A 56312-nucleotide genomic window follows, 5' to 3' on the forward strand; every position below is an offset into this window, starting at 1 on the left:
CGCAGGCGCTGATGTCGGTGCTGCCCGAGTCGCCGGAGCGGGTGGTGCTGACCGGCGAGCCGCCGGACCCGACCAGGATCCCCGGCGGATGCCGCTTCCACGCCCGCTGCCAGGTGCTCGCCTCCGGCAAGGCCGCCGAGGCGGGGGTGGACGGGCGGTGCCGTACGGAGCTGCTGGACGTCCTGCCTGCCGTGCCCGAGGCGCAGGCGGCCTGCTATTACGCGGAGACGACCGGCCAGTGACCCGGTGACCCGCCTCCTCACCAGGTGACCCTCCTCACCAGGTGACCCTCCTTGCCGGGTGACCCGCTTCGCCGGGTGACCCGCGTTGCCGGGTGGGGCGCTCTGTCAGATGGGTCGCCGGCGCGCGGAGGCGGTCAGCGCAGGTCGGCGTCGTGGACCAGGATCGCGGCCTGGACCCGGTTGGCCAGGCCCAGCTTGGCCAGCACCCGGCTGACGTGCGCCTTCACCGTGGCCTCCGTCAGGCGCAGCTCGCGGCCGATCTCGGCGTTGGACAGGCCGCGGGCCAGCGCCTTGATCACGTCCCCCTCCCGGCCGGTGAGCCCGTCGAGCTGCCTGCGGGCGGCCTCGGCGCGCGAGGGAGCGCGGTCGGCGTACTGCGCGATCACCCGCTTGGTGACGGACGGGGAGAGCATCGCCTGACCGTCGGCGACCGTGCGCACGGCGGCGGCCAGCTCTCTCGGCGGGGTGTCCTTGAGCAGGAAGCCCACGGCGCCCAGGCGCAGCGCCGCGTGCACGTACTCGTCCACGTCGAACGTGGTCAGCATGACCACCTTGGGCGCCTGGGGATCCAGGAGGATGCGCGCGGCGGCGCTCAGGCCGTCCATGACGGGCATCCGCACGTCCATCAGCACCACCTCGGGCCGCAACCGCCCCACCGCCGAGACCGCCTCGGCGCCGTCACGCGCCTCACCGATCACCGAGATGTCACCCGCCGCCTCCAGGATCAACCGCAGCCCTGACCGTACGAGCGCCTCGTCGTCCACCACGAGTACCCTGATCACGCAGAGCTCCCGTCGCTCACGGCCCTGCCACCCACGCAAGGTCCGCTCATACCGCGCTCCCGCCGTTCACGGCGCTGCGACACACGGAAGGTCCGCTCATACCGCGCTCCCGTCGCTCACGGCGCTGCCGCTGGCGAAGAGCCCGCTCATGCCGGGATCCTGGCGCTGACGAGGAAGCCGCCGCTCTCCTCGGCGCTGGTGCGCAGCGAGCCGCCGAGGAGCTCCACCCGCTCGCGCAGCCCCACCAGGCCCCAGCCGGCGCCAGGCAGCTCCTCGGGCGGCGCGTGCGGCGCCTGGTTGCGCACCTCCACCTCCAGTTCGCCGTCCCCGAACCGGAGCAGCACGTCCGTGGGCACGCCGCCCGCGTGCTTGTGCACGTTGGTGAGCGCCTCCTGGATCACCCGGTACGCCGTCCGCTCCACCGTCTCCTCCACCGGCCGGGGCTCGCCCTCGTCGCGCCGGGTCACCGCGATGCCCAGGGCGCGGGACTGGTCGAGCAACCGGTCGAGGTCGCCGAGCGTCGGCTGCGGCCGGTAGCCGGCGTCGAGATCGCCCAGGGCGGACCCCGGCCGGTGGCCGCCGGGGGCGGGCCGCGAGCGGGAGCCGGCGTCGACGGCCCCGGTGCGGGGCGCGCGCAGCACCCCGAGCACGTCGCGCAGGTTGGCCAGGGCTTCCCTGCCGATGCCGCCGATCATGGCGGCGGTCTCGGCCGTCTCCTCGTCGGTGGCCCGCACCTCCAGCGCCCCCGCGTGCAGCACGATCAGCGAGACCCGGTGGGCCACCACGTCGTGCATCTCCCTGGCGATCCTGGCGCGCTCCTGCGCCCTGGCCTGCTCGGCCCGCATGACCTGCTCGCGTTCGAGCCGCTGCGCGCGCTCCCTGGCCGCCTCCAGCACCTCGGCCCTGGCACGCGTCCACAGCCCCACGGCCAGCGGCAGCCCGATCATGCCCAGCGCCATGAACAGCGCGTTGCCCAGGCCGGCGGTCAGCATCTCCTGCAGCCCGTCGCGCGCCTCGCCGACCACCGCCGAGATGCCGCAGACGACCAGGCAGGCGCCGACGTAGGCGGCGATGCCGCGGCTCCTGCTGAGCGTGCGGCCCGCGAAGTAGGAGGCGACCAGCAGCGGCGGCCACACCACGAGCCAGGCGTAGGTGACGGCGCCGACGGCGGCCAGCGGCCACCAGGACCGCCGCGCGTGCCAGGCCGCCACGCCCGCCGCCCCGGCGATCGCGACCTGAACGGGCAGCGGGAGGCCGGACGGCACCCCCATCTGCCCGCTCATCACGAACAGGGACAACGCGAAGAGCCCCGCGCCGAGCAGTACGAACCGCATGGTCACAGCGTAGGGGCGCGCCGGGGGATGGCCTTACGACGAAAGTAGTGGGTGTGGATAGACGATCGGGGAGGACGCTTCCGGCCGCCCTTCCGGCAGCGTGGTCGCCATGCGAAACACCGCTGCCGCGGCAGCCCTGTCGTTCCTCGTCCTGTCCGCCATCCCCGCCCAGGCCGCGCACGCGGCCGTGCCCGCCGGAGCCGAGGCTGCGGCCGTGCCTGCCGGAGCCGAGGCTGCGGCCGTGCCTGCCGGAGCCGGGGCCCGGGCGGGCCTCACCTTGCCGAAGCCGACCGGGTCGAAGCCCGTCGGCACGACCACCCTGCACCTGGTCGACAAGAGCCGCCCCGACCCCTGGAACCCGGCGGCGGACCGGCGGGAGCTGCTGGTCTCGCTCTGGTATCCGGCGAAGAAGGCGACCGGGCGGCCGGCACCGTACCTGACCGAGCAGGAGTCGGCGGCGGTGCTCAAGGGCTTCCAGGTCGATCCTGACGCCCTCACCAAGGTCAGGACGCACGCCCGCCTGAACGCCCCCGCCGCGGGAGGCAGGCGGCCGCTGGTCGTCATGTCGCCCGGGTTCAGCTTCCCGCGCGCCACCCTGACCTCGCTGGCCGAGGACTTCGCGAGCAGGGGATACCTGGTCGCGGCCGTGGAGCACACGTACGAGTCGGTCGCCACCACCTTCCCCGACGGCCGCACCACCACCTGCCTGGCCTGCGTGAAGGGCCAGGACCACGCGAAGGTGGCCACGGGCAGGGCGAAGGACGTGCGGTTCGTGCTCGACGAGCTGACCGGGGGCGGCTGGGGCAAGAAGATCGACCGGTCGCGGATCGCCATGGTCGGGCACTCGATCGGCGGTTACGCGGCGGCCCAGGCCATGCTCGCGGACGGCCGGATCAAGGCCGGGGTGAACCTGGACGGCACGTACCGGGTGGAAGAGCCGCTCAAGCGGCCGTTCATGCTGATCGGAGCGCCGAAGTCGCACACGCCCGGCGGCACCGACGACTCCTGGAAGCAGGCGTGGCCGAACCTGACCGGCTGGAAGCGCTGGATCACGGTGAAGGGCACCGACCACTCGGCGTTCGTCGACTACGCGGTGCTCAGACCGCAACTGGGGTTGCCCGCGCAGGAGCTCGACGGCGCTCGGGCGCTGGAGATCACCCGCGCTCACCTGGCGGGCTTCCTCGACCGGCACCTGCTGGGCAAGCACACTGCGGTCAAGGACTATCCGGAGGTCACCGTGCATAATCCTTGAGCGTGACGGCGTTCGCGGCGCGGAGGACGGGGCCGGTGATCCGGGCACGGTCTACCAGGCCATGCTGACCGGCTTCCTGGCGCAGTGGCTGCTCGACCCCGACAGCGCGCTGCCGGGCCGCGAGGTGGTCGCGGCCCTGCGCATGATCGTGAACTGAACCGAGGGACGGCGGCCGCCGGTCATGGCCGGTCTCTGCTCGGCGGGTGAGGTCAGAACGCGCTGATCGTGGCCGGGGCCCGCTCGGCCCTGCTCAGCGTGCGGATGACCGCCGTGGGCCCGTGGCGGTGCACGGCCAGCCGGGCCAGCAGCTCCACCACCGGATCGATCACGGAGGAGGGCAGCTCGGGAGTCTCCACCCCCACGCTGGCGGCCAGGTCGTCGGAGTGCACGACCAGCTCCACGAGCCGGGTGAGCAGGAAGTCGTCCAGCCGCAGCGACCAGCCGGACCACGGCAGGTGCACGACGCGGTCGGCCGGTTCGGCGGCCAGCGCCGCGCTCTGCATCTCGTACAGCGCCTGCGCCCGCTCGACCAGCACCGCGGGGCCGGCCGCCGCGGCCGCCTCGCCGCCGCGCCGGACGCTGAGGTTGCTCTCGTGGTCGAGGCCGGCCTGCACCCATGGCGAGCGCGAGTAGTGCTCGATGAGCGTGATGGGCTCCCCCGCCTGCTCGTTCGGCGCCAGCACGTCGCCGACCCTGACGAGCTGGTGGGCCAGGTGCCCGGCCAGCCCCGCGACGCTGAACTCCATCAGCGCGCTCGGCTTGTCCCACGATGCCGCCACGGCCGGATCGCGCAGGAGCGACACCGCCGACGCCGCGGCCTCCAGATAGGACCGCCTGCTCTCCCCCATGTGCCGCCCTTCCCAGGTTTCAGGTGGTGATTGGCGCTACCACTACGCACGTAACAAACCACCGGCGCATCGCGGTTCTTCCTGGTGAGATGGGATTCATCTCAGCCGAGTGCCCGCCTGATTGCCGACTTGACGAACGCCCGAGCCAGCCGCGCCCGCCTGAACCGGCTCAGCACCGGCGCCGGCGTGCCGTAGCGGCGGGCGCGGATGTCGGCCACCACCGTCTCCGGCGCCCCCAGCTCGGCCAGCACGTCCAGCGCCTCCAGCTTGCTGATCAGCCGTCCCTCCCGCAACGTGACGGTGGCCCTGGCGACCGTCACCATGCCCAGGTCCACCCAGACGTCCTGCAGCCAGCGCCGCCGTTCCTGCGCCTTGACCAGCCAGAAGTCGCGCAGGTCCGTACGGACGTACCGGGTCAGCTCCTCCTCCGACACCGGCGGCAGCAGGCCGGCGGGCGGCGGCCCGTACAACACCCTGGCCCCGTCGTGCAGCTCGCGCCGGGTGACCGCGCTGACGGGCCGCCGGTAGATCTGGCTGTGCGCCCACGTGATGTGCTCGGTCGCCAGGTCGTCCAGCTCCTGCCTGGACATGTACGAGCAGTGCAGCCGCTCCGCCAGCGGCAGGCGGAGCCTGCGGTGCACGGCCTTGATCCGCCGCCAGTCGCCCATCGTGGCCGGCGAGTCGAGCACCGCGATCAGGTCGAGGTCGCTGCGTCCCTCCTGGTAGTCGCCCGCCGCGAGCGAGCCGTGCGCCCAGAGCGCGATAAGGGGGACGGCCGGCTCGATGCTGTCGAGAAAATGCCTTAGCAGTCGTTCGGTGGCTGCGTGCATGATGGCAACTATGATCGATACGCGGCTGACAGGAAAGGTTGCGCTGGTCACAGGTGCCAATCACGGCATCGGTGCGGCGACGGCGACCGCGCTGGCGGCCGAGGGGGCGGCGGTCTTCCTGACGTACAAGCGCCTCGCGCCCTTGAACGAACCTGCCTATCCGGACACCTACGACCGGGTCAGGGCGGACACCGCGGACGACGTCGTCCGCCGCATCCGCGAGGCGGGCGGCACCGCGGAGGCCGCCGAGGCCGACCTGGCGGACCCCGAGGCTCCGAAGCTGCTGTTCGACCTGGCCGAGAAGGCGTTCGGGCCGGTGGAGATCCTGGTCAACAACGCCAGCGCCGGGCTGGGCAACACCTTCGCGCCCGCCGGGCACGACGCCTTCGGCCGCTCGCTGCGGATGGTGGACGTGGAGACGCACGACAGGCAGTTCGCGGTGGACGCGCGGGCGGCCGCGCTGCTGATCTCGGAGTTCGCCCGGCGGCACGTGGCACGCGGCGCGACCTGGGGCCGCATCATCGGCCTGACCTCCGGCGGGCCCGACGGCTTCCCGGCGGAGGTCTCGTACGGCGCGGCGAAGGCGGCCCAGGAGAACTACACCATGTCGGCCGCGCACGAGCTGGGCCCCTACGGCATCACGGCCAACATGGTCTACCCGCCCGTCACCGACACCGGCTGGATCAACGACGAGGTGGCCAGGGCGGTCACCGAGAGCGCGGTGCTCAAGGAGATCGCGCAGCCGGAGGACGTGACCGAGGTGATCACGTTCTTGGCCTCGCACCAGGGGCGGCGGGTGACGGGGCAGCTCCTCAGGATGTACTGAACAGGGCGCTCACCGACTCGCCGTAGTGGATCCGGCGCATGGCCTCGGCCAGCGCGGACGCGATCGACAACACGGTGAGCTTGTCGCCGGGCTTGGCCGGTGGCGGGACGGTGTTGGTGCAGACGATCTCCTGGACCTCGGGCAGCGCGCTGAGCCGCTCGATGGCGCCGCCGGAGAACAGGCCGTGCGTGCACGCCACCCGTACGGAGCGCACGTCGCGCTCGCGCAGCCGGTCGAGCAGCTCGATGACGGTGCTGCCCTTGGCGATCTCGTCGTCCAGGATGATGACGTCCTTGCCGGCGACGTCGCCGATCACCGAGCTGATCACGACGCGGTCGTCGCTGAAGCGCTGCTTGGCGCCCATCGCGACCCCGGTGCCCAGCAGGCGGGCGAAGTGGGCGGCCTCCTTGGCGTTGCCGAGGTCGGGGGAGACGACGACCGTGTTGGACAGGTCGTACTGGCGGAAGTGCGCGGCCAGCTCGCGCAGCGCGTGCAGGTGGTCGACGGGGACGCTGAAGAAGCCGTGCACCTGCGGCGAGTGCAGCGTCATCGCCAGCACCCGGCTGGCGCCCGCGGCCACCAGCAGGTCGGCCACCAGCCGCGCGCCGATCGAGATGCGCGGGGCGTCCTTCTTGTCGCTTCTGGCGTAGGCGTAGTGAGGCATCACCACGGTGGTCCTGGCGGCGGAGGCCCCGCGGGCGGCGTCGAGCATGAGCAGCAGCTCGACCAGGTGCTCCTGCACGGGCGGCACGAGCGGCTGGATGAGGTACACGTCGCGCTCGCGGCAGTTGGCCTGGAGCTGCACTTCGAGCACGTCATTGGCGAAGCGGTTGATCTGTACGGGGTGCAGGGGTGTGCCCAGGTGGGCGCAGATCTCCTCGGCCAGGTCGGGGTGGGCGCTGCCGCTGAAAACCGTGATGTCTCGCACGATTCCCACATGGTAGCCAGAGGCGCCGACGTTCCACGAGACCAGCCCCGGGACCAGCGCGTCTCGCGCGACCGGCCCGGAACCGGCGCCTCTCCCAGGCCCGGCGCGGCGGTCGGGTGCCCCTCCCGGGTCCGGCGCGGCGGCCGGCGGGTCTCAGACGACCAGCTCGGAGGTCAGCGCGTCCAGGTCGGGCAGGACGCGCCAGGCCAGGTCGAGCGCGTCGGGCGCAGGCGGGTAGCGGGGGTGCGGTACGGCGATCACCCGCATCCCGGCCGCGTGCGCCGAACGCAGCCCGTTGCTGGAGTCCTCGACCGCCACGCAGCCGCGCGGGTCCACCCCGATCCGCCGGGCCGCCTCCAGGTACCCGTCGGGCGCCGGCTTGCCGCGCGGCACCTCCTCGGTGGAGACGGTGGCCGCGAAGCACTCGCCCAGCCCGGCCGCGTCCAGCACCACGTCGATCAGCCGGCGCGGGGACGAGCTGGCCAGCCCCAGCGTGAGCCGGCCCGCCAGCCGCCGCACCACCTCGACGGCCCCGGGCATCAGCGGCACCTCGTCCCGGTACCGCCCGGCCATCTGCTCGACGACCCCGCGGGCGATCTCGTCCGGCGGCAGCCCGACGCCGAGCTCGTGCAGGTACGCGGCCCACTCGCCGGTGCTCATGCCCATGAGCCTGGACTGCGTGTCCGGCTGCCAGGCGCCGCCGTGGTCGGCAACGAACGCCCGGCGCACCTCCTCCCAGACCGGCTCGCTGTCCACCAGCACGCCATCGAGGTCGAACACGCACGCTTCCATGGATCCCCCTGCGACGATCAGCTCAGGACCAAGCCAACCACATGGACTTGTCGGAGATTCATCCTATTTAGGGCCTTTATTGAGCTATTTGCCCGAAAAGGGGGGCATGCGGCTGAGCATGGCAGACCTTCCCTTCCACGACAGGGGCGACTTCGAGGACGCGGACCGCGGCTTCCTCGCCAAGCTCAGCCCGGCAGTGATCAGAACGGTTGACGGCAGGGTCGTCTGGGACAACGACGCCTACGACTTCCTCCAGGAGGACTGCCCCGACACCGCCCATCCCAGCCTCTGGAGGCAGGGCCAGCTCTGCTCCAGACAGGGCCTGTACGAGGTCACGGACGGTGTCTACCAGGTCCGGGGCCTGGACCTGTCGAACATGACCCTCGTCGAGGGCGAACGCGGCGTCATCGTCGTCGACCCGCTCATCTCCACCGAGTGCGCCGCCGCCGCGCTCAAGCTGTACCGCGCCCACCGCGGCGACCGTCCCGTCACCGGCGTGATCTACACCCACGCGCACGCCGACCACTTCGGCGGCGTACGCGGCGTCACCGGCGGCGGCGTGCCCATCCTGGCCCCCGCCGGCTTCATGCGGCACGCGGTCGCCGAGAACTTCTACGCCGGCCCCGCCATGACCCGCCGCGCCGTCTACATGTACGGCCGCGCCCTGCCCCGCTCCCCGCAGGGCCAGATCGGCGCCGGGCTCGGCATGACCGCCTCGACCGGCACCATGTCGCTCATCCCGCCCACGGACGAGATCGCCCGCACGGGCCAGGAGGAGACGATCGACGGGGTCAGGATGGTCTTCCAGCTCACCCCGGGCGCGGAGGCCCCCGCCGAGATGAACTTCCTGCTCCCCGACCGCCGCGCCCTCTGCCTGGCCGAGAACGCCACCCACAACCAGCACAGCCTCCTGCCGCTGCGCGGCGCCGCCGTCCGCGACGTGCGCGCCTGGGCGAGGTACCTGACCGAGGCCATCGCCCTGTTCGCCGGCCGCGCCGACGTCGCGTTCGCCTCCCACCACTGGCCCACCTGGGGCGCCGAGCGCGTGGAGCGCTTCCTCAGCCAGCAGCGCGACCTGTACGCCTACCTGCACGACCAGACCCTGCGCCTGCTCAACAAGGGCCTGACGGCAGCCGAGATCGCCGAGACCGTGCAGCTCCCGCCCGAACTGGAGCAGGCCTGGCACACGCACGGCTACTCCGGCTCGCTCGTCCACAACGTCAAGGCCGTCTACCAGCGTTACCTGGGCTGGTTCGACGGCAACCCGGCGCACCTGTGGGAGCACCCGCCGAGGGAGAGCGCCATCCGGTACGTCGAGTGCCTGGGCGGCGGGGCCGCCGTGGTCGCGTTCGCCAGGCGCTACATCGACGAGAACGACCTGCGCTTCGCCGCCCAGCTGCTCAACCACGCGGTCTTCGCCGACGAGGGCAACAAGGAGGCCCGCGACCTGCTGGCCGAGGTCTACACCCGGCTCGGCCACGGCGCCGAGAACGCCACCTGGCGCAACTGCTATCTGATGGGCGCGCTGGAGCTGGCCGACGGCATCGTGCCCGCCGCCATGGACGCCGCCTCGACCGACTTCTTCGCCGCCCTGACCGTGGAGCAGATCTTCGACTCGATCGCCGTCCGCGTGGACGGGCCGCGGGCCTGGCACGAGCGGCTGTCCATCGACTGGCACCTGACCGACCTGGGGGAGCGCTACCGGACGACGCTGTCGAACGGCGCCTTCATCCAGCAGCCGGCACCCCGCGACGGCGCCGCGGACCTCACGCTGCGGCTCACCAAGGCCCAGCTCGTCGGCCTGCTGACGGGCAAGGGCGTGGAGGGCGTGCGGCGCGAGGGGGACACGACGGTGCTGCAGCGGCTGGTGTCGGTGCTCGACCGCCCGGTGCCGGACTTCGCCATCGTGACGGCCTGACCCGTCACTCCCGATCGACCTGAGCGCCCAGCGCCCTGCAGGCGAGCGCGAGCAGCGTCACCATGACCGCCGCGACCCCCGGGCCGACCAGCAGCGGCGTGGTCAGCTCGCCCGCGTGCCAGGCCGCCGCCACGATCGCCGCCGACGTCAGCACCGTCACGCCGAACATCGCGCCCCACAGCGGCAACACGTGCAGGTAGGCGAACAGCAGCGGGAAGGCCACCCACACGAACGGCGGCGCCGCCACGGCCAGCACGGCCCACCCGCCGGTCACCAGCCCCAGCCACACCCGCCCCGCCACGGCCCTGCCCTGGACCGCGGGCCCGGCGGCGTACAGCAGGCCGAGCAGCGCGCCCCCCGCCGCGGGGCCGGGGCGGTCCTCGCGCAGCACACCGACCACGGCGATCGCCAGCAGCCCGCAGGCCGTGACGTGCACCGCCCACCTCAGCAGTCGCAACGGCAAGTCAGTCATCAATCACTAAGAGTAACCCTACGCCGGGGGCGCGCGACAGCGGTGATCAGGTAGTACAGCACCCCGGCCAGCACGAGGGCGATGACCACGCCGATGTTGGCGGTCCCGAACGTGCCGGCCTTCAGCTCGTCGCTCATCAGGAAGCCGACGACCCTGGCGATGTTCGGGTCCGCCGAGGTGATGAGCCCCAGCCCCACGGCCGACGCCACGACCAGCGACACCAGGCCCGGCCAGTTGAGCGCGGGCGCGCCGGCCCGGAGCAGCCGCTCGTCGTAGGCCCGCCCGCCGGCCCGCAGCCGCCACATGTCCACCAGGAAGATCGCGACCCAGGCCGCCATCACCACGCCGACGATCGCCAGGAACGCCTGGAACGTGGCCAGGAAGCTGGTGGAGACGAACAGCAGGTAGTAGCCGCCGAGCACCATGAGCATCCCGTCGATCAGCACCGCGTAGTGCCGCCTGATGGGCACGCCCAGCGCCAGCATCGACAGCCCCGACGAGTAGATGTCCATGATCGCGCCCGCCAGGAAGCCGCCGACGGCGGTCAGCAGGTACGGCACCAGGAACCAGGTCGGCAACGCCCCCGCCAGCGCCGCCACCGGATTGGCGCCCGCCGCCTCGGCCAGCGTGGGATCGCCGCCGACCAGCAGCACCCCGAACACCAGCAGCACCAGCGGCGGCAGCGCGCCCCCGAGCGTCGTCCACAGGGCCACCGAGCGCGGCCGGGAGCTCGCGGGCAGGTAACGGGAGTAGTCGGCGCCGCAGTTGACCCAGCCCAGGCCCAGCAGCGTCATGGCGAAGATGACCCCGCCCACCCAGCCGCCCGCGCCCGACGTGGTCTCCAGCGAGCCCGCGCCGAGCCTGGGCACCATGAGGACCAGGTAGACGACGGTCAGCACGATGAACGCGTAGGTCAGGTAGCGCTGCACCACCATGATCATCGCGTGCCCGTACACGCCGACCGCGATGACCACGACCGCCGCGACGGCGAAGCAGATCGCCGTGGCCGTCGTGGGCGGCACGCCGGGCTCCAGCTGCCCGGACGCGGGGAGACCGGGGCCGAGCCGTCTGATGATCTCCGCGCCGCTCTGCGCCGCGAGCGTGACGAGCACGATCTCCCAGCCGACGTTGGAGATGTACGACAGGAGGGTGGGCAGCTTGTTGCCCTGGTAGCCGAACGGCGCCCGCCCCAGCGTCATCGTCGGCACCCCCGACCTCGCTCCGGCGACGGCGACCAGGCCGACCAGCAGGAACGACAGCGCGTACCCGGCGGCGCCGGTGATGATCGCCGGCACCACGCCCAGCCCGAGCCCCACGACGTACACGCCGAAGGCCACCCCGAACAGCGACAGGTTGGCGCCCGCCCAGGGCCAGAACAGGTCCCTCGGCCTGCCGCGCCGCTCCCCCTCGGGGACCGCGTTGATGCCGTTCTGCTCGACCGCCATCGTTCCCATGATCGGACGTTACCCATCCTTGGCGAAGAAACGAACCTTTCTCCGGCGACGAGCAAAGAAACGCCTGATGGGCGATATTTCGGGGGCCCAGGGGCAGCATGTGCGAGGTGATGGGGGAGTCCGGGACCGACACGCGACGGCGCGCGCTGGCCGTGTGCCTGGTCTCCGCGTTCATGACCGGGCTCGACGTGAGCATCGTCAACGTCGCCCTGCCCTCCATCCGCGAGGGGCTCCACGCCTCCGAGGACGGCCTGCAGTGGACCCTGTCCGGCTACGCGCTCACGTTCGGCCTGCTCCTGGTCCCCGCCGGCAGGCTCGGTGACGCCAGGAGCCGCAGGACGATCTTCCTGTGGGCCGTGCTCCTCTTCACGCTCTCCAGCGCGTTCTGCGGCTTCGCCTGGAGCATGAACGTGCTGATCGCGGCCCGCCTGGTGCAGGGCATGGCGGCCGGGATGCTGAACCCGCAGGTCTCGGGGCTGATCCAGCAGATGTTCCACGGGTACGAGCGGGGCCGCGCCTTCGGCGCGCTCGGCGCCACCATCGGCGTGTCCACGGCCGCGGGGCCGCTGATCGGCGGCGCGCTGGTGACCGTGTTCGGGGCCGACCACGGCTGGCGGTGGGTGTTCCTGGTGAACCTGCCGATCGGGCTCGTGCTGCTCCCGCTGGCCTGGCGGCTGCTGCCGCGCCCGCAACTCGTGCACACGCGGCCGGAGAGCATGGACCCGGTGGGCGTGCTGCTGCTCGGGATCGGCGTGGCCGGGCTGCTGCTGCCGTTCATCCAGCGGCACCAGTGGGAGGGGCCGGCCAAGTGGCTGCTCGTGCCGGCCGCGCTGGTGGTGCTGGCCGGGTTCGTGACGTGGGAGCGGCTGTACCGGCGCGAGCCGCTGGTGAACCTGGAGCTCTTCCGCAAGCGCTCGTACAGCCTGGGCTCGGCCATCGCGTTGTTCTACTTCGCCGGCTTCACCGGCATCTTCTTCATCTTCACGCTGTACCTGCAGAGCGGCCACGGCTACAGCCCGCTGCTGGCCGGGCTGGCGATCACGCCGTTCGCGCTCGGCTCGGCCTCGGCCGCCATGGTCGGCGGGCACCTGGTGTCCCGGATGGGACGGCGGCTGGTCGCCATCGGGCTGGCCATGGTGATCGCCGGGCTCCTGGCCACCATGGGCGCCACCGCGCTGGTGCCCGGCGCGGGCGCGGGCCTGGCGACCGCGCTGCCGCTGCTGGTCGCGGGCGTGGGCAGCGGGCTGGTCATCTCGCCCAACCAGGCCATCACCCTGTCGGAGGTGCCGCCGTCGGGCGGCGGGAGCGCCGCCGGGGTGCTGCAGACGGGGCAGCGCCTCGGGTCGGCCATCGGGATCGCGGCGGTCGGGACGACGTTCTTCGGGTCGCTGGGCCAGGGGTGGACGACGGCCTTCCGGCACGGGCTGGTCGTGGTCGTGTCGTCAATCTGCGTCGCCCTGGCGGCCGCCCTGTACGACCTCGTCCGCACCCACCGCGACCTCGTACGCGACCGCCACGACCGCGTACGCAGCGGCCACGACGAAGCCGCGTCATGACGCCGGCGACCCCGCGCTGCCCACGCCACGTCGTGACGCCGGCCACCCCGCGCTGCCCTCGCGGCCAGGAACCCCGCGCTGTCAACGCCGCGTCATGACGCCAGGAGCTGCGCCTCCAGCGCCGGATCGAGGCCCTTGAGCGGCCGGTCGGCCCGCAGGGGCGCCTTCCCGCCGAGGCCGCGCAGCCAGGCCCACGTGTCGGCCACCGTCTCCGTCACCGGGCGGACGCGCAGCCCCGCCGCCACCGCCTTGCCCACGTCACCTCCGTGCATGAAGTCGTAGTCCTCGCCCACCAGCCAGAACGGCAGCCCGATCCACGGCTCGACCCCGGCCGCCAGCAGCCGCTCCTCCTCGATCCAGCGCAGCTCGGCCCCGGAGCCGGTCGCCTTCACGCACGCCTCCAGCAGCTCCCCCATCGTCGTGGCCCCGGGCGGGCCCACCACGTTGAACGCCCCGCCGACGCCCCGAGCCCCCGCCTCCAGGCACCACACGGCCAGGTCGCGGGCGTCGATGTACTGCAGGCCGCGATCCGCCGGGGCGGGCGCGACCACGGGGCCGCCACGCGCGATCCTGGTCAGCCACCACGGCAGCCGCCCGACGTTCTCGTGCGGCCCGATGATCAGCCCTGCCCTGGCCAGCAGCGCCCGATCGCCGAACGCGGCCACGGCCCCCAGCTCGCCGCCCGCCTTGTTGCGCGCGTACGGGCCCTCGCCGTCGTCGGCCGAGGCCGCCACCAGGGGCGCGCTCTCGCCGGCCCCGAACGGCACCGGCTCGGCGTAGGCCGACCTGCTGGAGACGTACACGTAGGAGCCGGCCCGCCCGGCCAGCAGCGCGGCTGAGTCCCTGACGGCCGAGGGCGCCCACGACCACGTGTCGACCACGACGTCCCACTCGCCGCGCTCCAGCGCCGCCAGCCCGCCGGGCGCCGTACGGTCACCGCGTAACGCCGTCACCCCCGCGGGCGGCTGCTGGCTGCCCCGGTTGAACGCCGTCACCTCCCAGCCCATCGCCAGCGCCTCGTCGATGACGACCCGCCCCACGAACCCCGTACCGCCCAGCACCAGAACCCTCATGGCACCCACCCTGCCCGCAGAACCGTCCGGCCGGAAGGCGCGCACGCCCTCAGCGGAATCGCGGGGAGCGAAACATGTACGGAGAGTATCCGTCGATCATGTTGCGTACGCCATCCGCGGGTAAATGTCACAGACAGTGATCGCAGGAAGGCGGGTGTGGGATTGGCAAGCCGGCTCCTTACGCGCTCGTTCCGGAGGCTCGTCCCGCGCTCGATCCGCGCGAGGATGACCACGGCCGCGACCATGGTGGCCGCCGCCGTCTTCGTCGGCGCGTCGGCCCTCACCCTGGCCACGGTGCCGGACAACCTGCACGGGACCGTCCACGCCAGGGTGGAGCTGGCCGTGCGCCGGGTGGCGAGCGAGGCACGTACGGGAACCCTGCCCAGGGAGCTGAAGACGCCGGCCCGCGTCCAGCTCCTCCGCGTGCTCTCCGGGACCGGCGAGGTGCTCGCGAGCAGCACCTCCTTCCCGCAGGACGCGCGGGTCACCGCGTTCAGGCCCGCCAGGCCGGAGACGGTCGAGACCATGGAGCTGGACCTGGCGCGCCACCCCGAGGAGCCCAGGAGCCACCACCTGCTGATGGCCATCACGGTGCGCTCGCCGCAGGGGCCCGTCACCGTGCAGGGCGCCTCCTCCCTCGCCGACGTCGACCAGGCCCTCATGTGGATCCACCTGCTGGTGTTCCTGGGCACGCCGCTCGTCCTGGTCATCATCGCGCTGCTCACGTGGGCCGCGGTCAGCTACGCGCTGCGGCCGGTCGAGCGCGTGCGCGCCGAGCTGGCCGAGATCACGGGCCAGGACCTGAGCCGGCGCGTCCCCGTGCCGCCCACCGGGGACGAGATCGCCGGCCTGGCCGCCACCACCAACCACACGCTCGACCGCCTGGAACGCTCGGCCGAGACCCAGCGCCGCTTCGTCGCCGACGCCTCGCACGAGCTGCGCAGCCCCATCTCCGCCCTGCGCGCCCAGCTGGAGGTGGCCAACAGCTACCCCGACGAGACGGACTGGCCGGCCACGGGCGCGCGGGCGCTGGCCGCCGCCGACCGGCTCACCGGCATCATCGACGAGCTGCTGATGCTGGCCAAGCTCGACGCGGGCGCGGTCGCGCAGCGCCGGGTGGTGGACCTGTGCCTGGTGGTCGAGGAGCAGATCCGCCGCCGCGAGGGCGGCCGGGCGCCGATCTTCCTGCACGCCTGCGAGGCCGCCCCGGTCCTCGGCTCGCCCGTGCAGCTCGACCGCCTCCTGACGAACCTGCTCGACAACGCCACCCGCCACACCGCCACCAGGATCGACGTCGAGGTGACAGTACGGGAGGATCGGGTGGTGGTGACGGTCACCGACGACGGCGACGGGATCGCGCCGGAGGACAGGGAGCGGGTCTTCGAGCGGTTCACCCGGCTGGAGAGCTCCAGGGCCAAGGACAAGAGCGGCAGCGGCCTCGGCCTGCCGCTGTCGAGGGAGATCGCCACGGCCCACGGCGGCACCCTGACGGCCGTCGAGCACGAGCCCGGCGCCCGCTTCGTCGCCGTCCTGCCGCTGCACCGCGGCTGACCAGGGGCCTAGACTCGGCCGCATGGACCTGCGCGAGCTCTCCGAGGAGATCGAGTCCATCTCGCGGCGGTACGCCGATCACCTGGGCATCGACCGCGACGACACCTGGTTCCTGCTCAAGCTGCAGGAGGAGGTCGGCGAGCTGACGCAGGCGTTCCTGATGCTCACCGGCAGGGCCAGGACGAAGGGACGCACCGGGGCGGAGCTCGACGCCGACTTCCGCGCGGAGCTGGCCGACGTGGTGTGCCACGTGCTGCTCATGGCCCGCCATCACGGGGTGGACCTGGAGGCGGAGATCGCGCGCAAGTGGCTGGCGTGGAGACGCCGGGAAGGGCCCGCCTCCGGCGGAGACGGGCCCGGGGGGATCACTTGACGAAGGTGATCCGGTCGGCGGGGGACGGGCTGATGGGTGAGCGGGCGCTCAGGTAGGCCGTGAACGCGTCCAGGTCGATCGGGCCGCTCCAGGTGTCACTGCTCTGCGTGAACACGGAGAAGCCGTCACCGCCGCCCATGAGGAAGTTGTTCGCGGCGATCTTGATGGACTGCGTGTCCGTGACCGGTGTCCCGTTCAGCTTGATGTCGGACACGCGCGAGCCCACAGGCTTGGTCGTGTCGAACGTGTACGTGAGCGACGACGACACCTGCAGGATGCGGTGCGAGATCCCGCCCGTGGCCGGGTTGGGCGTCCAGACCTGCTGCTCCAGCAGGGCCTTGAGCTGCGCGCCCGTGTACGTCCGCACCTGCACGATGTTGCTGAACGGCTGGACCTCGAACGCCTCGCCGTAGGTGACGACGCCGTCGCCCTCGGAGCCCTTCTGCGCGTACGTCAGCGACGTGCGGATGCCGCCGGGGTTCATCAGCGCGATCTCCGCCCCGCCCGCCTTGGCGGCTTCCAGCTGGGAGTCGGCGATGAGGTCGCCGAGCGGCGTCTCCGGCTTCGTCGTCGCGGCGGAGCTGTTGTTGACCACGTTGGAGATGTCGGCCGTGATGGTGCCGAGCTTGCGGTCGGCGACCTCGGCGCTGCGCGTCTTCCACGCCTGGACCTGCGCATCGACCTGCGGGTCAGGGGTGACCGTCCGCGTGACGACCTTGTTGTCCGCCTTCACCGAGGACCGGATCACGTCGTTGGTGCGCTTGTCGATCTGCAGGTCGATCTGGGTGAGCACCCGGCCGAACGACGACCCCTGCGTGTAGTAGCGGTCCTGGCCCGCGGGGTCGGTGGCCTTGCAGATGTACGCCTGGTGCGAGTGGCCGCTGATGACCAGGTCGATCTGCGGGTTCAGCTCCCTGGCGATGCGCGAGCCCGCGTTCGCGGTGTTCACCGAGCAGGCGTCGGGGCTCTGGTTCGGGGTGATCGAGTCGCCCTCGTGCACCAGCACGACCTGCGCCTTGACACCTCTGCGCGCCAGGTGGGCCGAGGCCCTGTTCGCCGCGGCGACCTCCTCGGTGAACTGCAGGCCCTTGATGCCCTCAGCGGTGACGATGGTCGGAGTCGTCGCCGTGACCAGGCCGATGAAGCCGACCTTCACGCCGTTGATCGTCTTGACGTGGTAGGGCGGCAGCGCGTACTTGTCCGTGCCTTCCTTCAGCACGTTGGCGGCGAGGAAGTCGAAGCCGGTGCCCTTCCACTCGCCCGCGGGCGAGCAGCCGTCCACGGGGTGGCAGCCGCCGTTCATGAGGCGCTGCAGCTCGGCGTAGCCCTCGTCGAACTCGTGGTTGCCCGCCGACGTGGTGTCCAGCCCGAGCGAGCCCAGCACCTCCAGCGTGGGCTCGTCGTGGTAGGCGGCGGAGATCAGCGGCGACGCGCCGATCAGGTCGCCGGCCGCCACGAGCAGCGTGTTCCTGTTCTGCGCCTGCTTGATGTGCGTCGCCAGGTAGGAGACGCCACCGGCGATCGAGTACTTGCCGCCGGCGATGCCGGTCAGGGTGCCGTCCGTGTCGACCAGAGGCCCGTCGGGGTCGAGGATGCGGCTGGAGGAGCCGGACGGGGGCTCCAGGTTGCCGTGCAGGTCGTTGATGCTGAGCAGGCGGACCGGGACCGTCTTCCTGCCATGGTCGCCGCGGTCGCCGTGGGCGCCGGTCGAGGCGAGGGCGGGTGCCACGGCGAGGGCGATCCCGGCCGCGGCCGCCGCTCCGGCCGAGATCAGCCGGAGGAGGGTGCGTGACGTCATGACAGAAAACGTTACGGCGTGATGCTATGCAACAAATGTCGTAAAAGGTAACGATTGTCAGGAGTACCTGATGGCACTGTTCGCCATGGGTACGCCTAGAGTTCGGTCTGTGGGTGCGCGCGTGGAGATCAGGGAACGGCTCGGCGACCGTGACGTCGCCGAGGTGCTGGACGTCGTCGAGAAGGCCACCGAGGCGGACGGCGTCCGCCCGCTCAACGAGCACGTGATGCTCCATCTGCGCTACGGAGGTGACCCGCGCGCCCGGTCGTTGCTGCTGTGGACGGACGACGGCACGCTGACCGGCTACGCGCACGTGGACCCCACCGACGAGGTCGAGGGGCCGAGCGTGGAACTGGTCATCCACCCGTCCCATCGCCGCCAGGGGCATGGCGCGAGGCTGCTGCGAGCCGTGCTGGAGCTGACCGGAGGCACCGTGCGGCTGTGGGCACACGGTGACCACGCGGGCGCCGGGGCGCTGGCCGCGTCCTTCGGCTTCGAGCGGGTCCGCTCGCTGTGGCAGATGCGCCGCTCCCTGTTCGCCCCGCTGGCCTCCTACACGCTGCCGGACGGGGTGACGCTGCGCGCGTTCGTGCCCGGGCAGGACGAGGAGGCGTGGCTCAAGGTGAACGCCGCCGCCTTCGCCCACCACCCCGAACAGGGCGCGTGGACGATGGACGACCTGCTGCGGCGCGAGCAGGAGCCCTGGTTCGACGCCGAGGGCTTCTTCCTGGCCTTCCGCGGCGACCGGCTGGCCGGCTTCCACTGGACGAAGATCCACGGCTCCTCCGAGCACGGCCACGAGCCCCTGGGGGAGGTGTACGTGGTCGGCGTGGACCCCTCCCAGCAGGGCACCGGCCTGGGCCGCTCGCTCACGCTGGCCGGCCTGAGCCACCTGCGCTCGCGTGGTCTCGCCCAGGCGATGCTGTACGTGGACGAGACCAACACGGCGGCGATCAGGTTGTACGAGTCCCTCGGGTTCAACCGGTGGGACGTGGACGTGATGTACGCCCCCGCGTAGTCACCTTTCGATGATGGCGTGGAGGACGAAGTAGGACACGGCCGCCACGAGGGCGGCGGCCGGGATGGTCAGGATCCAGGCGGTGATGATGTTCCCCGCGACGCCCCACCGTACGGCGCTGAGCCGCTTGGTGGCCCCCACACCCATGATCGCCGAGGTGATCGTGTGCGTGGTGGAGATGGGCGCCCCGAACCCGATGGCGGCCCCGTACAGGACGGTCGCCGCCGCCGACTCCGCGGCGAACCCCTGGGGCGGGTCCAGCGCGATGATGCGCCGCCCCAGCGTACGCATGATGCGCCAGCCGCCCGCGTACGTCCCGAGCGAGATCGCCCCGGCCGCGGCCAGGATGACCCACTGCGGGATGGGATCCGTGGGCTGGGCGAACCCGCCGACGGTGAGCGCCAGGAAGATCACACCCATCGTCTTCTGCGCGTCCTGCAGGCCGTGCCCGAGCGCCATGGCGGCGGCCGAGACGGTCTGCGCGTAGCGGAAGCCGCGGTTGGTGCGGCCCGGCTGGCTGTTGCGGAAGATCCAATATATTGCGATCATGATCACCGCGGCGAGGGTGAACCCGATCAGCGGTGACAGCACCATCGGGATGACGACCTTCTCGACGACGCCGTCCCAGTGCACCACGCTGGCCGAGGCCAGCGCGGAGCCCACCAGGCCGCCGATGAGCGCGTGACTGGAGGAGGAGGGCAGGCCGAAGTACCAGGTGATCAGGTTCCAGGTGATCGCGCCGATCAGCCCGGCGGCCACGATGACCAGGCCGTGTGAGCCGTTCGGAGCGTCGATGATGCCCTTGCCCACCGTCTGGGCGACCTGGGTGCCCAGGTGGGCGCCGATGAAGTTCATGGCAGCGGCCATGAACAGCGCGGCCCTGGGGGTCAGGGCCCGGGTCGAGACCGAGGTGGCGATCGCGTTCGCCGCGTCGTGGAAGCCGTTGGTGTAGTCGAAGACCAGGGCGATGACGACTACGCCGATGACGAGGCCGAGCGTGAGGTCCACTGTCTGGGCCTAGCTTTCCTTGACCGCGATCGACTCGACGGTGTTGGCCACGTGCTCGAAGGCGTCGGCCGCCTCCTCGAGGGCGTCGACGACCTCCTTCATCTTCATGACGGTGAGGGCGTCGTACTCACCGCTGAACAGCTTGGCCAGCAGCCTCCGGTAGACCTGGTCGCCCTGGTTCTCCAGGCGGTTGACCTCGATCCAGTACTCGTTGAGGTTCTTCATCGACCGCAGGCGCGGCATCGCCTCGGCGGTCAGCTCCGCCGCCCGCTCCAGCACCTCCACCTGGCGGACGACGTCCTTGGGGAGGTGGTCGAGCTGGTACAGGACGATGAGGTCGGAGGCGGCCTCCATGGCGTCCATCACGTCGTCGAGGTTCGAGGCCAGCCGGTAGATGTCCTCGCGGTCGAACGGAGTGATGAAGCTCTCATTGAGCCGGTTCATGATCGCATGGGTGCGTTCGTCACCGGCGTGCTCGCAGGCGCGCATCTTCTCGGCCAGGGCTTCCCTGTCCGAGCCGTCGCTGATGATCTCTACCAGCAGACGGGATGCCGTGACCAGGTTGTTCGCCGAGTCGGCGAACAGGTCGTAGTAGCTGTCCTCACGTGGCGTGAGACGCAGACGCACGTCGTTCTCCAGATGTGCGGGGATGGTCCGTGGAAGAGGGTATGGCTTACCAGGCGAAATGCGAACTTCATGTCCCCTTCGCCTACTGGCTACCCGCCGTATGTTGTGCGACACCGCTGAACCGCGTAGTTTTAGGCGGTTTTTCGCTGCTCGCGCCTACTTTGGGGCCGCCCATAACGCCTCGCTCGGGTGGGGTGAGGCGCGTGCGGTCACCCGTACGTTCTCTAGAAGTTCATCTGTTGTTCATCTTGTTCAGATCTTCGTCCGGTGGAAGTTCCGGAACGAGCGGGACGGGGTGGGGCCACGCTGCCCCTGGTAGCGGGACCCGTACTTGCTGGACCCGTACGGGTGCTCGGCGGGGGAGCTCAGCCTGAACACGCACAGCTGCCCGATCTTCATCCCCGGCCACAACTTGATCGGCAACGTCGCCACGTTCGACAACTCCAGCGTCACATGCCCGGTGAACCCCGGATCGATGAACCCGGCCGTCGAATGCGTCAACAACCCCAGGCGCCCCAGCGAGCTCTTGCCCTCCAGCCGCGAAGCCAGATCGTCGGGCAGGCTGACGACCTCGTACGTGGAGGCCAGCACGAACTCACCCGGGTGCAGGATGAACGGCTCGTCCCCCTGGGGCTCCACCATCCGCGTGAGATCCGGCTGCTCGACGGACGGGTCGATGTGCGGGTACCGATGGTTCTCGAACACCCGGAAGAAGCGGTCGAGCCGTACGTCGATGCTGGACGGTTGGATCATCTCCGGGTCGAACGGGTCGATGCCCAGCCGGCCGGCTTCGATCGCAGCGAGGATGTCACGGTCAGATAGCAACACGGTGAGCAACTTACCGGTCCGGTTCGAAGAGTGGGGGGCTGGGATTGCTGTTGTGGGCCAAGTTTCCGCTACAGTGGGGGGCGCAGCCTTCGGGTGTGCGCGGGTGTAGTTCAATGGCAGAACATCAGCTTCCCAAGCTGACAGCGCGGGTTCGATTCCCGTCACCCGCTCTCATAGGGAAAGCCCAGGTAGACCGATGGATTCGGTGCCTGGGCTTTGGTCTTTCCTAGGGCTGTTGATCTCTGCGTGCCATTAGCGTGCCATTAAGCGGTTTGGAACCAGCAGGCCAGGCGGGTCTTCGTCGTCGTCATCGCGTGCCCGATCGTGCCCGATCAGGTGCTTGTCGATGGCCTCTGTGATCAGCTTGTAGGCCCCCCGGACGGCGTGCTGGTAGATCATCGCGGCGCGGACGTTGTCGTGTCCCATGCGTGCCATGAGGTCCTTGAGGCCCGCGCCCGAGTCCGCCGCGATCATGTTTCCCGTGTGACGGAGATCATGGAAGTGCAGCCCCGGGACGCCGATCGCCCGTACGGCCTCTATCCAGCCGGACAGCTTGTTGAACCCGCTACGGCGCATGGGGCCGCCCTTGATTCCGGTGAAGACAGCTGCCCATACTCTGTGCCCTAGCAAGAACGATCATGCATCGAAAGCGGGGCATCAGTGCTGCCTGGGTCAGCACCGCAGGAGGTCCGCTAGGGCCTGTGTTGAGTCGTGATCATTGGAGGCTGCGCATCCAGATCACTGCTCCTCGCAGGTGGAGGCCAGCAAGATCGCTCTCGGGCATCTTGTCGTAGCGGCTCGCGATGCCGTGCCACGCCTTCAGCCCAGGACGCGGAACACAGCGAAGCTCCCGGTCGGCGATCTGCTGGCTGGCAGGCCGTCGGCCGGGAGCTTCGGTGTGGTCTTCTACCGGGCTGGGCTGGCGTTCTCCGCCAGAACCCGGTGAGGAGCTGAATGCCCTACGGGTCAGCTCAGCAGCTGTACCACCCGGCGTAGGCGTCCCACTTGCCGTCCTTGGTGAATTCTGCGCTCTTGCCCTTGTTGATCGTGGTGCACTTCGAGTCGGGCATAAAGGCCCCCCTCCAGTCCACCTTGAGCTTCTTCTTGCTGGCGCAGTTGTTCGTGATCTTCACCCAGTGGTGATAGTACTTTCCGAAGGCGGTCTCCTCGAAGAAGGTCCTCCCATGCTGGACATTGACGCAGGAGGGCGCGGCGTTGGCCGCCGGAGCGGCGGCGGCCGGTGTGGCGACAGCCATGGTGAGCACAGCTGCCGCCAGAGCTGCGGCTCGGATGAAGGCACGGGAATCCATCGTTCTCCTTGGGGATATCGCGGCGATTTTGGATGCTGCCGGTTGGGCAGCAAGAAACGCCCGACACATGCGGGTTGTTGACACGGCCAACGCTAGCGAGGGGCGGTATATCGCGGGTATGGCAGTGATTCGGGCAAGGCCAGGCCGGATACCCGATTCGTCGACCTCGACCACGCTCAACCGCTACACGCACGCGTCGCCCGAGGGTCTGTAGTGCCGAGTCAACAATCGCCTCTGGAGTGGATCTCCAGCTCAGGGAGGGGGAAGTGCTCAAGATCGGCGGGTCCTAAGGGGGCCGAGGCGGGCGGGGTGCGCGCAGTGCGTTTCAATCCCAGGTCGGAGAGCTGATACTCGTGCCAGATGCGTGCCAGAACGAACGGCAGGACAAGGTCATTCAGGGCCACTCACGGCCACTCGTCGCGGTCTGACCAGGACCCCCGTTCTCCCCGCTCAGGACACCAAGATCAGTAGCCGGTTCCCAAGCTGACAGCGCGGGTTCGATTCCCGTCACCCGCTCCAACTGGTGAGGCCCAGATAGGGACATGGATCCCAACCCGGGCCTTGATTGTTTCCGGACGTGTTCGATCTTCGCGGGCCATTAACGGGCCATTAGCTCGTGATCACCCTGCTGGGACCAGCGCGCCCGCCGTGCCCTCGTCGTCGTCATCGTCTCGTGCTTCGAGTTGTCGATCGATGGCGTTGGTGATCGCCTCGTCGGCTCCTCTGACCGCGTGCTGGTAGATCATGGCCGCCCGTACGTTGTCGTGTCCCATGCGTGCCATGAGGTCCTTGAGGCCCGCACCGGACTCGGCGGCCAGCATGTTGCCCGTGTGCCTCAGATCGTGGAAATGAAGCCCTGGAAGGCCTATCTCCGTGACGACATCCACCCACAGAGTGCGCGTGTTGAAGCCGCTCCGGCGTATCGGCCCGCCCTTGGCTGCTGGGAACATCAGCGAGCCCGGCTCGCTCTGGACGTAGGTGTCCATGTGCTCCTGAAGGATGGGGACGATGCTCTGCGGAATGCCCACTGTCCGGCGACCGGCCTTGGACTTGGGAGGCCCGAGCACCAGCCCGCCCGCAGAGCGCTTGACGAAGGCGACCCTGACGCGGACCGTACGCCCCTTGAGATCGACGTCCATCCGCCGTAGAGCGCTGACCTCACCCCAACGCAGGCTCGCGAACGTGGCCAGAAGCACCATCGCGCGGAACCGCTGGTCTTGGGTCGAGTCGGCTTTCCCCTCCATGGCCATCTTCCATGGTGCCCGTTCGCTCGCCGCTTTTGTGAGGAAGATCGCCGGATGTGTACGCGTCGCGCTGTGCCGTTGGAAGCGCAGCCGGTACGCCCCGTCCTTGACCTTGCGGACACTGCCGATCGGACGTAGCCCGACTCGGTCGGCCAGCTCGAACACACGGGAGACGGTGAGCACGGGACGTTCTTGCGCGTGCTCGTCGCCGGCCCCTCGGATTCGGCACGGGTTGTGCGGGATGACGCGGTCGTCGGCGGCGGTCATCAGTACGGCCCGCAGCAGCCGGTACGCCTTGGCCGCCATGCTCACCGATACTCCGTTGCCGAGCAGATCAGCCCGCCACTGCCGAACGGTCGAAGTGCTGATCTTGGCTATCGGGACGTTGCCGAGATGTGGCGTGATGTGCTTCTTCTCCCGATCGCCGAGCGCGCCGTGTCGATCGCCAGCGAGATCATCCGTACCAAGGCTCCCGGCGTTGTCACGGCCAAAGGAGACCGGGACATGGCGACGGAGGTGGACTACGCCGTTGAGCATGCCGTTCGGGAGTTCCTGTCCCGTGAGAGTCCTGAGATTGGATTCCTGGGTGAGGAGGAAGGCGTCAGTCGCCTGGGCGACGGCCTGATGTGGGCGCTGGACCCCGTGGACGGAACAGCCAATTTTCTACACGGCATCCCGCTCTGCGGCGCCTCCCTGGGGCTGATCGACAAGGACACGCCCACACTCGGTGTGATCGACCTGCCGTTCCTCAACCTCCGCTACTCGGCGGCCGAAGGGGCCGGCGCTGTCGCCAACGGATCCGCGATTCAGGTGAGCGATGCCCGCGAGTTGCAGAGTGCGATCGTGGCGATCGGCGACTACGCCGTGGGGGAGAACGCTGACGAGCGCAACCGGCCGCGGCTCGCCCTGACCCCAAGAACTTGCCGCTCGTGTCCAGCGCATCCGGATGTTCGGCTCAGCCACGATCGATCTTGCGTGGGTGGCGCACGGCAGGATCGACGCCACCATCATGCTCAGCAACAACCCGTGGGACACCGCAGCAGGCGTCATCATCGCCCGAGAAGCGCGAGCAACCGTGATCGATCTCGATGGCAGCCCGCACAGTATGACCGCCCACGCGACCATCGCCGCAAGCCCCAAGCTCGTAGCCGACCTCGTGGAACTCATCGCCGAGACCCGCAAGGCAGTGGTGTTCGACCGGTGTTCGACCGGAACATTGCCGAATAGCTCTTGTAGGTATCAAGCGGCGGCGCGGCGTGCCGCCGTACCCCGGCCCTTCGCCCGCCCGCCGCCCGGGCGTGCGGCCTGGGGGCCGGTCCCGGACGGCGGCGGGACACCGGGCCGGCCGCCGCACGCCGGCCCCGCCGTGCCAACCGAACGCACCGTCCGGGGTTGCCGCACCGCCTCGCAGATACAGCCTTCACGATCGTCACGGCGTGGCTGACCAACGTACGCAACTGTTCTGTCACCCGAAATCCACGCCACCACCTGGAGGTCTGCGATTAACGACGACGGAAGATGCAGGTCATCAGCGGGAGCCCACCTCCGATTAGGTTCTCCGACATGTGACTGAGTTGCCACCCCTCCCGCTCGACACCCTCGATCAGCTTCGCTGCATCCGGCACAGCCCATGCGAGCCTGGTTTGGGACTGGACTCGCAGCCGAGACACAAAGATCTCATGACCCACTTGATAGGCCTGCCGAGCCTCCGCAATGGTTTGCTCGATGTCCTGCTCATCGTTCCGACGCCATGCCATAGACGGCTGGTCTCCCCCGTCGAAGTTGTGAATCAACTGCCGAGGGGGCAACGATCTCTCGATCGGCAGGGTTCCGTAAATAGGTGATGCCTCCGGCGGGGGCGCCTCTGGCTCCGGGATGATCGCCATACCGTGTATCAACGCCGTAGATGGCTGAGGCGGAAGCCTGATCATCCCGTCCACCATCGCCCCGGGACAAGCTGAGCAGACCAGGGCCACGGGGCCAAGGTCGTTCCTCCAGTTGGGGGCTCCACCTTGTCCCCGTGGCCCTGGCCCGCTTCCCCTTCGGGCGGGTCGACGGCAGACGGGATGATCAGGCGGCCGGGGCATGCGCGTCGCGCGAGAAACACCAGGTCGCCGGTTGATCCCCGGGCCATTAGCGGGCCATTAAGAGGGGTGACGAGGGGTCAGCCACGGTCACTCAGGAGCAACCTGCCGCCCAGCTCAGCGCCGCAGTGGGCCGGGATCGATGCAGTTCCCAAGCTGACAGCGCGGGTTCGATTCCCGTCACCCGCTCCACGTACGAAAGCCCGGCGGGGCGCTCCGGCTTTGAGATGATCGCCGCGCTGATTGTCTGGGCAGTAGATGGCTGAGCGCCCGCCGTGCCCTCGTCGTCATCGTCCCGTGCTTCGAGTTGCCGATCGATGGCGTTGGTGATCGCCTCGTCAGCGCCCCTGACCGCGTGTTGGTAGATCATGGCCGCCCGTACGTAGTCGTGTCCCATCCGGGCCATTCAGTCCGCGAGCCCCGCGCCCGACTCGGCGGCGAGCATGTATGACTGCTGACACTGGGGCGAGCGAGATCAGCCGGCCTCACGCAGCGGTTGGAACTCGACACTGAGCCGCATCTCCAGAGCCTCCGCCAGGCGCTTCAACATGGGGATCGTAGGCATGGTCCCCCCTGCCTCGAACCGTGCCACCCCAGGCTGTTTCAGCCCAGTGCGCTCCGCCAGTTCGGCCTGAGTCAGCCTCAGCTGCTCACGCCTCAGCCTCACGGCCTCACCCAGTTCGAACCGGATCCTGGCCGCATCGTAGGCCGCTCCGGCACCAGGACGACTCATTATTTCGGACTTCCTGTCGGCCCAAGCCCTGCGCTCGCCCACTCCGCTCACTCCTCATCAGTGGTGTGCGCCTCAGTGATACACCGGTTCAGGGCCCGCGCGCGCCGGCCCACGAGGGTAAGGCGAGGAGGGCCTGGTGAAGGCGCCAGCGGGGCGCGTTTCCGGTGCACTCATCGCATTCGCACCTGCGGAAGAGGCGATCAGCGGTTCCGAGCAGGGCGGCCTCCTGCCAGGCCGCCAGGGCGTCCGCTACCGCGCCCGGCCACATCCGGGTGTGTTCGAGGGCGATCACCGCGGTCATGGGACGACGGCCGAGTCCGGGAACGTGGTGGATCACAGCTCTGTGGCTCCCGCACGCCGACCCTCGCGTACGGACCTGGGAAGGGCGCCTACGCGGCACGGCCCTTTCTGATGGAAGGCATGGCCGGGATGATCCCATGCGTTAGGCGTGCCGTCCAAGCCCCCGAGTGGCCGCTCGGCCTTCCGCCGTGAGCTCCGGCGCTCGGCCGCCGGCGGGCCTATGGGACCTGACTTTCGACAGGGGCATCGGTTGACGATCGGCGGATGATGCACGCGGCTCGGCTTTGACAGGCTGATTGCCGTGAACGCTTCCTTTCCGGGGCGGTGGATCGGCGGTGTGGCGCTCATCCTGGGGCCGGTGGTCATGTGCGCCGGGTACCTGCTGCGCCACCTGAGCACCGTCACCGCCCTCACCCCTCAGCAGCACGCCTGGGCCGAGGCGCAGCCTTTCGCCGCCTACGGACAGTTCCTCGCCTACACCTCGGAACCCGCCCTGCTCACGCTCTCCTACGCGGTCTTCGCACTGGGAGCGATCCTGCTCTTCCCCGCCTTCGCCGCCCTGGCCCAGCGCGTGGGCGGCGGCCTCGCCTGCTGGGGGGCGACCCTGCTGGTCGCCGGGCTCTTCGCCCGCCTGTACTTCGCCGGCGCCGACCAGACCGCCTTCCAGCTCACGGAGGTCATGGGGCTGGAACAGGCGACGAACGCGATCATGAAGGAGTACGTGGACATCTCCTACGGGCCGTGGCGGATCCCGGTGTGGGCCTCGGTCGGCCAGTACGCGGGCTCGCTCCTGCTGGCCATCGCCGCCTGGCGCTCAGGCGTCTTCGGCACCGCCCGCTCCTTGATGGTGCTGCTGGCAGGAGGCACCTGGATGGGTGTGCTGAAGGGCGCCTCCGTTCCCGACGTCCTGGTCACCGGGCTGCTCTGCGTGGCGCTGGTCCCGCTGGGCGTGCAGGTGTGGCGGGGGCGGCCGTCTGCCCCGGCCGGGCGGTCGAAGGTGCTGAGCTGGTGAGGAAGGGTCCGCGGCCCGGAGGCCAGGAGGTCATGGGCCGTGGCTTGGTAGGGTGCCCAGGTCGCACCGCTCGGTGAGGTACGGCAGCGTTCCCAGGGAGAGGACACCAGGCGACGATGCAGGCGTCAGAGGCCCAGCGTGCGAGGGCCGTGGCCATGTCGATCGCCGCCTCACTCGGCCTGCCGGCCGATGACGCGGTCGTTCTGCACAACTCGAACAAGCTCACTCTGCGGCTGCTGCCCTGTGACGTCCTGGCGCGGGTGGCGCCCGCGGCGCATCAGGTCGCGCAGTTCGAGGTCCAGCTTGCTCAGCGGCTCGCCGGCTCAGGGTGTCCTGTGGCCGCCCTCGAACCGCGGGTGGAGCCGCGCGTCCATGAGCGCGATGGCTTCGAGGTCACGCTGTGGACCTACTACGAGCCCGTGAACCCTGGCGAGATCCCGCCGGCCGACTTCGCCGAGGCGCTCCAGCGGCTGCATGCCGGCATGCGCGAGCTCGATGACGTCCCGACGCCGCACTTCACGGATCGGGTCGAGGACGCCCAGCGGCTCGTGGCGAGCCGCGAACGCACGCCGGCGCTCGCCGACGCGGACCGGGCGCTGCTCGGCGACACGTTACGGCGCCTGAGACGGGTGATCGGCGAGCGCGGCGCCCCCGAGCAGTTGCTGCACGGAGAGCCGCACCCGGGCAACCTGCTCGCCACGAAGAACGGGCTGCTGTTCATCGATTTCGAGACGTGTTGCCGTGGGCCGGTCGAGTTCGACCTCGCCCATGCGCCCGAAGAAGTCGGCAAGCACTATCCGGGAGTCGATCAGGACTTGCTGCGCGAGTGCCGGATCCTCATGCTGGCGATGATCACAGCGTGGCGGTGGGATCGAGACGACCAACTGCCGGACGGGCGCCGGCTGGGCGTGGAGTGGCTCGGTCAGATCCGAGCGGCGCTCGATCACGACGGGCTGGACGGCCGTGGCTGATCGCGGGCCTTCGACGTCGCGGCCGGTCGGCCGGCTGCCGACGCCGGGAGCTGCCGTGATCCGCCTCGCCTGACGCGGCGGGGAAACTCCGGGGCGACGCGCTGGTGGCCACGCCATGATTACCTGATGCACAAGGCGACCGCCTACCATGACGCACTCGGCGATCACTTCGCCGAACGTGCGCAGACCAGTCCCTACAACGCCTACACCGACAGACCGGCGATGCTCGGACTCGCGGGGGAGGTCTCCGGGGCCAGAATCCTGGATGTGGGCTGTGGGGCAGGCCATTACGCGGCCGAGCTCCTGGCTCGTGGAGCTCGGGTGGCCGGCATCGACGGCAGCGCCACGCTGCTGCGCCACGCGCGGGCACGCGTGAACGGCGATGCGGAACTGCGTCTCCACGATCTTGAGGAGCCGCTCGGCTTCGCCGCCGACGGGTCCTTCGACGGGGTGGTCTGCGCCCTCGTGTACGAGCACGTCAGGAACCGCGTGCAACTGCTGAGCGAACTACGCCGCGTCCTTCGGCCTGGTGGCTGGCTCCTGGTTTCGACCACCCATCCCACAGCCGACTGGCGCCACTTCGGCGGCTCCTACTTCAGCCACGACTGGCGGGACCTGCCCCTCGGGGACAGCGAGCTCTCGATCCACTACCAGCGCATGCCGTTGGAGACCTTCCTGGGTGAGCTGCTGGCCGCCGGGTTCGTGCTGGAGCAGTTGATCGAGCCGCGCCCCACGGCCGACCTTCGCGAGATCGACGAGGCCGCCTACGACAAGCTCCATCGGACGCCGTCGTTCCTTGCGGTGAAGCTGCGACGTCCTTGATGGTCACGGGGTCCGGAGGGGACCCCGTGACGGGCTGGAGGGCGGGCATGGTGGTCAGGCGGCGTCGAGGGCTTCGGTGATCTTGCGGGCCATGTCGGTCGTGGTGGGGTTGGGCCGGCCCTGCTGAGCGGCGTCGATGGCGACGGTGACGGTGCGGCGGAAGTTGTCGGCCTCGTCGGGGGCGTGCTGCTTGAGCAGGGTGACGGAGGCGGTCAGGGCGGGCAGGATCTGGTCGGCGAGGGCGGCGGTGGTCTTGCCGGTCAGGCCCTTGGGGGCCTTGGCGAGTACGTGGCCGACGAGGCCGGTGGCGGAGGTCAAGGCGATGGAGCCGTTGGTGGCGGCCTTGTGGGCCGAGCCGGCGGCGCCGGCGGCCGACATCAGGTAGACGGCGCCCCAGGCGGCGGTGCGGAGGGTGAGCTGGTCCTGGTCGGAGAGGGTGATCGACATGATGGGTGTGCTCCTTGGAGAGTTTCCGGTTGAACGGGCGGGCGTTGCACCGTTCATGGCGGTTACGATCGTCGACCGCGCTGATACCGGGCCGTCGCCGTGCTGATGCGGCCGCTGACATGGACGGCTGTGTGGTGGAGGGCCGTGCGGCCGGCCACCGGCTTCGGCCGGCGGGCGTTTCGCGCTCAGGCAGTCCTCAAGGGGCCGGGTCCGGTTCGAGGGCCCGCCAGTTCAGATGTTCCCGGCGGAGGCGTTCCATGGCCATCCAGCCGAGCGAGAACGGCAGGCCCCCCAGCGCGATGACCGACAGGACGTCGAGCCCGGTCACGTCGAAGACGCCGCCGATGTCGCCGAACAGCTGGGCGACGGTCTGGAAGGCCAGGTGGAAGCCGATGCCCGCCCAGATGTCGCCCGTGGCGATGCGGAAGCCGCCGAGGACGAGGGCGAACAGGAAGAAGATGACGAGGCGTTCGAGGGAGGTGGCGGATCCGGTCAGGAAGCCGAAGAGGGTGAACAGCGCGGCCTGGGCGAGGACCGCCTGCCAGGCCGGCACCACGGTCATGAGGTTGCGCTGCAGGTAGCCGCGGAAGACGAGCTCCTCCGGCAGCGCCTCGTACAGGAGGACGAGGACGATCAGGAGCAGCGCCGCCTGGAGGGCGTCCGCGGCGGAGGCGCGCAGGCTGATCTCGGTCCAGCCGAAGCCGAGACAGAGCGCGAACCCGAAGGCGGCGGGGATGAGCCAGCAGGCCATGCCGAGCAGCAGGTTGCGCCAGCCGGTACGCGGGGAGGGCAGCCCGAGGCCGGCCCAGGGGCGACGGTCGAGCAGGCGGCGCGCGGCCACGATCACGGGGACGACGAGGACCGTCGTCAGGATCGCCCTGGCGGCATGGGTGAAGCGGTCGTAGTCGTAGCCGAGCGGGGTGCCGTGGTAGACGAACAACCACAGCAGGACGGCGGCGGCGAAGACGATGAGTATGCGCCAGATCGGGGCGGGACGAGAATCGCGGGCTCTTTCGGGGTCGGACACGTCAGGCTCGCCCTCCACGAATGGCCTGGCAATGGCTTTCGGTAGGCTCCGGCCGCGTTCAAGGAGAGTCGGGTGCGCCGGGCCGGTACTGCCAGACGAATTCCAGCCACGGCGGGGCGACTCCCGTGAAATGCGCCCAGCTGCCCGGTTCCGCGCCGGGATGGTCGCCTCGCACTTCCGACAGGAACGTCAGCACGAAGCCTTCCCGGATCAAGCTGTTGGTCATCCGGCTCAACGTCTGCCGGTACTCCCTGGGTTCCCGGATGCGGTCGCCGGACGGCTTTCTGTCGTAGACCCATTCCTGGTCGGGATAGGAAGTCGCGGTCTCGTCCGTGTAGGGCTGGGTGAGCGTATAACCGGCGCCGTTCCAGGAATGGTGAGTGAGCCCAGAGAAGAACGGGTTGGCGCACATCAGGTAATAGTGGCCGCCTTTTCCGACGACTTTCGCGACCTCGCGGAAGACGATCCGGCAGTCGGGGACGAAGGTCAGCGAGTACGGATGCCAGACCAGCTCGAAGGAGGAGCCGCCGAGGGCCGACAGGTCGCGCATGTCCCCCTGGACCGTGCGGACGGTGGCGCCGTAGTGCTCCGCGGCCGAGCGGTCCCGCTCCAGTTGGCCCGAGGAGATGTCGAAGACCGTCACGTCGGCCCCCAGCAGGGCGAAGGCCGCCGACTGCTGCCCGCCTCCGCCCGCCAGGCAGAGCACCTTCCGGCCGGCGAGGTCGCAGGGGAGGCCGAGCCGTTCCAGGCCCAGATAGGCCCGGGCCTTCTCCTCGTCCAGGTCGAGCATGGGGCGGGTGAACAACGCGTCCGCCTCCACCAGGGCTTCCCAGCGTTCCGCGTTGTAGCGGTAGACCTCGTCCTGCACGGCGAACACCCTAACCCTCGCCCCACGACGGGGACGAGCCATTAAATCCCGGGAAGTCGCGTCTGCGGCGGATCGGGAACCGTACCCCGTCGCGGATCTCCGCGAACAGCCGCCGCCCCGCCGTGCCGCGCGGGCGGGCCTCTTGTGGATCAGCTTCGGAGCTGGGTGTTGAGCCGGGCGGCCTGGCGGGTGAGGTGATCCCGTTCGGGCAGGTTGGGCGCCGATCGGGCGGCTTCGGCGTAGAGGCGTGCCGCCGTCACCAGGTCGCCGTCACGCTCGTGCAGGTACGCCGCGGCGGCGGTGTGGCGGGGCAGGGAGGGGTCGACCTCGGCCAGGGCGGCCAGGCCGGCGCGCGGGCCGTCGGCCTCGCCGACCGCGACGGCCCGGTTGAGGCGGGCCACGGGGCTGCCGGTGAGGCGCACGAGCTCGTCGTACCACTCGACGATCTGCACCCAGTCGGTCTCCGCGGCCGTGAGGGCGTCGGCGTGCAGCGCGGCGATCGCGGCCTGGGCCTGGAACTCGCCCAGCCGGTCGCGGGCGAGGGCGGCCTGGAGCACGTCCACGCCCTCGGCGATCAGGCGGGTGTCCCACAGGCCGCGGTCCTGCTCGGCGAGCGGCACGAGCCTGCCGCCGGGCCCCGTCCGTGCGGCGCGGCGGGCGTGGTGCAGCAGCATGAGCGCGAGCAGGCCCGCCACCTCCTCGTGCTTGGTCCTGGCCGCGAGCTGGCGGGTGAGCCGGATCGCCTCGGCGGCGAGGTCCACGTCGCCGGAGTACCCCTCGTTGAAGACGAGGTAGAGCACGCGCAGCACCGTGGCGACGTCACCGGGCTGGTTGAACCGGACGGCCGAGACGGTCCGCTTGGCCCGGCTGATGCGCTGCGCCATCGTCGCCTCCGGCACCAGGTAGGCCTGCGCGATCTGGCGGGTGGTCAGGCCGCCGACCGCGCGCAGCGTCAGCGCGACGGCCGAGGCGGGGGTCAGCGACGGGTGCGCGCACAGGAAGTAGAGCTGGAGCGTGTCGTCCACCTCCTCGCCCGGTCCGGGTTCGGGCTCGCCCTCGACGAGCACCTCGCGGTGCCGCCTGGAGGTGTCGGCGCGGGCGGCGTCGAGGAACTTGCGCCAGGCGACGGTGACCAGCCAGCCCTTGGGGTCGCGCGGCGGACCGTCCGGCCACACGCGCACGGCCTCGATCAGGGCTTCCTGTACGGCGTCCTCGGCCGCCGCGAAGTCGGCCCCGCGACGGACCAGGACGCTGATCATCGTGGGAGTCAGGGCCCGCAGCAGGGGCTCGTCCACCGTTCGTCACTCCGTGACGGTCGGGCACGCGGACATGAACGGGCGTACTTCGAGCCACTCGTGGATCGGCTCGCCGCCCGCGCCCGGAGCCGCGGACAGCTCCGCGGCCAGCTCGAGCGCCCGCTCGTACGTCTCGACGTCGATCACCATCCAGCCGGCGATCAGGTCCTTGGTCTCCGCGAAGGGGCCGTCGGTGACCGGCGGCCGCCCCTCGCCGCCGTACCGGACGAACGTGCCCTCCGGGGAGAGCTCCTGGTTGTCGACGAACTCGCCGGTGCTCCTGAGCCGGGCGGCGAAGTCCCGCATGTACTGCACGTGGGCCGAGAGCTCCTCCGGCGTCCACTGGTCCATCGGCACGTCGTTGGCCGCCGCCGGCGCGCCCCGGTAGTGCTTGAGGAGCAGGTACTTGGCCATCGTGTTCTCCTTTGTGCGGTACGGCCCATTGTGGCCGGTGTTCACTGCGGGGACGGAGCCGCGCGCGGGTTCTCGACATCCCGCCGGCACGAGTCTTCAGAGGCGGCGTTCCTCTCTCTGCCGGATCAGCTCCTCGACCGCGCTCGGCAGGGTCGTCTCGAAGTCGATCAGCTTCGCCCACGTCGGGGTCACGACGACCCGCACCATGCCGTCGTAGAGCGAACGCACCTCCGCCTCCCACTCGACCCGCTGCTCGGGGGTCATCTGGTAGGAGCCGTTCATCTGGAGGTACTCGTCCGGGATGCCCTCGACGACGTCCAGCTCGGCCCGGCCGCGGATGAGCAGGATCTTGGGCGGGTGCACCTCGGTGTCGATCGTCAGGGCGACCATCGGGTTCTCGCGCAGGGCGTGGAGCTTCGGGGCGTTCTTCGTGGTGCACATGACGATCTCCGCGCCGTTCCAGGTGAATCCGATCGGGACGTTGCGGGGGGTGCCGTCCTTGGCGACGTAGGCCAGCCGGGTCAGGTCGCGGGCCAGCAGTTCCTGGCTGTACGGGCGGTTCAGAACCTCGGCGATCTCGTTGGGCTGCATGGGCGTTTCCTTCCGTCGCGGCGGCCGGTGGTGGCCGCTGATGTCCCTGGGACGGAGCCGGCCGGGCATTCTCGACATCCATCGCCGCCCGAATTTTCACTGAAGCCGGAGCGTGGCCGCGGTGGGGAGGTGGTCGCTGCCGGTGGCGGGCAGCGTCCAGGTGGTGGCCGGGGTCGCGCCGCGGGCCATGATGTGGTCGATCCGGGCGAGAGGGAAGGCGGCGGGCCAGGTGAAGCCGAACCCGTCGAGCGCCGGGGCCAGCCGGGAGGTGAGCGGGGACAGGCCGCGGTCGTGCACGGTGCCGTTGAGGTCGCCCAGCAGGACGATCCGCTCCAGCTTCTCGGCGGCGACGGCGGTGGCCAGCGCGGCGGCGCTCTCGTCGCGCCAGGCCGTGCCGAAGCCGTCCTGAGGGCGGAGGCGCACCGAAGGGAGATGGGCGACATATGCCGCTATGTCGCCTGCCGGGGTTCGTACGGTGGCGCGCAGTCCACGGTTCCAGTCGGCGGTGATGTCCTGGGGTTTGATGGCGACGGGGCGGCCGTCGGCGAGGGGATGCCTGGACCAGAGCCCGACGGTGCCCACGACGACGCGATGGGGGTGCTCCGGAGCGAGGGCGGCCTCGTAGACGGGCAGGGCCTGGGGTGTCAGCTCCTGCAGGGCGATGAGGTCGGCTCCGGCGCCGGCGAGGGCGCGGGCCGTCCCCCCGGGGTCGGCGTTGTCGTCGGCGACGTTGTGCTGGAGCACCGTGAGGGTGGACCCCGGTTCAGGGCCGCCCGCGATCACCGAGCCGGGGAACACCGACGTGCCGAACATGACCACCCAGACCGTCGCCGGCAGGGCCACGGCCGTGAGCGCGATGGCCGAGCGCCGTGACGACGCCAGGACGAGCAGCGCCACGACCACCAGGCCGAGCCAGGGAAGGAACGTCTCCAGCAGGCTGCCCACGTTGCCCACGGCGTTGGGGACGGCGGAGTGGAACGCCAGCAGCCCGGCGACCAGCACGGCCGGCGAGATCAGGACCCACGGCTTGCGGGCGCGCGGGCTCGTGTCGCGGCGCGCGTCGCGCGTCACCGATCGAGCTGCTCGACGAGGAGGCGCAGCAGCGTCTCGGGTGCCTCGACGTGCGGGTCGTGCCCCGTCGGCAGGGACACCTGCCGGACCAGCGGGCACTCCTGCGTGACCGCGTCGAGCTGCCGCCGCGTCCACGAGCAGTACGCCTCCCAGGCCGGTACGAGCCGGTCGGGGAACACCGCGGCGAAGGCCATCGCATCACCGCTGACCACCAGCAGCGGGCATTGCGCGCCCCGATAGACCGGGAACAGGTCCAGGGCGTCTATCTCCCGCATGACCTGCAGGAACGGCTCCGGAAGCCCCCGGCCCAGCTCCGCCAGGAACGCGGTCATCTCCCGGCAGGCGGTGGCCGCCGCGGCCTCGTCCAGGCCGGCGAACTGGTCGGGGCGCGTCGGGTTGCCGTGGCCGTCGAGGTTCACCGCGAGCCGGCACTCCGGATGCCCGGCCGCCCACAGGGCCGCGACCATGCCGCCGAGGGAGTGGCCGACGATCACCGGCCGGCGCAGCCCGTACGCGCCCGCGACGGCGGTGACGTCCCCGAGCGCCGCCGCCCACGACCACGGCGCGGCCCCGGACTCCCCGTGACCGCGCAGGTCCATGGACACCGGCCGGAACCCGGCGCCCACGAGCAGCCCGGCGAAGGCCTCCCAGTCGCCGCGCGTCCGGCCGCCGCCGTGCAGGAGCAGGACGTCCTGTCCGGACCCGCCGTGGTCCTCCGCCACGATCGGCACGCCGCCGCCCACGACCGTGGTCGCCCTGGTGCTCATCTCGGCTCGAGGAGCAGATAGTCGATCTTGCCGTCGTCACCGACGGAGATCTTCGTGTCGTACTTCTGCCCGGCGGGGATGGACGTCACCCCGGCCAGCTCGGTCGGCTTCGTGCTGCTCAGCTCCTCCACCTTGAGCCCGGCCAGATCCTTGGCGAGCGTGTTGAACTTCTCCGGCGGCACCTCCTTGAGGAACGTCTCGGCGAGGTGCTCGCCGAGCTCGTTCTCGGGGATCGGCGTGCGGTTGACGGCGTCCAGGTACCACTGCAGTTGCTTGCCGGCCGGGCTGTCGGTAACCGCGACGCTCTGCCCGCCGCCTGCTGCCGAGCAGCCCGTCACGAGGACGGCGAGCAGGGTGATCAGGCTGGCTAACGCCGGGATCGATCGCATGGGGGGCTCCTGGTGATCAGCTTGCGGAGACAGGAATGCTAGCAACCCGCCCCGACGGAAAAGCGCCGGCGCGGGCCGTCGGCACACAGCTCAGAGCAGGACGACGGGGTTGGTGAGCGCCGCCATGCGGCCGTCCGCGTGACGGATCTCGACGCGGACGAACGCCGACTCCGCCGCGCCGGTCCGCCACTCCACGGTGCCCGCCCCGCCTCCGGGCAACGACTCGCGCAGCACCGTACCGAGTTCGGTGTGAAAGGTGACGGCGCCGGAGGGGACGCCGCGCACGTCCACCCGGACGGCGACCGGCTCGCCGCCGGTCTCCAGGCGCTCCCCGATGCCGGCGCGGCCGTCGCCGGCGGTCGCCTCGAAGGACAGCTCGATCGCGACCGATCCGGCGATCCTGGTACGGGCACATGAACACCCCGGACGGGTACGGCGCGTGCGGGTGGGCCGCCACGCACAGGCCGCCGGAGCGGCGCACCTGGCCCAGGTGGCGGTCCACGGCGTCGTCGCCGACGCCGTAGCGCCATTCGACCACCTCGCCGGGGGCGAGGCCGAGCGCCAGCCGGGTGCGCCGGCGTCAGGTCCGCGCCGTGCGAGAGGAACGAGTGCACATGGCAGTCACCGCGGAACCAGCGTCGCGAGCCATGATCCGTCGCCATCCCGGCAGCGTACTAGGCGGGCGGCGCCGCGTCCTCGGCGGTGATGCGGGTGCCGATGTCCTCGCCCTCGCAGATCGACCGCATGACGCCCCTGGCGGCCACGTCGAAGACGTGCATGCGCAGGCCCTGCTCGTTGGCCAGCACGAACGCGCTCTCGTCCATGACCCGCACCCCGGCCGCCAGCGCCTCCCGGTAGGTGAGGTTCGTGTAGCGCTTGGCGTCGGGATCGAGGTTCGGGTCGCTGTCGTACACGCCGTCCACGCCGCGCTTGGCCACCAGCAGGGCGTCCGCGTCGAGCTCCAGGGCCCGCTGCACGGCGGGGTAGTCGGTCGTGACGTACGGCTGGCCGATGCCGCCGGCCAGCAGCACGATGAGGTCGCGGCGCAGGTGCCGGTCGGCGCGCAGCCGGATGAACGGCTCGGCCACGCTCTGCATGGGCATGGCGGTCATGACCCGCACGTCCGTGTCCGAGCGGGCGGTCAGCACGCCGCGCAGCATCAACGCGTTCATGACCGTGCCCAGCATGCCGATGTTGTCGGCCTCGGCCCTGCCGATGCCCCAGCCCTCCGCCATGCGCCCGCGGAAGTAGTTGCCGCCGCCGATCACCACGGCGATCTGCACGCCGAGGTCGTGGACGGAGAGGATCTCGTCGGCGAGCTGCGCCAGGCTCGCCGGGTCGGTGCCCCAGCCGGCCTCTCCGGAGAGTGCCTCGCCGCTGAGCTTGACCACGACACGTGAGTAACGACGCATGCCCGCAATCCCTTCGCGGTCGCGCGCTTGGCGACCCGCACAAGGATACGTGGCCTTCGTCCGCTCCCAGGGGCAGCGGAGCGCGGTCGAGGTCCGCATCGGCGCCGTCACGGACGGCCGCATGGCACCGACGCGGGCCTACTGGGCGCAGGGCGCCGGCGAGGCCGTCACAGGGCCAGCACGCCGACCGTCTGGTCGCCGCTCACTTCCCCGGTGAGCTCGAACCCGAGCTTGCGGTAGAACCCCTCGGGCCCGCCGTCGCCCGGGTGCCACGTGACGTACATCCGCGTCGCCCCCCGCCGCCTTAGCTCGGCCGCCACGGACGAGACGGCGAACCGCCCGACCCCGCGCCCCTGCGCGCCGGGTGTCACGTTGAGCCGCCACAGCCCGGACCGGAAGTCGACCCCCTTGCCGTTCCAGTCGATGTCGAGGAACGCCATGAGGAACCCCACCGCGTCGGACCCGTCGAGGATGAGGCGCGGCCAGGCCGTCCGGGGATGGACGTAGGCCTCGGCCAGCGACTTCACCACCGAGCTGACGAAGTGCTCCTGGTCGGGGCGGACCCGTACGGCGATGGCCGCGTCGAGGTTGGCGGGGGTGACGGGCACGAGGCGCAGGTCAGGCGTCATGGGCGGATCCTGTGGGGAGGCGGGACGGTCGCTCCAGTGGACTCCCACCGGGCGACCCGCCGCCACTCATTTTCGGCGCGGGGCCTCGGAGTAGTGGCCGAAGTGCTGCTGCCTCCGGCGCTCGGCGAGGCCGATGCCCGTCATGGCCACGCCGGCCGGCAACGCCAGTGCGCAGACGAAGGGGACGAGGTCCCACCGCGAGGTCGCGGCGGTGACGATGGCGATCGGCACGCCCGTATCACCGCTCCAGCGCCAGCTTCACGCCGAGCCCGACGAAGATGCCGCCCGTGGCGACGTCGATGCGGCGCCGGGCGGCGCGCCGGTGACGCAGCCAGCCGCCGATGCGGCCCGCGAGCACGCCGACCGCACCGTCCACGAGGAATTCCAGCGCAATGAGAATGACCCCGAGAATCGCGAACTGCAGCCACACCTGACCCAGGCTCGGATTGATGAACTGCGGGAGGAAGGCGATGGTGAAGGTGACCATCTTCGGGTTCAGCAAGTTGGTCGTCAAACCGCTCAGGTACGCCCGGCGCCCCGACATGCCGCCGCCGCCCACCGCCACCTCCAAGGGACTGTCGTCGCGGTTGCGGATGGCCTGGACCCCCAGGTAGATCAGGTACGCGGCCCCGGCGATCCGCACCACCGTGAACGCGACCGGCACCGCCTCGAACAGGGCCGCAAGACCCGCCGCCGCCACCGCGACGTGAACGGCCTCGCTGGTGGCCACGCCCGCGGTGGCGAGCAGGCCGGCCCGGGGGCCGCCGCGCATCCCGCACCCCAGCACGAACAGCATGTCCGGTCCCGGGGTGATCATGGCCACGATCGTGGTTACCGTGAAAAGCGCAAGAAGATGGGAGTCGACAGGCATGGCCGAATTCTCCCACGGCGCCCAAAAAGATAGGAAAAATGGTGACATCTACCTGGGATGAGGCGTTCGCGGATCGATATGCGGAATGGTCGGCGCACATGGCGGCCGACATCGCGTTCTACGTCGGCCTCGCCCAGGAGGCGGACGGGCCGCTCGTCGAGCTGGCGATCGGGAACGGGCGGGTCGCCATCCCGGTCGCGCGGGCGACGGGGCGGCGCGTCACCGGCGTCGACCTCTCCCCGGCGATGCTCGAACAGGCCCGCACGAACGCCGCCGAGCAGGGCGTCCGGCTCGACCTGCGCGAGGGCGACCTGCGCGAGCTCACCCTGGAGGAGCCGGCGGCGCTGGTCTACTGCCCGTTCCGGTCGCTGCAGCACCTCCCGACCTGGGCCGACCGCCGCCGCGTCTTCGAGCGGGTGGCCGCGTCGCTGCGCCCGGGGGGTCGCTTCGCCTGGAACGCCCTCGCCTTCGACCACCACCTCGCCGCCCGCTTCGACGGGATGCGCCGTCAGGAGCCGGTGCCGCACACGACCCGCTTCGCCGTGGGCGACAACCGGATCGACATCGTGCTGGACGACGGGGCGACGAGCTCGTCCTGGTGGGCGACGAAGAACGAGTGGCTCGGGCTGATCGACGTCGCGGGGCTGGAGCTGAAGGCGTTGTACGGGGGATTCGCCCGCGAGCCCTTCACCGAGGACAGCCGCGAGTACGTCTTCGTCACCCGCAGGCCCGGCCGGTAGGCGGCGTCACAGCGAGCCCAGGGACGTCTCACGACCATGCGCGAGCCGGGGGACGGCCCCGCGCCGGGCGGGGCCGTCCGGCGCACGCTCAGGTCCGGTTGCTCACAACCTCCCCGAGCAGCTTGAAGAACGCGTCACCGCGGACGATCTCGAACGGGTCGCCGAGCAGTTCACCCAGCTCCGCGATGTCGCTCGGCGCCCAGTTCCAGGCGTTGACCGCCCCGGCGACGAACAGCGGCCGCGTGCCGTCCCAGCCCTCGATGTGCCTGACCAGCGTGTCCCGGTACTCCTGCGCCTTGCCCTGCGGCGAGAGGTTCCCGATCACGGGCAGCCCCGCGGGGGCCGCCTGGAGGTCGCCGCTCTCCCACGACTGGATGATGCCGCGCAGCGGCGTGTTCTTCCTGTACGAGGCCGCGATCCGCTCGTCGAGGGCCACCCAGCCGTCGCCCGCCGCGTTGCGATGGTTGTAGGCGTAGACCAGGTCCATCCCCGTACGGCGCAGGAACCGCCCGGTCAGCGCGGTGTAGGCGTCGAGGTCGTCCTGCGGCCACGACCCCGGGTAGGTGTAGCCGGCGCCGGAGGGGCCCGCGATCAGCAGGTCGTTGTCCGTGGCCGTGCGCTGGTAGTACGCCAGCAGCGCCGGCCCGATCTCGGCCAGCAGCGGGCTGACCGTCCAGTTGGTGGGCACCTGGCCGCGCGCGGGATCGTCCCAGATCCGGCGCATCCTGCGCTGGCAGTACTGGATGTTGTCGCCCTCGCCGACGGTGAGCGTCAGGTAGACGCGGTTGCGCAGCGTGGTGCGCGGCCTCGGACGTACGCGGTCGGAGACCCTGGCCTGGACGCCCGCGTGCACGGTGGCGTTCATGTAGTAGTCGGCGGGCACCACCTCGACCGCGTGTTGCGAGGCCCGGTCCACCCCGCCCCACTCGCCTGCCACGTCGTTGGAGAACCAGCCCGCGTACGGCGTGGTGGGTTTCACCTTGCTCAGGATCTCGTCCAGCAGGGCGCCCGTCTCGCCGCTGGGCGGCAGCCAGAACACCATGGCCCGCATCGCCACCGTGTAGTCGCGGAAGTACGGGAAGGGCTCCACCCGGGTGGGCGCCGTGGTGGTGGCGGTGACCAGGAACTGGTTCCACAGGTCCACCTCGACGAGCAGCTGCCGCGTGCCGGCGGGGGCGGTGAAGCGATAGATGAAGTAGTTGCCGCCGTCGGCGAAGCGGTTGGCGTCCCCGCCGATGGCGGAGTTGAGGCCGTCGAAGAGGTACGGGGTCTCGGCGTCGGTGCCGGGGGTGAACGAGGCGATCTGCGTCCCGTCGGCCTTCACCACGACCGAGCCGACCGAGGCGCCCCAGCCGTCGTCGCCCAGCGAGTCCTGGAAGCGCAGGTAGACGCCGTCCTGGCCGGTCAGCTCCTGGCTGAGGTCGAACGTGCGGACCTGCCGGTTCGAGGAGTCCCTGATCCGCTCGGTCTCCCTGGCCACCTCGCGCCACCGCACGTCCTCGACCCGCACCGTCCTGGTCGGTGGCAGGCCGCTGAGCAGGGCCTTCGTGCAGCGGGGGAACAGGTTGGCGAGCTGCCAGCGGTACGTGGCGAGCACGTCGCCGGGGTCGAAGCGGCCGCGCAGGTCGGTGATGACCTCGAAGCCGTGCTCGGCGGCCTGTTCGGCGGTGGCGGCGACGGCGTTCTCCAGGCCGGCCAGGGTGGTGGCGACGTTCACCGAGTCGGGCACGGCCGGGTCGTGCAGGATCGCGCCGCGGGCCTCGCCCCGGTAGCGGGCGATCAGGTCGAGGGGCCGGTCGTGGCGGGTGATCCGGGCGCCGGTGCTGTCCAGCCAGGCGGTGTCGTCGTTCTCGGTGGTGTAGTTGAAGTACAGGCGGGGGCGGCGGCGGTTGACGACTCCCTGGAGGGTGGTCAGGAGTAACTGGTCGTCGCCGTGCAGGGTGCTGAGGTCGGCGAAGTCGAGGCTGGTGGGGCGGCCGAAGCCGGGGAGGAGGGGGGTCGCGGCGGCGGCCTGGGCGGGGAGGGAGACCCCGAGCCCGCCGGCCGCGAGGACCACGCCGTTCGCCCGCAGGAAGGTACGTCGGGACACCATCGCGTTCACTGCTCCTCGTCGGGGGGAGACCAGGAATGACAGCGTTGTCATCTGCTGGTGTGAACGTAACAACGTGACGGAATGTTGTCCATGGTGTAAAACGCGCCGGCAGGGATTCAGGCGGTCGAACCGTACTTTCGGCCGGTACTGCGATCACGCCCCGGGCTTCTACCGTGGGTGGCATGCGGGAGCGATGGGAGGCCGCCGGGCTCGGCGTCGCGTTCGCGGTGGTGCTCGCCGAGTGGGGCTACCGGATCGTGGACAGCTGGGGCGGTGGCTACTGGGTGCCCGGCTGCGTGGCGGGTGCGGTGGCGGGCGTGCTCGCCCTCGTGCGCCGCCGCGCCCGGCTGTGGACCGCCGTCGCGGGCATGGCTGTCGCGGCGGTGGCCATCCTGGTCGCGCGCCTCTTCGACCTGCCCGCCGAGCCGGGGCCGGGGCTGGCTCTCGGGCTGTCCGTGCTGGTCGGCTCCGCCCTCAGGACGCTGCCGGCGCCCCAGGCCGCCGGCGTCGGCGCGGGCGGGCTGGCGGTCGCCCTCGGCAGCCAGCTGTCCGGGTCCCCGCACACCGCCGTCCTGGTGCTGAACCTCGGGGCCTGGCTCGCCGCCCTCGCGGGTGGCCTGGGGCCACGGCTGCTGGCGGCCCGCCGTGCCGCGGTCGCCGAGCGCGTACGCCAGGCCGAACGGCTGGAGCTGGCCAGGGAGCTGCACGACGTCGTCGCCCACCACGTCACGTGCGTCGTGCTCCAGGCGCAGGCCGCGCGGCTCGTCGCCCGCAAGGACCCCGACCGGGTGGCCGGCTCGCTCGCCGACATCGAGGCGGCCGGATCCGACGCGCTGGCCGCGACCCGGCGCGTCGTCGGCCTGCTGCGCGAGCCTGGCGGGCCCGCGGCGTTCGGGCCGGCGGAGCGGCTCGGCGAGCTGGTCGCGCACTTCAGCGGGCCTCCCGTGACGCTGCGGCTGCCCGACGGGGAGCCGGTGTGGCCCTCCGAGGTGGCGGGCACCGTCCACCGGCTGGTCCAGGAGTCCCTGACCAACATCGCCCGTCACGCCCCCGGCGCGAGCGCGGTCACCGTCAGCGTCACGCAGGGGGAGGCGGAGCTGGTGGTGGAGGTGACGGACGACGCCCCGCCGTCCCACCGGAACCCCGCCCGCCTGGGCGGCGGCTACGGGCTGGTCGGGATGCGCGAGCGGGTCGAGGCGCTCGGCGGCGCGCTGTCGGCGGGCCCGCGCCCCGCGGGCGGCTGGGCCGTGCGCGCCACGCTGCCCCTGCCCGAGCGGGGCGCCGCCGGCGGGATGCCGGCTTCCGCCCGCGGGATGCCGGTTTCCACCGGCGGGCGGGGGCGGCGGTGAGCATCACGGTGCTGCTGGCCGATGACCAGCCCATGATCCGCAGTTGCCTGCGCCTCATCCTGGAGGACCAGCCCGGCATCCGCGTGATCGCCGAGGCCGGCGACGGCGCGGAGGCGGTCGCGATGGCGCGCAGGCTGCGGCCCGACGTGTGCCTCGTGGACGTGCAGATGCCCCGGCTCGACGGCATCGAGGTCACCGCCGCCCTGGCGGGACCCGGCACGCGCGACCCGCTGCGGGTGGTCGTGGTCACCACGTTCGACCTCGATGAGTACGTCTACGGCGCGCTGAGGGGCGGCGCGGCCGGGTTCGTGCTCAAGGACGCCGGGCCCGAGCTGCTCGTCGAGGCGGTCAGGGCGGCGCACGCCGGCGACGCGCTGATCTCGCCGTCGGTCACGCTGCGCCTGCTGCGCCACGTCACGGCCACCGCTCCCAGGCCCGCCCCCGCGCAGCCGCTGTCGGAGCGCGAGAGCGAGGTCGTGCGCGCCGTCGCCAGAGGCCGTACCAACCAGGAGATCGCCACCGAGCTGTGCATCTCGCTGAGCACGGTGAAGGGTCACGTGTCGTCCGTCATGACCAAGCTCGGGATGCGCAACCGGGTCGAGATCGTCGCCTGGGCGTGGGAGAGCCGGCTCGTGCGCTAGCCCGCTGAGGGTCAGTCCGCGGGGAACGTGCGCAGCTCCCTGCGCGAGGCCAGCCCCAGCTTGCGCAGCGCGTTGGCGATGTGGCTCTCCACCGTGCGCCTGGACAGGAACAGAGCGTCGGCGATCTGCTGGTTCGTCTTCCCGGCCGCCGCCAGCAGCGCCACCTCGCGTTCCCGCGACGACAGCGTCCCGCCGTGCGAGGGCCGCCCGCCCCGCCAGGGGTACGGGATCGGGACCCCGTTCTGCCGCATGACCCGGCAGATCCGCGCGATGTCGCGATCCGCCCCCATCGCCCCGTATGCCCGCAGGGCCTCCTCCAGCAGCGCCCCGCCGCCGCCGTCCCCGCGCTCGCAGCGCCAGCGCCCCAGCCGCTCCCCGGCCAGCGCCTCCTCGTACCGCAGCCCGGCCTTGCGCAGGAGGACCCGCGCCTCGTCGAGGAGCCGGCCGGCCCGCCCGGTGTCGTCCGCACGCGCGAGCACGGCCTCGGCGGTCAGCAGCGCCGCCTGCGCGAGCGGTGCGTCGGCCCCGGCGAGACCGGTGCGCAGCCCCGCCACCTCCTCCGCGCCGCCGCGCCCGTCCAGGGCGTCCACCAGGCATGACACGCTCTCGGCTGCCCACACCCAGTTCCCCTTCGCCCGTGCCAGGTCCAGGGCGGCGGTGGCCTGCTCGGCGGCGCCGGCGGCGTCGTCCAGCGACAGCAGCAGCCGCGACAGCGCCGTCCTGGCCGGGATGAGCGGCCACACCGCCCCCGTCCGCCCGGCGATCGCGATCACCTCGCGCAGGACCTCGACGGCCTGCTCGGCCGGGCCGGTGGCGGCCAGCAGCGCCCCGCGCAGCAGCCGCGAGTCCAGGGAGGCCGCGGCGAACGTGGCGGACGTGTCGCCCAGCCGGCGCAGCCGCCCCTCCAGCCCGTCCCACCGCCCGGCCGCCCGGTCCACGGCGGCCGTCACCAGCGAGACGACCTCCGCCACCCGCAGGTACTCGGCCTCGTCCGCCACCCGCCGCCCCTCCGCGAGCAGGGTCTCGGCCCGGTCGAGCCGCCCGACGTGCAGGGCGCCCTGGGCCCAGTTGAGGCAGGCGCGGGCGTGCTCCCTGGGCGAGGCACGCAGCCGGTCGTCGGCCAGCAGCGCGTCGATCAGCCGCCAGCTCTCCGGGTCGCCCTGCTCCAGCAGCAGGCTTGCGCGCGTGATGCGGACCGCGATGGCCACGTCCGGGTCGCCGCTGCGGCGCGCGGCCCGCTCCGCCTCGTCGCAGCGGGCGGTGTGCTCGCTGACGTGCCGGTCCACGACGGTCTCCGGCGCGGCCAGCACGGCCAGCGCCCGGCCCAGCAGCGCGGGCCGCTCGCCGAGGTCGTCGACCGCGCGCTCGATCTGCAGGTATCCCGCCCGCGCCTGGCCGTGCTGGCGCAGCAGGCGGCCCAGGGCGAAGCGCAGCTCGCCGCGCAGCGGGGCGGGCAGCGGTTCGGTGGCCAGCAGGCGCTCGAGTATCGGCACGGCCTCCGCGTGCGCGAGCCCGTCCACGGCCGCCCGGCCGAGCTTGACGGCCAGCCGTACGCGTACGTCGCTGGACAGCTCGCCGACCTCCAGCGCCCGCAGCAGGAAGCGGGCGGCCGTGGCGTCGTCCCCGTGGGAGAGCGCCGTGTCGGCGGCGGCCTCGGCGTTGCCCACGAAGTCGGAGGTGCGGCCCGCGTGCAGGAAGTGGTGCGCCAGCCGGGCCACCGGCCGGGGACCGCTGCCGGACTCCAGGGCCCGCGCGGCCCGCAGGTGCAGCCAGCGCCGCCCGGACACGGCCACGGACTCGTACACGATCTGCCGCGCCAGTGCGTGCCTGAACCGGCAGCGGCCGTCCTCCTCGTGCAGCAGCCCCACCGCCTGCGCCTTGGCCAGCGCCCTGGCCACCTCGGGCGGGCTGCGGTCGCTGACCTCGGCCAGCACGCGGTCGTCGGGGGTCATGCCGATGACGGCCGCGGCGCCCAGGATCTCCTGCGCGGGGTCGTCGAGCGAGGACAGGCGCTGCAGCACCACGTCCCGCAGCACGGTGGGCACGGCCAGGTCGGCCAGCACGTCGGGGCGGCCGGGGATCTCGCTGGCGGGCAGCCGCTCCAGCAGCGTGCGCAGCACCTCCTCCACGACGAACGGGATGCCGCCGGTCTTCTCGTAGAGGGGGCCGGCGAACGTGCGGGGGAGTTCGGCCCTGAGCACGCCGCCTGCCAGCTCCTCCACCTCGGGCAGGGTCAGCGGGGCCAGGCTGATCGTCCGGGCGGGGCCCGACGGCGCCCTGGCGAAGGCCTCGCGGATGGGGAGCAGGCCCGCCTCGGTGCGTACGGTGAGGATCACCGCCACGTCGCGCGGCTGGTGGGCGGCGAGGAAGGCGAGGAAGTCGTGCGTGCCGGCGTCGGCCCAGTGCACGTCCTCCAGCACGAGCACCAGCGGGCCGAGGTTGTCGAGCAGCGCGACCGCCGCGCGGAACACCCGGTGCCGCTCCGCCCGCTGGTCGGGCAGCGGCGGGAGGGGCGGGGGCAGGTGCTCGGCGATCTCGGGCAGCAGCGGCGCCAGCGCCCCGGCCACGGGGTTGAGCGGCAGGCGCGACCGGGCCAGCTCGGCTCCCGCCGAGCGGAACGCGTCGAGCAGCGGTGAGAGCGGCAGCGGCTCCTGGAGCTGCTCGCACTGGCCGACGAGCCGGCGCGTCCCGGCCAGGTCGGGCGCGGCGAACAGCTCCGCCACCAGGCGGCTCTTGCCGATGCCGGCCTCGCCCTCGACCAGGGCGAGCGACGGCGGGGACACGATGACCGAGCGCAGCAGCGCCAGCTCGGAGCGGCGGCCGATGAGAACGTCGGAGAGCGAGCCCGAGGGGGCCGGTCCCAGAGGCAAGCGGCCACCCCCTACCGGATATCAGCGGCAACAGGCTACCGGATGTTAAATTTCCGTTTTGTGACGCCATAAATCCGTATCCAGTACGGATACCGGCCCAGCCCGCCCCTTATTAGCGTCGGCGATCATCCGTGTGATCTGCGGAACGCATGAAGGGGCGACGATGCATCTGTCCACATCCCCCAGACGGTTGGTGGCGACTGCGGCGCTGACCGGGCTGACGATGGCCGGGCTCGCCTGGCCGAGCACGGCGGCGGCCGGCGCGGAGGAGCAGAAGACTTATCTCGTGCGGCTCGCCGCGGAGCCCGTGGCGACGTACGAGGGTGACGTGGCCGGGCTGGCGAGGACCAAGCCCGCCGAGGGCGAGAAGATCGAGACGGGCTCGGCCGAGGTGACCGAGTACGTCGATCACCTGAAGGGCCGCCACGACGCCGCGCTGCGCAAGGCCGGCGGCCGCAAGCTCTACGAGTACGTCTACTCCTACGAGGGTTTCGCCGCGCGCATGACCGCCGGCCAGGCGGCGAAGATGCGGGCCTTACCCGAGGTCGTGTCGGTGACCGAGGACAGGAAGGTCTCGGTGGCGACCTCCTCGACCCCGGCCTTCCTCGGCCTGGACGCCCGCGGCGGCCTGTGGGACCGGCTCGGCGGGCCGACCGGCGGCAGGAAGGGCGAGGGCGCCGGTGACGGCCTGGTCATCGGGGTGATCGACAGCGGCATCTGGGCGAGCAGCCAGAGCTTCGCCAACCCGGACGCGAGCGGCAAGCGGTACGGCCCGCTCCGCGGCTTCCACGGCGGCTGCGCGCAGAACAGCCCGGACCAGTCGTGGGACGCCACGCTGTGCAACGGCAAGATCGTCGCGGCCAAGCACTTTAACGCCGGCTGGGGCGGTGACGCGGGCGTCAAGGAGCAGCTCCCGTGGGAGTTCCAGTCGCCGCGCGACTACAACGGCCACGGCACGCACACGGCCTCCACGGCGGGCGGCAACCATGACGTGGCCGTGACGGGGCCGGCGGCGGCGTTCGGCGAGATCAGCGGCATCGCGCCGCGCGCCAGGATCGCCGCGTACAAGGCGCTGTGGTCCACGCAGGACGCCTCGACGGCGAACGGTTACTACTCGGACCTGGTCGCCGCCATCGACCAGGCGGTGGCCGACGGCGTGGACGTGATCAACTACTCGGTCTCGGGTACCAGCACGGACCTGCTCGACCCGGCCGAGCTGGCGTTCCTGGCGGCGGCGGAGGCGGGCGTGTTCGTGGCCGCGGCGGGCGGCAACGACGGGCCGGGGGCCGCCACGGTGGCGCACCCGTCCCCGTGGGTGACCACGGTCGCGGCCGGCACGCACAACCGCGCCACGCAGGGCTCGGCGACGCTCGGGAACGGCGCCTCCTACGGTGGCGCCTCGGTGGCCGCCACCAAGGCGGGGCCCGCGCCGCTCATCGACGCCGCGGCGGCCGCGGTGGCCGGAGCGGACCCGGCGAAGGCCGCGCAGTGCTGGGCCGCCAGGGACAACGGCGGCACGGCGGTGCTGGACCCCGCCAAGGTCAAGGGCAAGATCGTGCTCTGTGACCGCGGCACCACGCCGCGGGTCAACAAGAGCGTCGCGGTCTCCGAGGCGGGCGGCGTCGGCGTGATCCTGACGAACGCGGACGAGAACTCGCTCAACGCCGACCTGCACCCCATCCCCACCGTGCATCTCGCGGTCAAGGACCGGCAGGCCGTCAAGGACTACGCCGCCACGGACGGCGCCACGGCCACGGTCGAGCAGGCGAGCATCACCACGGACGCCCCCGCCCCGTACGTGGCCGCGTTCTCCTCGCGCGGCCCGCTCCAGGCGGCCGGCGGCGACCTGCTCAAGCCCGACCTGATCGCCCCCGGCCAGGACATCCTGGCCGCGTACGCGCCGCCGGGCGCGAACGGGCTGGAGTTCAACGTCTCCAGCGGCACCTCCATGGCCGCCCCGCACGTGGCGGGGCTGGCCGCGCTGCTGAAGGACCTCCACCCGCGCTGGTCCCCGATGGCCGTCAAGTCGGCCCTGATGACCAGCGGCTCCGACGTCAAGGACGGCCCGTCCACCGACCCGTCCGTCATCTTCGGCCAGGGCGCCGGGCACGTCACCCCGAACAGCGCCGCCGACCCCGGCCTCGTCTACGACAGCGGCATCGAGGACTGGACGGCCTTCCTGTGCGGCAGCACCAACGCCGTCGAGCCGAAGGTGTGCGACGCGCTGGCGGAGAAGGGCCACTCCTTCGACCCCAGCGACCTGAACGTGCCCTCGATCGCCGTCGGCAGGCTCCCCGGCACGCAGCGGGTGACCCGCGAGGTGACCAACGTGGGCCGCTCGACCGCCACGTACACCGCCTCGGTCACCGGCCTCGACGGCATCGAGGCCAAGGTGTCGCCGAGCCGGCTGACGCTGCGTGCCGGGCAGACGAAGTCGTTCACGGTCACGTTCACGCGGACCACGGCCCCCATGAACGCCTACGTGGGCGGGCAGCTCACGTGGAAGGAGCGCAAGCACACCGTGCGCACGCCCGTCGTGGTGCGCCCGGTGCCCGAGAAGTGGGCGGCCACGTACGGCGTCGCGGGCGGCCAGGACACCGCCGAGTTCATCGTCAACGACCCCGCGGGCAAGCGGGTCTACGTCACCGGCGCCAGCTACGGCTCCACGCCCGGCCTGCTCAGCCCGAGCATCGCCACCGTCGCCTACGACGCCGCCACCGGCAAGGAGCTGTGGAGCAGGACCTACGCCGGCCCGGCGGGCAACTACGACGAGCCGTTCGCGCTGGAGCTGAGCCCCGACGGGAGCAAGCTGTTCGTGGCGGGCATCAGCGCCGGCACGGAGACCGGCACCGACGCCGTCACGCTCGCCTACGACGCGGCCTCCGGCGGGCCGCTCTGGACGGCCCGCTACACCGCGGCGAACGCGCACGCCGACCACGCCAACGGGGTGAAGGTCGCGCCCGACGGCAGGACCGCCTACGTCACCGGCATGACCACGGTCGGCGACAACGGCGAGGCCGACTACTTCGTCGCCGCCTACGACACCGCCGACGGCAAGGAGAAGTGGCAGGCCCGCTACGACGGCCCCGGCAAGGGCACCGACGACGCCCGCGTGATCGAGCTGACCCCCGACGGCACGAAGCTCTTCGTCAGCGGCCAGAGCCAGGGCGAGGAGGGCACAGGCCTTTCCGACTGGGGCACGGTCGCCTACGACGCCGCCACCGGCCGGCAGCTCTGGACGGCCCGGCACAACGGCCCGGCGAACGGCATCGACGTGCCCTCGGGCATGGCCGCCGACGCCGGCGCGGTCTACCTCACCGGCAGCATCGACACGCAGGACACCCAGAGCGACGTGATGACGGTCGCGTACGACACCGCCACAGGCAAGGAGCTGTGGGCCGACCGCTACGACGGGCCGGGACGCCAGAGCGACACCCCGCACGACCTGACGCTCGCCCAGGGCAGGCTGTACGTCACCGGCAACACCACCGGCGAGGGCACCGGCTCCGACTTCACCACCCTCGCCTACGACGCGGCCACCGGGCAGCGGTCCTGGGTGCAGCGCTTCGACAGGCAGGCCAAGAACGAGGACTACGCCTGGGCCGTCAGGGTGACGCCGGACGGCGGCAAGGTCGTCATCGCCGGCCAGAGCGCCGACGACCAGGCGAAGGGCACGGACTACGTGACCGTCGCGTACGAGGCCGGGAGCGGCGAGCAGCTCTGGGTGGGCCGCTACGACGGCGCGGTCGGCGCTTCGGACAACGCCCACGGCCTGGCCGTGGACGCGACCGGCGCCGAAGGGGTCCGGATCTTCGTGACGGGTTCCAGCGCGACCGGCGGCACCCCGCCGTTCGCGCTGGAGGTGGACTTCGCCACGGTGGCGTACTTCGAGCCGTGGAAGCAGTGACCTTCTGACGCAGGAGCGCCTCCCGGGAAAACGGGGGGCGCTCCTGCCGTTTCGGAAGTGACCACGGCGGGTAAGCCCGTGTTGATTCTGAGCTGCCTGATCTTCAGGAGCCCCAGATGTCCCGTATCACGCTCACCTCCGCAGCCCGTGAAGCGCTCCGCGACGGAGAAGTGATCTTCTTCGACTGGCATGTGACCGGCCTCTGCTGCGCGGACGCGGGGGAATTCTCGGTCAGGGCGTTGAGCCGGGCCAAGCTGCCCCGCCGGGCCCGCCCGCTGGGGCCGACCGACCTGGTGTTCGCCCATCCGACCGCCTGGCTGCATCTCGCCGACCTCCCCGTCACGATCGACTGCCGCCCGCTGTGGCGCTGGCGGCGCTTCGTCTCCGATCTGCCGCCGGACGCCGGTCTGCGCTGCTGTCTGGGCCGCCCCCTCTATGGCCCTCACTACGGGAGGTAATCGGTGAAGGTGCGTTCCATCATCATCTGGACGGCGGTGGCCATCGTCGGCGCCGTGGGGTGGGCCGTGCTCGCCCTGTCCAGAGGCGAGAACGTCAACGCGGTGTGGCTGCTGTGCGCCGCGCTCGGTTCGTACGCCATCGCCTACCGGTTCTACGCCCGCTTCATCGTGCGCAAGGTGCTGCGCGCCGACGACCGCAGGGCCACCCCCGCCGAGCGGCTCGACAACGGCATCGACTACCAGCCGACCGACCGCCGGATCCTGTTCGGTCACCACTTCGCCGCCATCGCCGGCGCGGGGCCGCTGGTGGGGCCCGTGCTGGCGGCCCAGATGGGTTACCTGCCCGGCACCATCTGGATCATCGCGGGGGTGATCTTCGCCGGGGCCGTGCAGGACATGGTGATCCTGTTCTTCTCCATGCGCCGCAACGGCAGGAGCCTCGGGCAGATGGCCCGCGAGGAGATCGGGCCGATCGGCGGGGCCGCGGCGCTCATCGCGGTCTTCGCCATCATGATCATCCTGTTGGCCGTGCTGGCGCTGGTCGTGGTGAACGCGCTGGCGCAGTCGCCGTGGGGCGTCTTCTCGATCGCGATGACGATCCCGATCGCCCTGTTCATGGGGTTCTACCTGCGGGTGATCAGGCCGGGCAAGGTCGTCGAGACCACGGTCATCGGGGTCGCGCTGCTGATCCTGTCGATCGTGGCCGGCGGCTGGGTGCAGGGGTCGAGCTGGGCGCCGTTCTTCACGCTGAGCCCGTCGGCGCTGGCGCTGTGGTTGATCGCGTACGGGTTCGTCGCGGCGGTGCTGCCCGTGTGGATGCTGCTCGCGCCGCGCGACTACCTGTCGACGTTCATGAAGATCGGCACGATCGTGCTGATCGCCATCGGCATCGCCGTCACCGCGCCCCCGCTGCAGACCACGGCCTTCACCGACTTCGCCTTCAGCGGGCAGGGCCCGGTGTTCGCCGGGTCGCTGTTCCCGTTCGTGTTCATCATCATCGCCTGCGGGGCGCTGTCGGGCTTCCACTCGCTGATCTCGTCCGGCACGACGCCGAAGATGATCCAGAAGGAGACCCAGGTCCGGATGATCGGCTACGGCTCCATGCTCATGGAGTCGTTCGTGGCCATCATGGCGATCACGGCGGCCTGCGTGCTGACCCCCGGCCTCTACTTCGCGATGAACTCCCCGGCGGGCGTCGTGGGGGCCACGGTGCAGACCGCCGCCGAGGCGGTCACGAACATGGGCTTCGTCATCACGCCGGAAGAGCTGCAGGCCGCCGCCGCGGCCGTGCAGGAGGAGACGCTGATCGCCAGGACGGGCGGCGCGCCCACGCTGGCCGTGGGCATCTCGCAGATCTTCTCCGGCTTCCTCGGCGGGGCGGGTCTCCAGGCGTTCTGGTACCACTTCGCGATCATGTTCGAGGCACTGTTCATCCTCACCACCGTGGACGCCGGCACGCGCGTGGGGCGGTTCATGCTCCAGGACACGCTGGGCAACCTGTGGAAGCCGATCTCGCGGGTGAGCTGGTGGCCGGGGCTGGTCGTGACCAGCGCCGTGGTCGTGGCCGCCTGGGGATACTTCCTCTACCAGGGCGTCAACGACCCGCTCGGCGGCATCAACCAGCTCTTCCCGCTGTTCGGCATCGCCAACCAGCTCCTGGCCGCCGTGGCGCTGACCGTGGCCACGACCCTGCTGATCAAGAGCGGGCGGCTCAAATGGGCCTGGGTGACGGGCGTGCCGCTGGCCTGGGACGTGGCGGTCACGCTGACCGCCAGCTACCAGAAGGTGTTCTCGCCCGACCCGACGCTCGGCTTCTTCGCCCAGCGCGACCGCTACCAGACGGCGCTCGACCAGGGGCAGCTCCTCGCGCCGGCCAAGACGACCGGCGCGATGCGGCAGATCGTGGTCAACTCCACCGTGGACGGCATCCTGGCGGCGCTGTTCGCGATCCTGATCATCGTGGTGATCCTCGACGCCGCCCGCGTGTGGATCAAGGCGATCCGGTTGCGGGAGCCGCTGCCCAGCACGGAGGCGCCGTTCGAGGAGTCGAAGATCTACGCCCCCGCCGGGCTCATCGCCACCCGCGAGGAGAAGGAGATGATCGCCAGGGCCTCCTCAAGCGGCTAGCCACCGTTCCGCGGGCCGCCTCAAGCGGTCAGCCACCGCTCTGCGGGCCGCCCTAAGCGGTCAGCCACCGCTCCGTGGGCCAGCTCTCGCGCCGCCACGCGCTGTCCCAGAACATCCACTCGTACGCCGCCGCCCGGCAGTACGCCTGCGCCATCGCCTCGCGGGTGTCCGGGCCGGCGGCGGCCGCGAGCCGGTCGGCGATGGCCTTGGCCTGCTCGACGGAGGCCGCGAAGCCCGGGTCGGCGTAGGTGGAGATCCACTTGCCGTACGGGTGGCCGGCGGTGTCGCCGACGCGCTCCAGCAGCGCCGTGCCGACGTCCTGGTAGATCCAGAAGCACGGCAGCACCGCCGCCGCGATCACCGGGTAGGGCGCGGTCAGGGCCGTGGCCTGCAGGTACGACGAGTACGCCAGGCACGTAGGCGAGGTGGGGCCCTTGGCGTCGAGCTCTTCGATGTACCCGGCGTGCAACATGCGCTCGGCCGCCAGCGCCGTGTGCGCGCTCTGCGCCCAGAACGCCGCGTCGTCCGCGGCGCTGGCCCGGACGGAGGCCGTGGCCAGCGCCTTGGAGAACGCCTCCAGATAGCGGGCGTCCTGCACCATGTAGAACCCGGACCGCTCGCGGTCGAGGGTGCCGTCGCCGAGGGCGGTGATGAAGGGGTGCTCGTGGACGGCGCGCATCAGCTCGGCCGTGCGCTGCCAGACGTCGTCGCAGAACATGTCCTGTGCGCTCACCAGATGGCGTGGAAGTGGTGGACAGGGCCGTGACCGTGGCCGACGTGCAGGCTGTCGGCCGCGCGCAGCGCCTCGGTGAGGTACGCCTTGGCCGCCCGCACCGCGCCCGCCCAGTCGTCGTGGCGCGGGCGCAGCGCCGCGATGGCCGAGGACAGCGTGCAGCCCGTGCCGTGCGTGTTCCTGGTGTCCACGCGGGGCGCGGCCAGCTCGATCGTGCCCTCCGGCGTCGCCAGCACGTCCACGCACGTGTCGCCGTCGAGGTGGCCGCCCTTGAGCAGCACCTGGCGCGCGCCCAGCGCCCGCAGCCGCTGCGCCTGGTCGTGCATCTCCGCCAGGCTCGCGGCCGGCTTCTCGCCGAGCAGGTCGGCCGCCTCCGGCAGGTTGGGGGTGATCAGGTGCACGCGGGGCAGCAGCGTCTCGCGCAGCGCGGCCACCGCGTCGGCGGGCAGCAGCCGGTCGCCGCTCTTGGCCACCATGACGGGGTCGAGCACGACGTACGCGGGCCGGTAGGTGTCGAGCGCCGCCGCCACCGCCTTGATCAGCGGCGCGTTGCCCAGCATGCCGATCTTCACGGCGTCGGCCGGCACGTCGGTCAGCAGCGTGTCGAGCTGCTGGGCCACGAACTCGGCCGGCACCTCGTGGATGCCGGTCACGCCGGTGGTGGTCTGCGCGACCAGCGCGGTGACGACGGTCATGCCGTACGCGCCGAGCGCGGAGAAGGTCTTCAGGTCCGCCTGGATCCCGGCGCCGCCGCTGGGATCGGTGCCCGCGATGGACAGGACTTTGGGAACAGCGCTCACGGCTGTGACGTCCCTTCGCTAGTACGAGCTAGATCAGGTTCGACGGGTGTGATCTCAGCCCGGCCCTCCGGGCACCCCGCGTCAACGGCCTACTCTAACAGGCGTCGTTGTTGACCACACGTTCGAGGATCGGCATCGTAGGGCGGGTGGCCGCTGATGAGACGCGTGACGGGGTCGATCTGACCAACCTGGACCAGCCGCTGTTCGACGGCGCCGACGCCACCAAGCGCGACCTGGTCGACTACCTCGACGCCGTCCGCGACCGCATCATCCCCGTGCTGCGCGACCGCCCGCTCTCGGTCGTCCGCGTGCGCCCGGGGCAGGCGCCGTTCATGCAGAAGAACCTGCCCAAGTACGCCCCCGACTGGGTGCGGTCGGTGTCCATGTGGGCGGAGGCGTCGCGCAGGCAGGTGACGTACGCGTTGTGCGACGACAGGAAGACGCTGCTGTGGTTCGCCAACCAGCGGGCGGTGGAGTACCACCCGGCGCTGTTCGCCGGCGAGCACGCCACCCACCTGGTGCTCGACCTCGACCCGCCCGAGCACGACGACTCCTTCTCGCTGGCGGTGCGCGGTGCGCTGCTGGTCCGGCAGGCCCTGGAGGACATGGGGCTGGCGGGCGCGGTGAAGACGAGCGGCGCCAAGGGGGTGCACGTGTTCGTGCCCGTGGTGGCGGGCACGGCGATGGACGACCTCGCGGCGGCCACCCGGGCGCTGGCGGCGCGGGCCGAGCGGCTGGACCCGACGCTGGCGACCACGGCGTTCATCCGGGAGGACCGCGAGGGCAAGGTGTTCCTCGACTCCACCCGGGCGGGCGGGGCCACGGTGG

At 71.3% G+C, this 56312-nt stretch carries 55 protein-coding genes, 1 tRNA gene, 2 pseudogenes and 1 riboswitch (2 of these 59 cut by a window edge); of the genes and pseudogenes, 21 read left to right on the top strand and 37 right to left on the bottom strand.

Annotated elements, in window-relative coordinates; translation table 11 throughout:
* A protein-coding gene (locus tag AB0I79_RS50405) for an ABC transporter ATP-binding protein (protein WP_357889977.1) crosses the window boundary here: on the top strand, positions 1-242 show its 3' end. Its footprint begins 766 nt before the window's first position; the window shows 242 of its 1008 coding nt (coding positions 767-1008); its start codon lies off the left edge, out of view; it ends in the stop codon at positions 240-242.
* A 134-nt stretch (positions 243-376) separates the two neighbouring features.
* On the opposite strand, the gene AB0I79_RS50410 is transcribed toward AB0I79_RS50405, so the two are convergent.
* Complete coding sequence (locus AB0I79_RS50410; RefSeq protein ID WP_357889980.1) at positions 377-1024, bottom strand: response regulator transcription factor; 648 nt, start codon at positions 1022-1024, stop codon at positions 377-379.
* Positions 1025-1170: 146 nt separating this feature from the next.
* Positions 1171-2358, bottom strand: a complete 1188-nt coding sequence (locus tag AB0I79_RS50415) for a histidine kinase (protein ID WP_357889983.1) — start codon at positions 2356-2358, stop codon at positions 1171-1173.
* 109 nt (positions 2359-2467) lie between these two features.
* On the opposite strand from AB0I79_RS50415, the gene AB0I79_RS50420 reads away from it, so the two are divergent.
* Positions 2468-3610 carry an alpha/beta hydrolase gene (locus AB0I79_RS50420; RefSeq protein WP_357889986.1) on the top strand — a complete coding sequence of 381 codons (1143 nt, stop codon included), beginning with the start codon at positions 2468-2470 and terminating at the stop codon, positions 3608-3610.
* A gap of 209 nt (positions 3611-3819) precedes the next feature.
* On the opposite strand, the gene AB0I79_RS50425 is transcribed toward AB0I79_RS50420, so the two are convergent.
* A complete protein-coding gene (locus AB0I79_RS50425; protein ID WP_357889989.1) occupies positions 3820-4458 on the bottom strand; it encodes a maleylpyruvate isomerase N-terminal domain-containing protein in 639 nt (212 codons plus the stop codon).
* Between the two features lie 101 nt (positions 4459-4559).
* A complete protein-coding gene (locus tag AB0I79_RS50430; protein WP_357889992.1) occupies positions 4560-5288 on the bottom strand; it encodes a nucleotidyltransferase domain-containing protein in 729 nt (242 codons plus the stop codon).
* A gap of 10 nt (positions 5289-5298) precedes the next feature.
* On the opposite strand from AB0I79_RS50430, the gene AB0I79_RS50435 reads away from it, so the two are divergent.
* A complete protein-coding gene (locus AB0I79_RS50435; protein ID WP_357889995.1) occupies positions 5299-6114 on the top strand; it encodes an SDR family oxidoreductase in 816 nt (271 codons plus the stop codon).
* On the opposite strand, the gene AB0I79_RS50440 is transcribed toward AB0I79_RS50435, so the two are convergent.
* Both AB0I79_RS50440 and AB0I79_RS50445 read right to left on the bottom strand, forming a co-directional pair.
* Positions 6101-7042: a ribose-phosphate pyrophosphokinase gene (locus AB0I79_RS50440; protein WP_357889998.1), complete on the bottom strand. Its 942-nt coding sequence runs from the start codon at positions 7040-7042 to the stop codon at positions 6101-6103. The two genes, AB0I79_RS50435 and AB0I79_RS50440, sit on opposite strands and share 14 nt — an antisense overlap.
* A gap of 153 nt (positions 7043-7195) precedes the next feature.
* Positions 7196-7822 carry an HAD family phosphatase gene (locus AB0I79_RS50445; RefSeq protein WP_357890001.1) on the bottom strand — a complete coding sequence of 209 codons (627 nt, stop codon included), beginning with the start codon at positions 7820-7822 and terminating at the stop codon, positions 7196-7198.
* A 130-nt stretch (positions 7823-7952) separates the two neighbouring features.
* On the opposite strand from AB0I79_RS50445, the gene AB0I79_RS50450 reads away from it, so the two are divergent.
* Positions 7953-9752: an alkyl sulfatase dimerization domain-containing protein gene (locus tag AB0I79_RS50450; RefSeq protein WP_357890004.1), complete on the top strand. Its 1800-nt coding sequence runs from the start codon at positions 7953-7955 to the stop codon at positions 9750-9752.
* 4 nt (positions 9753-9756) lie between these two features.
* Here the strand turns inward: AB0I79_RS50450 and AB0I79_RS50455 are convergent, their stop codons facing one another.
* Both AB0I79_RS50455 and AB0I79_RS50460 read right to left on the bottom strand, forming a co-directional pair.
* Positions 9757-10224: a hypothetical protein gene (locus AB0I79_RS50455; RefSeq protein WP_357890007.1), complete on the bottom strand. Its 468-nt coding sequence runs from the start codon at positions 10222-10224 to the stop codon at positions 9757-9759.
* Entirely contained in the window at positions 10224-11678 is a 1455-nt protein-coding gene (locus AB0I79_RS50460) for a cytosine permease (protein WP_357890010.1), read from the bottom strand. Before AB0I79_RS50460 ends, AB0I79_RS50455 begins: the two co-directional genes overlap by 1 nt.
* A gap of 110 nt (positions 11679-11788) precedes the next feature.
* Between AB0I79_RS50460 and AB0I79_RS50465 the strand changes: the two genes are divergently transcribed.
* The gene (locus AB0I79_RS50465) at positions 11789-13234 is read left to right on the top strand and encodes an MFS transporter (protein ID WP_357890142.1); all 1446 of its coding nucleotides are present in this window, start codon (positions 11789-11791) and stop codon (positions 13232-13234) included.
* A 92-nt stretch (positions 13235-13326) separates the two neighbouring features.
* Here AB0I79_RS50465 and AB0I79_RS50470 read toward each other — a convergent pair whose 3' ends face one another.
* Complete coding sequence (locus AB0I79_RS50470; protein ID WP_357890013.1) at positions 13327-14307, bottom strand: NAD-dependent epimerase/dehydratase family protein; 981 nt, start codon at positions 14305-14307, stop codon at positions 13327-13329.
* A gap of 225 nt (positions 14308-14532) precedes the next feature.
* On the opposite strand from AB0I79_RS50470, the gene AB0I79_RS50475 reads away from it, so the two are divergent.
* Positions 14533-15858 carry an ATP-binding protein gene (locus tag AB0I79_RS50475; protein WP_357890016.1) on the top strand — a complete coding sequence of 442 codons (1326 nt, stop codon included), beginning with the start codon at positions 14533-14535 and terminating at the stop codon, positions 15856-15858.
* A gap of 22 nt (positions 15859-15880) precedes the next feature.
* Complete coding sequence (locus AB0I79_RS50480; protein WP_357890019.1) at positions 15881-16231, top strand: pyrophosphatase; 351 nt, start codon at positions 15881-15883, stop codon at positions 16229-16231.
* On the opposite strand, the gene AB0I79_RS50485 is transcribed toward AB0I79_RS50480, so the two are convergent.
* The gene (locus tag AB0I79_RS50485) at positions 16224-18029 is read right to left on the bottom strand and encodes a bifunctional metallophosphatase/5'-nucleotidase (protein ID WP_357890021.1); all 1806 of its coding nucleotides are present in this window, start codon (positions 18027-18029) and stop codon (positions 16224-16226) included. The genes AB0I79_RS50480 and AB0I79_RS50485 overlap by 8 nt on opposite strands.
* 109 nt (positions 18030-18138) lie before the next feature.
* On the opposite strand from AB0I79_RS50485, the gene mshD reads away from it, so the two are divergent.
* Positions 18139-19047, top strand: coding sequence for a mycothiol synthase (mshD, locus tag AB0I79_RS50490; protein ID WP_357890023.1), 909 nt, complete (start codon positions 18139-18141; stop codon positions 19045-19047).
* Here mshD and AB0I79_RS50495 read toward each other — a convergent pair whose 3' ends face one another.
* The 3 genes from AB0I79_RS50495 to dcd all read right to left on the bottom strand — a co-directional run bounded on the left by AB0I79_RS50495 (position 19048) and on the right by dcd (position 21510).
* Positions 19048-20055, bottom strand: coding sequence for an inorganic phosphate transporter (locus tag AB0I79_RS50495; protein ID WP_357890026.1), 1008 nt, complete (start codon positions 20053-20055; stop codon positions 19048-19050).
* Between the two features lie 9 nt (positions 20056-20064).
* Complete coding sequence (locus AB0I79_RS50500; RefSeq protein WP_043625094.1) at positions 20065-20682, bottom strand: DUF47 family protein; 618 nt, start codon at positions 20680-20682, stop codon at positions 20065-20067.
* Between the two features lie 252 nt (positions 20683-20934).
* Complete coding sequence (dcd, locus tag AB0I79_RS50505) at positions 20935-21510, bottom strand: dCTP deaminase (RefSeq protein WP_357890029.1); 576 nt, start codon at positions 21508-21510, stop codon at positions 20935-20937.
* A 99-nt stretch (positions 21511-21609) separates the two neighbouring features.
* Between dcd and AB0I79_RS50510 the strand changes: the two genes are divergently transcribed.
* Positions 21610-21680 (top strand) — tRNA-Gly (locus AB0I79_RS50510).
* Between the two features lie 82 nt (positions 21681-21762).
* On the opposite strand, the gene AB0I79_RS50515 is transcribed toward AB0I79_RS50510, so the two are convergent.
* The 4 genes and pseudogenes from AB0I79_RS50515 to AB0I79_RS50530 all read right to left on the bottom strand — a co-directional run bounded on the left by AB0I79_RS50515 (position 21763) and on the right by AB0I79_RS50530 (position 24370).
* Positions 21763-22140, bottom strand: a complete 378-nt coding sequence (locus AB0I79_RS50515; RefSeq protein WP_357890032.1) for a tyrosine-type recombinase/integrase — start codon at positions 22138-22140, stop codon at positions 21763-21765.
* An 85-nt stretch (positions 22141-22225) separates the two neighbouring features.
* Positions 22226-22333, bottom strand: a pseudogene (locus AB0I79_RS50520) (IS5/IS1182 family transposase); the annotation flags it as partial.
* A gap of 148 nt (positions 22334-22481) precedes the next feature.
* Positions 22482-22820, bottom strand: coding sequence for a hypothetical protein (locus AB0I79_RS50525; protein WP_357890035.1), 339 nt, complete (start codon positions 22818-22820; stop codon positions 22482-22484).
* A 620-nt stretch (positions 22821-23440) separates the two neighbouring features.
* Entirely contained in the window at positions 23441-24370 is a 930-nt protein-coding gene (locus AB0I79_RS50530; RefSeq protein ID WP_357890145.1) for a site-specific integrase, read from the bottom strand.
* A gap of 87 nt (positions 24371-24457) precedes the next feature.
* Here AB0I79_RS50530 and AB0I79_RS50535 point away from each other — a divergent pair.
* Positions 24458-24853: pseudogene (locus AB0I79_RS50535) on the top strand (inositol monophosphatase family protein); the annotation flags it as partial.
* 157 nt (positions 24854-25010) lie between these two features.
* Positions 25011-25508, top strand: a complete 498-nt coding sequence (locus AB0I79_RS50540) for an inositol monophosphatase family protein (protein ID WP_357890038.1) — start codon at positions 25011-25013, stop codon at positions 25506-25508.
* Between the two features lie 734 nt (positions 25509-26242).
* Here the strand turns inward: AB0I79_RS50540 and AB0I79_RS50545 are convergent.
* A complete protein-coding gene (locus tag AB0I79_RS50545) occupies positions 26243-26545 on the bottom strand; it encodes a hypothetical protein (RefSeq protein WP_357890040.1) in 303 nt (100 codons plus the stop codon).
* A 78-nt stretch (positions 26546-26623) separates the two neighbouring features.
* Positions 26624-26923, bottom strand: a complete 300-nt coding sequence (locus AB0I79_RS50550; protein WP_357890043.1) for a helix-turn-helix transcriptional regulator — start codon at positions 26921-26923, stop codon at positions 26624-26626.
* Positions 26924-27482: 559 nt separating this feature from the next.
* Between AB0I79_RS50550 and AB0I79_RS50555 the strand changes: the two genes are divergently transcribed.
* The 3 genes from AB0I79_RS50555 (at position 27483) to AB0I79_RS50565 (ending at position 29986) form a co-directional block, all read left to right on the top strand.
* Positions 27483-28193 (top strand): hypothetical protein, encoded by a 711-nt coding sequence (locus AB0I79_RS50555; protein ID WP_357890046.1) that lies wholly within the window; start codon positions 27483-27485, stop codon positions 28191-28193.
* Between the two features lie 116 nt (positions 28194-28309).
* On the top strand, positions 28310-29164 hold the full coding sequence (locus tag AB0I79_RS50560; protein ID WP_357890049.1) for an aminoglycoside phosphotransferase family protein: 855 nt from the start codon (positions 28310-28312) through the stop codon (positions 29162-29164).
* A gap of 126 nt (positions 29165-29290) precedes the next feature.
* Entirely contained in the window at positions 29291-29986 is a 696-nt protein-coding gene (locus tag AB0I79_RS50565; RefSeq protein ID WP_357890052.1) for a class I SAM-dependent methyltransferase, read from the top strand.
* A 54-nt stretch (positions 29987-30040) separates the two neighbouring features.
* Here AB0I79_RS50565 and AB0I79_RS50570 read toward each other — a convergent pair whose 3' ends face one another.
* From AB0I79_RS50570 to AB0I79_RS50635, 14 genes are all read right to left on the bottom strand, one after another.
* Positions 30041-30433 carry a hypothetical protein gene (locus AB0I79_RS50570; RefSeq protein ID WP_357890055.1) on the bottom strand — a complete coding sequence of 131 codons (393 nt, stop codon included), beginning with the start codon at positions 30431-30433 and terminating at the stop codon, positions 30041-30043.
* A gap of 196 nt (positions 30434-30629) precedes the next feature.
* Positions 30630-31460 carry a type II CAAX endopeptidase family protein gene (locus AB0I79_RS50575; RefSeq protein WP_357890058.1) on the bottom strand — a complete coding sequence of 277 codons (831 nt, stop codon included), beginning with the start codon at positions 31458-31460 and terminating at the stop codon, positions 30630-30632.
* Between the two features lie 58 nt (positions 31461-31518).
* Entirely contained in the window at positions 31519-32328 is an 810-nt protein-coding gene (locus tag AB0I79_RS50580) for a class I SAM-dependent methyltransferase (RefSeq protein WP_357890060.1), read from the bottom strand.
* A 149-nt stretch (positions 32329-32477) separates the two neighbouring features.
* Entirely contained in the window at positions 32478-33623 is a 1146-nt protein-coding gene (locus tag AB0I79_RS50585) for a DUF6596 domain-containing protein (RefSeq protein ID WP_357890063.1), read from the bottom strand.
* Positions 33624-33629: 6 nt separating this feature from the next.
* Entirely contained in the window at positions 33630-34037 is a 408-nt protein-coding gene (locus AB0I79_RS50590) for a YciI family protein (RefSeq protein WP_357890066.1), read from the bottom strand.
* A gap of 96 nt (positions 34038-34133) precedes the next feature.
* On the bottom strand, positions 34134-34628 hold the full coding sequence (locus AB0I79_RS50595) for a pyridoxamine 5'-phosphate oxidase family protein (protein ID WP_357890069.1): 495 nt from the start codon (positions 34626-34628) through the stop codon (positions 34134-34136).
* A 96-nt stretch (positions 34629-34724) separates the two neighbouring features.
* Positions 34725-35699 carry an endonuclease/exonuclease/phosphatase family protein gene (locus AB0I79_RS50600; protein ID WP_357890072.1) on the bottom strand — a complete coding sequence of 325 codons (975 nt, stop codon included), beginning with the start codon at positions 35697-35699 and terminating at the stop codon, positions 34725-34727.
* Positions 35696-36466 (bottom strand): alpha/beta hydrolase, encoded by a 771-nt coding sequence (locus AB0I79_RS50605; protein ID WP_357890075.1) that lies wholly within the window; start codon positions 36464-36466, stop codon positions 35696-35698. Before AB0I79_RS50605 ends, AB0I79_RS50600 begins: the two co-directional genes overlap by 4 nt.
* Complete coding sequence (locus AB0I79_RS50610; protein WP_357890078.1) at positions 36463-36855, bottom strand: Cpe/LpqF family protein; 393 nt, start codon at positions 36853-36855, stop codon at positions 36463-36465. Before AB0I79_RS50610 ends, AB0I79_RS50605 begins: the two co-directional genes overlap by 4 nt.
* A 90-nt stretch (positions 36856-36945) precedes the next feature.
* Positions 36946-37140, bottom strand: coding sequence for a hypothetical protein (locus AB0I79_RS50615; protein ID WP_357890081.1), 195 nt, complete (start codon positions 37138-37140; stop codon positions 36946-36948).
* Between the two features lie 389 nt (positions 37141-37529).
* On the bottom strand, positions 37530-38267 hold the full coding sequence (gene pyrH / locus AB0I79_RS50620; protein ID WP_357890084.1) for a UMP kinase: 738 nt from the start codon (positions 38265-38267) through the stop codon (positions 37530-37532).
* Between the two features lie 167 nt (positions 38268-38434).
* Positions 38435-38896 carry a GNAT family N-acetyltransferase gene (locus AB0I79_RS50625; RefSeq protein ID WP_357890087.1) on the bottom strand — a complete coding sequence of 154 codons (462 nt, stop codon included), beginning with the start codon at positions 38894-38896 and terminating at the stop codon, positions 38435-38437.
* A 66-nt stretch (positions 38897-38962) separates the two neighbouring features.
* Positions 38963-39127: a hypothetical protein gene (locus AB0I79_RS50630; protein WP_357890090.1), complete on the bottom strand. Its 165-nt coding sequence runs from the start codon at positions 39125-39127 to the stop codon at positions 38963-38965.
* Between the two features lie 7 nt (positions 39128-39134).
* On the bottom strand, positions 39135-39767 hold the full coding sequence (locus AB0I79_RS50635; protein ID WP_357890093.1) for a LysE family translocator: 633 nt from the start codon (positions 39765-39767) through the stop codon (positions 39135-39137).
* Positions 39768-39805: 38 nt separating this feature from the next.
* On the opposite strand from AB0I79_RS50635, the gene AB0I79_RS50640 reads away from it, so the two are divergent.
* Positions 39806-40507, top strand: coding sequence for a class I SAM-dependent methyltransferase (locus tag AB0I79_RS50640; RefSeq protein ID WP_357890096.1), 702 nt, complete (start codon positions 39806-39808; stop codon positions 40505-40507).
* 88 nt (positions 40508-40595) lie between these two features.
* On the opposite strand, the gene AB0I79_RS50645 is transcribed toward AB0I79_RS50640, so the two are convergent.
* Positions 40596-42599 carry a GxGYxYP domain-containing protein gene (locus tag AB0I79_RS50645; protein WP_357890099.1) on the bottom strand — a complete coding sequence of 668 codons (2004 nt, stop codon included), beginning with the start codon at positions 42597-42599 and terminating at the stop codon, positions 40596-40598.
* A 182-nt stretch (positions 42600-42781) separates the two neighbouring features.
* Between AB0I79_RS50645 and AB0I79_RS50650 the strand changes: the two genes are divergently transcribed.
* A complete protein-coding gene (locus AB0I79_RS50650) occupies positions 42782-43948 on the top strand; it encodes a sensor histidine kinase (protein ID WP_357890102.1) in 1167 nt (388 codons plus the stop codon).
* The gene (locus AB0I79_RS50655; protein ID WP_357890105.1) at positions 43945-44589 is read left to right on the top strand and encodes a response regulator transcription factor; all 645 of its coding nucleotides are present in this window, start codon (positions 43945-43947) and stop codon (positions 44587-44589) included. The genes AB0I79_RS50650 and AB0I79_RS50655 overlap by 4 nt, the downstream gene beginning before the upstream one ends.
* 11 nt (positions 44590-44600) lie before the next feature.
* Here AB0I79_RS50655 and AB0I79_RS50660 read toward each other — a convergent pair whose 3' ends face one another.
* A complete protein-coding gene (locus AB0I79_RS50660) occupies positions 44601-47459 on the bottom strand; it encodes an AAA family ATPase (protein ID WP_357890108.1) in 2859 nt (952 codons plus the stop codon).
* 163 nt (positions 47460-47622) lie between these two features.
* On the opposite strand from AB0I79_RS50660, the gene AB0I79_RS50665 reads away from it, so the two are divergent.
* The 3 genes from AB0I79_RS50665 (at position 47623) to AB0I79_RS50675 (ending at position 53951) form a co-directional block, all read left to right on the top strand.
* Positions 47623-51366: a S8 family serine peptidase gene (locus AB0I79_RS50665; RefSeq protein ID WP_357890111.1), complete on the top strand. Its 3744-nt coding sequence runs from the start codon at positions 47623-47625 to the stop codon at positions 51364-51366.
* 116 nt (positions 51367-51482) lie between these two features.
* Positions 51483-51824 (top strand): hypothetical protein, encoded by a 342-nt coding sequence (locus AB0I79_RS50670; RefSeq protein WP_357890115.1) that lies wholly within the window; start codon positions 51483-51485, stop codon positions 51822-51824.
* Between the two features lie 3 nt (positions 51825-51827).
* Entirely contained in the window at positions 51828-53951 is a 2124-nt protein-coding gene (locus AB0I79_RS50675) for a carbon starvation CstA family protein (protein WP_357890118.1), read from the top strand.
* Between the two features lie 52 nt (positions 53952-54003).
* Here AB0I79_RS50675 and AB0I79_RS50680 read toward each other — a convergent pair whose 3' ends face one another.
* Positions 54004-54684: a TenA family protein gene (locus AB0I79_RS50680; protein ID WP_357890121.1), complete on the bottom strand. Its 681-nt coding sequence runs from the start codon at positions 54682-54684 to the stop codon at positions 54004-54006.
* Entirely contained in the window at positions 54681-55484 is an 804-nt protein-coding gene (gene thiD / locus AB0I79_RS50685; protein WP_357890124.1) for a bifunctional hydroxymethylpyrimidine kinase/phosphomethylpyrimidine kinase, read from the bottom strand. The genes AB0I79_RS50680 and thiD overlap by 4 nt, the downstream gene beginning before the upstream one ends.
* A riboswitch (TPP riboswitch) is annotated at positions 55478-55573 on the bottom strand. It overlaps the preceding gene by 7 nt.
* A gap of 57 nt (positions 55574-55630) precedes the next feature.
* Here thiD and AB0I79_RS50690 point away from each other — a divergent pair.
* Positions 55631-56312, top strand: the 5' portion of a protein-coding gene (locus AB0I79_RS50690) for an ATP-dependent DNA ligase (protein ID WP_357890127.1). 266 nt of this gene lie beyond the right edge of the window; the window shows 682 of its 948 coding nt (coding positions 1-682); it begins with the start codon at positions 55631-55633; its stop codon lies off the right edge, out of view.

The organism is Nonomuraea sp. NPDC050202, assembly GCF_040656115.1.
GTDB lineage: Bacteria > Actinomycetota > Actinomycetes > Streptosporangiales > Streptosporangiaceae > Nonomuraea.

Bases quoted from the DNA above. Each gene is read 5' to 3' on its own strand.
- AB0I79_RS50415 (WP_357889983.1), bottom strand. From the start codon at position 2,358: ATGCGGTTCGTACTGCTCGGCGCGGGGCTCTTCGCGTTGTCCCTGTTC.
- AB0I79_RS50420 (WP_357889986.1), top strand. From the start codon at position 2,468: ATGCGAAACACCGCTGCCGCGGCAGCCCTGTCGTTCCTCGTCCTGTCC.
- AB0I79_RS50425 (WP_357889989.1), bottom strand. From the start codon at position 4,458: ATGGGGGAGAGCAGGCGGTCCTATCTGGAGGCCGCGGCGTCGGCGGTG.
- AB0I79_RS50430 (WP_357889992.1), bottom strand. From the start codon at position 5,288: ATGCACGCAGCCACCGAACGACTGCTAAGGCATTTTCTCGACAGCATC.
- AB0I79_RS50435 (WP_357889995.1), top strand. From the start codon at position 5,299: ATGATCGATACGCGGCTGACAGGAAAGGTTGCGCTGGTCACAGGTGCC.
- AB0I79_RS50450 (WP_357890004.1), top strand. From the start codon at position 7,953: ATGGCAGACCTTCCCTTCCACGACAGGGGCGACTTCGAGGACGCGGAC.
- AB0I79_RS50455 (WP_357890007.1), bottom strand. From the start codon at position 10,224: ATGACTGACTTGCCGTTGCGACTGCTGAGGTGGGCGGTGCACGTCACG.
- AB0I79_RS50460 (WP_357890010.1), bottom strand. From the start codon at position 11,678: ATGGGAACGATGGCGGTCGAGCAGAACGGCATCAACGCGGTCCCCGAG.
- AB0I79_RS50465 (WP_357890142.1), top strand. From the start codon at position 11,789: ATGGGGGAGTCCGGGACCGACACGCGACGGCGCGCGCTGGCCGTGTGC.
- AB0I79_RS50470 (WP_357890013.1), bottom strand. From the start codon at position 14,307: ATGAGGGTTCTGGTGCTGGGCGGTACGGGGTTCGTGGGGCGGGTCGTC.
- AB0I79_RS50475 (WP_357890016.1), top strand. From the start codon at position 14,533: ATGACCACGGCCGCGACCATGGTGGCCGCCGCCGTCTTCGTCGGCGCG.
- AB0I79_RS50480 (WP_357890019.1), top strand. From the start codon at position 15,881: ATGGACCTGCGCGAGCTCTCCGAGGAGATCGAGTCCATCTCGCGGCGG.
- AB0I79_RS50485 (WP_357890021.1), bottom strand. From the start codon at position 18,029: ATGACGTCACGCACCCTCCTCCGGCTGATCTCGGCCGGAGCGGCGGCC.
- AB0I79_RS50525 (WP_357890035.1), bottom strand. From the start codon at position 22,820: ATGGATTCCCGTGCCTTCATCCGAGCCGCAGCTCTGGCGGCAGCTGTG.
- AB0I79_RS50530 (WP_357890145.1), bottom strand. From the start codon at position 24,370: ATGGCGGCCAAGGCGTACCGGCTGCTGCGGGCCGTACTGATGACCGCC.
- AB0I79_RS50540 (WP_357890038.1), top strand. From the start codon at position 25,011: ATGTTCGGCTCAGCCACGATCGATCTTGCGTGGGTGGCGCACGGCAGG.
- AB0I79_RS50545 (WP_357890040.1), bottom strand. From the start codon at position 26,545: ATGGGACACGACTACGTACGGGCGGCCATGATCTACCAACACGCGGTC.
- AB0I79_RS50560 (WP_357890049.1), top strand. From the start codon at position 28,310: ATGCAGGCGTCAGAGGCCCAGCGTGCGAGGGCCGTGGCCATGTCGATC.
- AB0I79_RS50565 (WP_357890052.1), top strand. From the start codon at position 29,291: ATGCACAAGGCGACCGCCTACCATGACGCACTCGGCGATCACTTCGCC.
- AB0I79_RS50570 (WP_357890055.1), bottom strand. From the start codon at position 30,433: ATGTCGATCACCCTCTCCGACCAGGACCAGCTCACCCTCCGCACCGCC.
- AB0I79_RS50590 (WP_357890066.1), bottom strand. From the start codon at position 34,037: ATGGCCAAGTACCTGCTCCTCAAGCACTACCGGGGCGCGCCGGCGGCG.
- AB0I79_RS50595 (WP_357890069.1), bottom strand. From the start codon at position 34,628: ATGCAGCCCAACGAGATCGCCGAGGTTCTGAACCGCCCGTACAGCCAG.
- AB0I79_RS50605 (WP_357890075.1), bottom strand. From the start codon at position 36,466: ATGAGCACCAGGGCGACCACGGTCGTGGGCGGCGGCGTGCCGATCGTG.
- AB0I79_RS50610 (WP_357890078.1), bottom strand. From the start codon at position 36,855: ATGCGATCGATCCCGGCGTTAGCCAGCCTGATCACCCTGCTCGCCGTC.
- pyrH (WP_357890084.1), bottom strand. From the start codon at position 38,267: ATGCGTCGTTACTCACGTGTCGTGGTCAAGCTCAGCGGCGAGGCACTC.
- AB0I79_RS50625 (WP_357890087.1), bottom strand. From the start codon at position 38,896: ATGACGCCTGACCTGCGCCTCGTGCCCGTCACCCCCGCCAACCTCGAC.
- AB0I79_RS50635 (WP_357890093.1), bottom strand. From the start codon at position 39,767: ATGCCTGTCGACTCCCATCTTCTTGCGCTTTTCACGGTAACCACGATC.
- AB0I79_RS50640 (WP_357890096.1), top strand. From the start codon at position 39,806: ATGGTGACATCTACCTGGGATGAGGCGTTCGCGGATCGATATGCGGAA.
- AB0I79_RS50645 (WP_357890099.1), bottom strand. From the start codon at position 42,599: ATGGTGTCCCGACGTACCTTCCTGCGGGCGAACGGCGTGGTCCTCGCG.
- AB0I79_RS50650 (WP_357890102.1), top strand. From the start codon at position 42,782: ATGCGGGAGCGATGGGAGGCCGCCGGGCTCGGCGTCGCGTTCGCGGTG.
- AB0I79_RS50665 (WP_357890111.1), top strand. From the start codon at position 47,623: ATGCATCTGTCCACATCCCCCAGACGGTTGGTGGCGACTGCGGCGCTG.
- AB0I79_RS50670 (WP_357890115.1), top strand. From the start codon at position 51,483: ATGTCCCGTATCACGCTCACCTCCGCAGCCCGTGAAGCGCTCCGCGAC.